At 73.8% G+C, this 57671-nt stretch carries 43 protein-coding genes and 1 tRNA gene (1 of these 44 cut by a window edge); 34 read left to right on the top strand and 10 right to left on the bottom strand.

All coding sequences use genetic code 11. The features are described from left to right. Positions 1 to 1294, bottom strand: the 5' portion of a protein-coding gene (locus ACIQVZ_RS14035) for a DUF1015 domain-containing protein (RefSeq protein ID WP_350883677.1). It extends 77 nt beyond the left edge of the window; only the first 1294 of its 1371 coding nucleotides appear in the window; it begins with the start codon at positions 1292 to 1294; its stop codon lies off the left edge, out of view. Between the two features lie 92 nt (positions 1295 to 1386). On the opposite strand from ACIQVZ_RS14035, the gene ACIQVZ_RS14030 reads away from it, so the two are divergent. Together ACIQVZ_RS14030 and ACIQVZ_RS14025 are read left to right on the top strand one after the other, a co-directional pair. Next, positions 1387 to 1986 carry a tetratricopeptide repeat protein gene (locus ACIQVZ_RS14030; RefSeq protein WP_350883679.1) on the top strand — a complete coding sequence of 200 codons (600 nt, stop codon included), beginning with the start codon at positions 1387 to 1389 and terminating at the stop codon, positions 1984 to 1986. Positions 1987 to 2105: 119 nt separating this feature from the next. Further along, the gene (locus ACIQVZ_RS14025; protein WP_350883681.1) at positions 2106 to 3143 is read left to right on the top strand and encodes an HAD-IIA family hydrolase; all 1038 of its coding nucleotides are present in this window, start codon (positions 2106 to 2108) and stop codon (positions 3141 to 3143) included. A 113-nt stretch (positions 3144 to 3256) separates the two neighbouring features. Here ACIQVZ_RS14025 and ACIQVZ_RS14020 read toward each other — a convergent pair whose 3' ends face one another. Continuing rightward, positions 3257 to 3604 (bottom strand): sterol-binding protein, encoded by a 348-nt coding sequence (locus ACIQVZ_RS14020; RefSeq protein WP_350883683.1) that lies wholly within the window; start codon positions 3602 to 3604, stop codon positions 3257 to 3259. Positions 3605 to 3781: 177 nt separating this feature from the next. Here ACIQVZ_RS14020 and ACIQVZ_RS14015 point away from each other — a divergent pair, with 177 nt between their 5' ends. The 4 genes from ACIQVZ_RS14015 to ACIQVZ_RS14000 all read left to right on the top strand — a co-directional run bounded on the left by ACIQVZ_RS14015 (position 3782) and on the right by ACIQVZ_RS14000 (position 6703). Then, the gene (locus ACIQVZ_RS14015) at positions 3782 to 4675 is read left to right on the top strand and encodes a hypothetical protein (RefSeq protein WP_402449829.1); all 894 of its coding nucleotides are present in this window, start codon (positions 3782 to 3784) and stop codon (positions 4673 to 4675) included. Further along, positions 4659 to 4847 (top strand): hypothetical protein, encoded by a 189-nt coding sequence (locus tag ACIQVZ_RS14010; RefSeq protein ID WP_350883688.1) that lies wholly within the window; start codon positions 4659 to 4661, stop codon positions 4845 to 4847. The genes ACIQVZ_RS14015 and ACIQVZ_RS14010 overlap by 17 nt, the downstream gene beginning before the upstream one ends. Further along, positions 4844 to 5701: a TlyA family RNA methyltransferase gene (locus tag ACIQVZ_RS14005; protein WP_402449825.1), complete on the top strand. Its 858-nt coding sequence runs from the start codon at positions 4844 to 4846 to the stop codon at positions 5699 to 5701. The genes ACIQVZ_RS14010 and ACIQVZ_RS14005 overlap by 4 nt, the downstream gene beginning before the upstream one ends. Positions 5702 to 5794: 93 nt before the next feature. After that, positions 5795 to 6703, top strand: coding sequence for an NAD kinase (locus tag ACIQVZ_RS14000; RefSeq protein WP_350883692.1), 909 nt, complete (start codon positions 5795 to 5797; stop codon positions 6701 to 6703). A gap of 19 nt (positions 6704 to 6722) precedes the next feature. Here the strand turns inward: ACIQVZ_RS14000 and ACIQVZ_RS13995 are convergent, their stop codons facing one another. Continuing rightward, a complete protein-coding gene (locus ACIQVZ_RS13995; protein WP_402449823.1) occupies positions 6723 to 8222 on the bottom strand; it encodes a PLP-dependent aminotransferase family protein in 1500 nt (499 codons plus the stop codon). A 132-nt stretch (positions 8223 to 8354) separates the two neighbouring features. Here ACIQVZ_RS13995 and ACIQVZ_RS13990 point away from each other — a divergent pair, with 132 nt between their 5' ends. The 3 genes from ACIQVZ_RS13990 to ACIQVZ_RS13980 all read left to right on the top strand — a co-directional run bounded on the left by ACIQVZ_RS13990 (position 8355) and on the right by ACIQVZ_RS13980 (position 12285). Further along, positions 8355 to 9050: a YitT family protein gene (locus tag ACIQVZ_RS13990; protein ID WP_402449820.1), complete on the top strand. Its 696-nt coding sequence runs from the start codon at positions 8355 to 8357 to the stop codon at positions 9048 to 9050. Between the two features lie 88 nt (positions 9051 to 9138). Then, a complete protein-coding gene (gene recN / locus ACIQVZ_RS13985; protein ID WP_402449856.1) occupies positions 9139 to 10872 on the top strand; it encodes a DNA repair protein RecN in 1734 nt (577 codons plus the stop codon). A 234-nt stretch (positions 10873 to 11106) separates the two neighbouring features. After that, positions 11107 to 12285, top strand: a complete 1179-nt coding sequence (locus tag ACIQVZ_RS13980; protein ID WP_350883696.1) for a glycosyltransferase family 4 protein — start codon at positions 11107 to 11109, stop codon at positions 12283 to 12285. A gap of 35 nt (positions 12286 to 12320) precedes the next feature. On the opposite strand, the gene ACIQVZ_RS13975 is transcribed toward ACIQVZ_RS13980, so the two are convergent. Then, a complete protein-coding gene (locus ACIQVZ_RS13975; RefSeq protein ID WP_402449817.1) occupies positions 12321 to 14339 on the bottom strand; it encodes a glycoside hydrolase family 15 protein in 2019 nt (672 codons plus the stop codon). A 720-nt stretch (positions 14340 to 15059) separates the two neighbouring features. Between ACIQVZ_RS13975 and ACIQVZ_RS13970 the strand changes: the two genes are divergently transcribed. The 10 genes from ACIQVZ_RS13970 to ACIQVZ_RS13925 all read left to right on the top strand — a co-directional run bounded on the left by ACIQVZ_RS13970 (position 15060) and on the right by ACIQVZ_RS13925 (position 28061). Further along, entirely contained in the window at positions 15060 to 16739 is a 1680-nt protein-coding gene (locus ACIQVZ_RS13970; protein ID WP_350883697.1) for a CTP synthase, read from the top strand. Between the two features lie 93 nt (positions 16740 to 16832). Next, positions 16833 to 17480: an NUDIX hydrolase gene (locus ACIQVZ_RS13965; protein WP_350883699.1), complete on the top strand. Its 648-nt coding sequence runs from the start codon at positions 16833 to 16835 to the stop codon at positions 17478 to 17480. A 175-nt stretch (positions 17481 to 17655) separates the two neighbouring features. Then, positions 17656 to 19854, top strand: a complete 2199-nt coding sequence (locus ACIQVZ_RS13960) for a tetratricopeptide repeat protein (RefSeq protein WP_402449814.1) — start codon at positions 17656 to 17658, stop codon at positions 19852 to 19854. A gap of 261 nt (positions 19855 to 20115) precedes the next feature. After that, positions 20116 to 21231 carry an alanine dehydrogenase gene (ald, locus tag ACIQVZ_RS13955; RefSeq protein ID WP_350883703.1) on the top strand — a complete coding sequence of 372 codons (1116 nt, stop codon included), beginning with the start codon at positions 20116 to 20118 and terminating at the stop codon, positions 21229 to 21231. Positions 21232 to 21736: 505 nt separating this feature from the next. Next, a complete protein-coding gene (locus ACIQVZ_RS13950) occupies positions 21737 to 22804 on the top strand; it encodes a ParA family protein (protein WP_030245868.1) in 1068 nt (355 codons plus the stop codon). Then, positions 22801 to 23388 carry a hypothetical protein gene (locus ACIQVZ_RS13945; RefSeq protein ID WP_402449811.1) on the top strand — a complete coding sequence of 196 codons (588 nt, stop codon included), beginning with the start codon at positions 22801 to 22803 and terminating at the stop codon, positions 23386 to 23388. The genes ACIQVZ_RS13950 and ACIQVZ_RS13945 overlap by 4 nt, the downstream gene beginning before the upstream one ends. 270 nt (positions 23389 to 23658) lie before the next feature. Continuing rightward, complete coding sequence (locus ACIQVZ_RS13940) at positions 23659 to 24564, top strand: segregation and condensation protein A (protein ID WP_402449808.1); 906 nt, start codon at positions 23659 to 23661, stop codon at positions 24562 to 24564. Between the two features lie 338 nt (positions 24565 to 24902). Next, the gene (locus tag ACIQVZ_RS13935) at positions 24903 to 25496 is read left to right on the top strand and encodes an SMC-Scp complex subunit ScpB (protein WP_402449853.1); all 594 of its coding nucleotides are present in this window, start codon (positions 24903 to 24905) and stop codon (positions 25494 to 25496) included. Between the two features lie 63 nt (positions 25497 to 25559). Further along, on the top strand, positions 25560 to 26816 hold the full coding sequence (locus tag ACIQVZ_RS13930) for a pseudouridine synthase (protein WP_402449806.1): 1257 nt from the start codon (positions 25560 to 25562) through the stop codon (positions 26814 to 26816). A gap of 261 nt (positions 26817 to 27077) precedes the next feature. Further along, complete coding sequence (locus ACIQVZ_RS13925; protein ID WP_159398525.1) at positions 27078 to 28061, top strand: helix-turn-helix domain-containing protein; 984 nt, start codon at positions 27078 to 27080, stop codon at positions 28059 to 28061. Positions 28062 to 28116: 55 nt separating this feature from the next. Here ACIQVZ_RS13925 and ACIQVZ_RS13920 read toward each other — a convergent pair whose 3' ends face one another. From ACIQVZ_RS13920 to ACIQVZ_RS13910, 3 genes are all read right to left on the bottom strand, one after another. Next, a complete protein-coding gene (locus ACIQVZ_RS13920; protein ID WP_350883713.1) occupies positions 28117 to 28479 on the bottom strand; it encodes a DUF952 domain-containing protein in 363 nt (120 codons plus the stop codon). A 79-nt stretch (positions 28480 to 28558) separates the two neighbouring features. Continuing rightward, entirely contained in the window at positions 28559 to 30118 is a 1560-nt protein-coding gene (locus ACIQVZ_RS13915; protein WP_402449802.1) for a mucoidy inhibitor MuiA family protein, read from the bottom strand. A gap of 3 nt (positions 30119 to 30121) precedes the next feature. Next, positions 30122 to 32509, bottom strand: coding sequence for a DUF4139 domain-containing protein (locus ACIQVZ_RS13910; protein ID WP_402449800.1), 2388 nt, complete (start codon positions 32507 to 32509; stop codon positions 30122 to 30124). A 414-nt stretch (positions 32510 to 32923) separates the two neighbouring features. On the opposite strand from ACIQVZ_RS13910, the gene ACIQVZ_RS13905 reads away from it, so the two are divergent. The 4 genes from ACIQVZ_RS13905 to der all read left to right on the top strand — a co-directional run bounded on the left by ACIQVZ_RS13905 (position 32924) and on the right by der (position 36847). Continuing rightward, complete coding sequence (locus tag ACIQVZ_RS13905; protein ID WP_402449799.1) at positions 32924 to 34009, top strand: prephenate dehydrogenase; 1086 nt, start codon at positions 32924 to 32926, stop codon at positions 34007 to 34009. Positions 34010 to 34102: 93 nt separating this feature from the next. Continuing rightward, positions 34103 to 34402: a hypothetical protein gene (locus tag ACIQVZ_RS13900; RefSeq protein WP_402449796.1), complete on the top strand. Its 300-nt coding sequence runs from the start codon at positions 34103 to 34105 to the stop codon at positions 34400 to 34402. 74 nt (positions 34403 to 34476) lie between these two features. Continuing rightward, on the top strand, positions 34477 to 35190 hold the full coding sequence (gene cmk, locus ACIQVZ_RS13895) for a (d)CMP kinase (RefSeq protein ID WP_350883721.1): 714 nt from the start codon (positions 34477 to 34479) through the stop codon (positions 35188 to 35190). 202 nt (positions 35191 to 35392) lie between these two features. Then, entirely contained in the window at positions 35393 to 36847 is a 1455-nt protein-coding gene (gene der / locus ACIQVZ_RS13890) for a ribosome biogenesis GTPase Der (RefSeq protein WP_350883723.1), read from the top strand. Positions 36848 to 36981: 134 nt separating this feature from the next. Here the strand turns inward: der and ACIQVZ_RS13885 are convergent, their stop codons facing one another. Together ACIQVZ_RS13885 and ACIQVZ_RS13880 are read right to left on the bottom strand one after the other, a co-directional pair. Next, positions 36982 to 37731: a hypothetical protein gene (locus ACIQVZ_RS13885; RefSeq protein ID WP_350883725.1), complete on the bottom strand. Its 750-nt coding sequence runs from the start codon at positions 37729 to 37731 to the stop codon at positions 36982 to 36984. A gap of 263 nt (positions 37732 to 37994) precedes the next feature. Next, positions 37995 to 38837 carry a hypothetical protein gene (locus ACIQVZ_RS13880; protein ID WP_079135943.1) on the bottom strand — a complete coding sequence of 281 codons (843 nt, stop codon included), beginning with the start codon at positions 38835 to 38837 and terminating at the stop codon, positions 37995 to 37997. Positions 38838 to 39433: 596 nt separating this feature from the next. On the opposite strand from ACIQVZ_RS13880, the gene ACIQVZ_RS13875 reads away from it, so the two are divergent. From ACIQVZ_RS13875 to ACIQVZ_RS13845, 7 genes are all read left to right on the top strand, one after another. Continuing rightward, on the top strand, positions 39434 to 40261 hold the full coding sequence (locus ACIQVZ_RS13875; protein WP_402449791.1) for a transglycosylase family protein: 828 nt from the start codon (positions 39434 to 39436) through the stop codon (positions 40259 to 40261). A gap of 311 nt (positions 40262 to 40572) precedes the next feature. Next, positions 40573 to 41085 carry a transglycosylase family protein gene (locus ACIQVZ_RS13870; RefSeq protein ID WP_402449789.1) on the top strand — a complete coding sequence of 171 codons (513 nt, stop codon included), beginning with the start codon at positions 40573 to 40575 and terminating at the stop codon, positions 41083 to 41085. An 88-nt stretch (positions 41086 to 41173) separates the two neighbouring features. After that, positions 41174 to 41872 (top strand): alpha-ketoglutarate-dependent dioxygenase AlkB, encoded by a 699-nt coding sequence (locus tag ACIQVZ_RS13865; RefSeq protein WP_402449851.1) that lies wholly within the window; start codon positions 41174 to 41176, stop codon positions 41870 to 41872. A 210-nt stretch (positions 41873 to 42082) separates the two neighbouring features. Continuing rightward, positions 42083 to 42949, top strand: a complete 867-nt coding sequence (locus ACIQVZ_RS13860; RefSeq protein ID WP_350883732.1) for an acyl-CoA thioesterase II — start codon at positions 42083 to 42085, stop codon at positions 42947 to 42949. Positions 42950 to 43179: 230 nt separating this feature from the next. After that, positions 43180 to 43971 carry a DUF1684 domain-containing protein gene (locus ACIQVZ_RS13855; protein ID WP_350883735.1) on the top strand — a complete coding sequence of 264 codons (792 nt, stop codon included), beginning with the start codon at positions 43180 to 43182 and terminating at the stop codon, positions 43969 to 43971. Between the two features lie 62 nt (positions 43972 to 44033). Next, positions 44034 to 45425 (top strand): MFS transporter, encoded by a 1392-nt coding sequence (locus ACIQVZ_RS13850; RefSeq protein ID WP_402449786.1) that lies wholly within the window; start codon positions 44034 to 44036, stop codon positions 45423 to 45425. Between the two features lie 155 nt (positions 45426 to 45580). Beyond that, positions 45581 to 45654: transfer RNA gene (locus ACIQVZ_RS13845), tRNA-Pro, on the top strand. Between the two features lie 64 nt (positions 45655 to 45718). On the opposite strand, the gene ACIQVZ_RS13840 is transcribed toward ACIQVZ_RS13845, so the two are convergent. Continuing rightward, on the bottom strand, positions 45719 to 47080 hold the full coding sequence (locus ACIQVZ_RS13840) for a tyrosine-type recombinase/integrase (RefSeq protein ID WP_402449784.1): 1362 nt from the start codon (positions 47078 to 47080) through the stop codon (positions 45719 to 45721). 929 nt (positions 47081 to 48009) lie between these two features. On the opposite strand from ACIQVZ_RS13840, the gene ACIQVZ_RS13835 reads away from it, so the two are divergent. The 4 genes from ACIQVZ_RS13835 to ACIQVZ_RS13820 all read left to right on the top strand — a co-directional run. Continuing rightward, the gene (locus tag ACIQVZ_RS13835) at positions 48010 to 50832 is read left to right on the top strand and encodes a DUF6603 domain-containing protein (RefSeq protein WP_402449783.1); all 2823 of its coding nucleotides are present in this window, start codon (positions 48010 to 48012) and stop codon (positions 50830 to 50832) included. Between the two features lie 15 nt (positions 50833 to 50847). Continuing rightward, positions 50848 to 52980, top strand: coding sequence for a hypothetical protein (locus tag ACIQVZ_RS13830; RefSeq protein ID WP_402449781.1), 2133 nt, complete (start codon positions 50848 to 50850; stop codon positions 52978 to 52980). Positions 52981 to 53012: 32 nt separating this feature from the next. Further along, positions 53013 to 56456 carry a hypothetical protein gene (locus tag ACIQVZ_RS13825; RefSeq protein WP_402449779.1) on the top strand — a complete coding sequence of 1148 codons (3444 nt, stop codon included), beginning with the start codon at positions 53013 to 53015 and terminating at the stop codon, positions 56454 to 56456. Next, positions 56456 to 57671 (top strand): hypothetical protein (locus ACIQVZ_RS13820; RefSeq protein ID WP_402449777.1); only part of this gene is annotated, 1216 nt, incomplete at its 3' end. The genes ACIQVZ_RS13825 and ACIQVZ_RS13820, both read left to right, overlap by 1 nt.

Genomic DNA, 57671 nt, shown 5'->3' with positions numbered 1-57671 from the left:
TGACGCCCTGCTCGGCGAGCCTGCGGACCACGCTCTCCCGGACCGGGTGCAGCAGGACGGCGGTGCCGCCGGTGCGTGCGGCCTCCTGCTCGGCGGCCGCGGCGGTGTGCAGGTAGCCGATGTCGTCCGGGCCGTCGGGGACGTGCCAGGTGCGGTCGAGCAGGGTGGCGTGCAGGACGGTGGCGTCCAGGTGGCGCCACTCCTCGGGCCGGTCGTGCGGCACGGTGGCGTCGAGCAGTGCCTCCTCGGGCTCGCCGAGCAGCCAGTACACACCGTCCCCGCCGGTCAGTATGAAGCCGTTGCCGCCGTGCCGCTTCTGTTCGGCGAGCGCCTGGAGGGCGGCGGTCAGCGGGCCGGGGACCTCCTTGACCTTCCACTGGTCGCCGAGCCTCTCCAGCGCCTCGGCCACCGGCAGCCGGTACAGCACCCGGTGGATGGCCCGGACCCGCAGCGGGTAGCGGGCGGTGTCCACCAGGAGCACCAGACCGCGGTCCCACGGGCTGCGCGGCAGGTGGCGGTGCTCGCGCTGGAGGCGGAGGTACATCTCCCAGCGGTGGTGGCCGTCGGCGATCAGGGCCCGGCAGGTGGCGAGGTCGCGGCTGATCTCGGCGATCTCGGCGGGGTCGGCGACGGCCCAGAGGCGGTGGTGGGTGCCGTCGCTGGTGGCCGTGGAGAGCAGCGGCTCGCCCTGGACGGTCCGTTCGATGACGCCGGAGGCGCCGCCGCCGCCGCGGTAGGTGAGCAGCAGCGGTTCGAGGTTGGCCCGGGTGGTGCGCATCAGGCCTACCCGGTCGGCGACCGGCCGCGGCATCACGTCCTCGTGGGGGAGGACCACGCCGGCCTCGCGACCGCTCACCGCGAGCGCGCCGATCAGCCCGCGCTGGAGCAGTTCGGGGGAGTCGCCGGTGGCGGGCACGCGCTGCTCGTAGACGTAGAGCGCGGGCGCCGGGTCGGCGGCGAGGATCCCCTCGCGCTGCCAGGCGGCCAGGAGCCGGGCGGCGTGCCGGTACTTGGTGTCGCGGTCGGGCCGGTCGCCGACGTCCTCGGGCTCGGGCCTGGGCAGGATCAGCCGGACCACGTTGTGCGGGTCGGCGGTCTCCAGGTCGAGCCGGCGGCCGGGGTCGACGACGTCGTACGGCGGTGACATGACCGCGGCCAGGGCGCCGACCCGATCGGGGACGTAGCGCAGGCCTCGGAAGGGTGACAGGGACAGGCCTGCGGTGGCGACGTGCCCGGGATCGCCGGGGCCGCCCTCGGGAGTCTCGACTCCGTCTTCTGCACTGGGTGTGCTCATTCTGGGCATCGTAACCGGGTACGCGTTGTTGAGAGATCGGAATACCCGTGCTGACCTGTGGGACGGGTGTGCGACCGAGGGCGAGGTACCGCATGGACGACGGGCAGGAACGGCTGGACGGCAACGGCCCGGCCGAGCAGGGCGGGCCGGACGGCGCCGCTGGCGGGGGCGCTCCGGCGCACGGCGGCGTGCCGGCGCAGGGGCGTTCCGGCGAGCCGACCGGGGACGTGTACGACTGGTTCCGGCGCGGCGGCAGGCTGCTGGCCCAGGGCAACCCGGCGGCCGCCGAGCAGCTGCTGGTCCGGGCGGCAGCGGCCGAGCCGCAGTCGCGCAGCATCCGGGAGACGCTGGCGCGGGCCCAGTTCGACACCGGTTCGTACGCGGCGGCGCTGGAGAACTTCCGGGCCGTCGCGCTGGCCGATCCGTCGGACGACTACGCTCAGTTCGGGTGGGGCGTCGCGGCGGCCCGGCTGGGCGACTTCGAGACGTCCGCCGAGCACCTGGCGCTGGCCGTGGCCATGCGGCCGGGCACCGAGCACTACCAGGCGGCGCTGCGGCAGACCAGGGCGACCCTGGCGGCCCGCGCCGGGGCGTTCGGCCCGCTGCTGCCCGGGGCACCCGGGTACCTGGCGCCCCCGCCGGGCCCGGACGGGGCGCCGACGGGCGACGCCGGTGTGGACGACGAGGTCTGACCGGCTCGGGGCCCGCACCACTCAAGGGCCCACCCCGCTCAAGGGCCCACCGGCTCAAGGGCCACCCGCTCGGGGGCACCCGAGGAAGCGAACGACGCAGTGAATGAGGTAGCGCAGCCATGACCGAGACGGCCACCACCGTGCGACGGACCGCCCCCGGCGGCAGCGAGCAGCCGCTGACCGAGGCGTACGACACGGCGCTGCTGGACCTGGACGGCGTGGTCTACGCGGGCCCGCACGCGATCGAGCACGCCGTGGACGCGCTGGCCGCCGCCCGGACGGCCGGGATGCGGCTCGCGTACGTGACCAACAACGCCTCCCGGCCGCCGCGGGTGGTGGCCGAGCACCTGACCGGACTGGGCGTGCCGGCCGAGCCGGCCGACGTGATCAACTCGGCGCAGGCGGCCGCCCGGGTGGTTGCCGAGCAGGTGCCGGCCGGGGCGAAGGTGCTGGTCGTGGGCGGCCCGGGGCTGGAGGAGGCACTGGCCGAGCGCGGGCTGGTCGCCGTCCGCTCGCTGGCCGAGGAGCCGCTCGCGGTGGTGCAGGGCTACGACCCGTCGGTCGGCTGGGCTCAGCTGGCGGAGGCCGCGTACGCGGTGCAGCAGGGGCTGCCGTGGGTGGCCTCCAACACCGACCTGACCATCCCGACCGCGCGCGGCATCGCGCCCGGCAACGGGACGCTGGTCGCGGCGGTGCGGGCGGCTGCCGGGGTGGACCCGGTGGTGGCGGGCAAGCCGCAGCCGCCGATGCACCGGGAGACCGTACTGCGGACCGGCGCGCGGCGGCCACTGGTGGTCGGCGACCGGCTGGACACCGACATCGAGGGCGCGTTCAACGGCGGGGTGGACAGCCTGCTGGTCTTCACCGGGGTGACCACCCCGGCACAGCTGCTGACGGCCCCGGCCGAGCACCGGCCGACCTACCTGTCGGCGGACCTGCGCGGGCTGCTGGAGCCGCACCCGGCGGTCACGACCGGGGCGGACGGCTTCGGTTGCGGCGGCTGGGTGGCGTCGGCCGCTGGTGGCGTGCTGCGGCTGGATGGCGGCGGGGACCGCTGGGACGGTCTGCGGGCGCTGTGCGCGGCGGCGTGGACGGCGCTGGACGCGGACGGCGCGCCGGCCGACGGGCGCAAGGCCCTGGCCGAGCTGGGGTTCTGAGCCGCCGCACGGCAGCACTCGAGGCGAGAGCGGTCGGGTCCGGAGCGCTCGGGTTCAGAGTGCTCGGGTCCAAGAGGGAAGGACCACGGCGGCAAGGACCACGGCGGCCGGGTTCAGAGTAGGGTGCGCAGCCGCAGCAGGTCGCGGAAGCCCGCCTCCAGCCGGATCCGGCCGCCCGCCCAGGCGGACGCGAAGTTGAGCCCGCCGAAGACCACGGCGACCAGGTCGTCGCTGCTCATGGTGAGCCGGATCGCCGCCTTCTCGGCCGGGGCGCCGGGGGCCGAGGCGAGGTCGTGGATCCGGCCGTCACGCAGTTGGCCGGTGAAGGTCAGGTCGAGGTCGGTGATCCGGCAGCTGAGCGAGCGGTCGAGGGCGGCCGCCTTGCGGACGTCACCGGTGGACTTCGCCATGTTCCGGCTGAGCTGTTCCAGTGCCCCGCGGCACTCCTCGGCGTTGGCCATGGCGGTGGTTCCCCTCCCTGGGTTCCCTGGTGGTCGCGGCAGGTGACGGCGATGGTCCCTGCCGGGCCACGGTACCGCAGCCGGGTTTTGGCGGTAGCGTCGTCGGTGGGGTGCCCGGATCGGCCCGGGCACCGACGGCGACGGAGCGATGCGCGCAGGCGCTAAGGAGGCACCCGGATGCTGCCGAGGACGGTGCGGGGAGTGGTGGAGGTCGCCGCCGGGCTGGCGGAGGAGGTCGGCAAGCGGGTCGTCGGGACGGCGGCCGTGATCCTGGAGCGGACCGGGGTCGACGTCACCGAGGTCGAGCGCCGGCTCGGCGGGCAGTTCCCGCCGTCGGCCAGGACGCTGCAGACGCTGGCGGAGGAGGCGGTCACCGCCGGGCGGGCCGGGGTGGACCTGGCCGTCGGGGTGGCGCGCGGCGAGGTGGAGAAGGCCTTCGAGAAGGTCGGCGACCAGGTGATGAAGGTCGGGGTGGTGCTCGCCTACCTGGAGAGCAAGCTGCGCGAGGTCGAGGAGGACGCCGAGCCGGCGGTGCGGTCGGCCGGGGTCGACGAGGCGGCGGAGCCGACGCCGGCGCCCCGGGCGGACGACCTTTTCGGGCGCGGTTGGGAGCGAGCGGACGAGCAGCCGGCGGCCCCGGCGGCGGGGGAGCCGATAGTGGCCGAACGGGTGGAGGTGGACGAGCCGGTCGAGGTCGACCCGCCCGTCCCGCCGGTACGGCCGTCGGTACCGGGGAAGGCCGCCGCGAAGCGGACCCCGGCGAAGAAGCCCGCTCCGGCGGAGCAGACCTCGGCGGAGAAGGCTCAGGCGGAGAAGGCCCCGGCGGCGGGCCGGGCCGGGGCGAAGAAGTCCCCGGCGAAGAAGGCGGCGGCCAAGAAGCCGGTGGCGAAGAAGACGGCCGCCAAGAAGACGACCGTGCGCAAGACGGCCGTCAAGAAGACCGCCACCGCGCAGCAGGCCGCCGCCGAGCAGGCCGCGCAGCCCAAGGCGCCCGCGAAGCGCACGGCGACGAAGAAGACCACCGTCCGCAAGGCCACCAGCACGAAGAAGCCCGATGACCGGACCAGCTGAAGCCGTCGAACCGCTCGGCGTGGAACCGACCCCGACCGGCCACCCCGTCGTGGACGCCGCGCTGGCCCGGCTGGAGGCCCTGGACGGGGTCCCGGCCGAGGCACACGTCGAGGTGTACGAAGATGTTCACCAGCGGCTGGCCGACACGCTGGCCGCGCTCGACCAGGAATGACCCTGGAACGACCCGCAGGACCCGTAGGAGCTGAAACACCAGTGGCAGTGGCACGACGCCGACTCGACGCGGAGCTGGTCCGCCGCAAGCTGGCCCGGTCGCGTGAGCACGCGTCCGAGCTGATCGCGGCCGGCCGGGTGACCGTCGGAGGCACCACCGCGACCAAGCCGGCCACCCAGGTGGAGACCTCGGCGGCGGTCGTGGTGGCCAAGGACGACAACGACCCCGACTACGTCTCGCGCGGCGGGCACAAGCTGGCCGGGGCGTTCGCCGCCTTCGTCCCGCAGGGCCTGGTGGTCGAGGGCCGCCGGGCGCTGGACGCGGGCGCCTCCACCGGCGGCTTCACCGACGTCCTGCTGCGGGCCGGCGCGGCCGGCGTGCTGGCGGTGGACGTCGGCTACGGGCAGCTCGCCTGGTCGCTGCAGAGCGACGAGCGGGTGACGGTGATGGACCGCACCAACGTCCGGGAGCTGACCCCGGAGCTGATCGGCGGCACCCCGGTCGACCTGGTGGTCGGCGACCTGTCGTTCATCTCGCTGGGCCTGGTGCTGCCCGCGCTGGCCGCCTGCGCGGCCGGGGACGCGGACCTGGTGCTGATGGTCAAGCCGCAGTTCGAGATCGGCAAGGAGCGCCTGGGCAGCGGCGGGGTGGTGCGCAGCCCCCAGCTGCGCGCCGAGATGGTGCGCCAGGTCGCCGGGCAGGCGTGGGAGCTCGGGCTGGGCGTGCGCGCCGTCACCGCGAGCCCGCTGCCGGGCCCGTCCGGGAACGTGGAGTACTTCCTGTGGCTGCGCCGGGACGCCCCGCAGCTGGATCCCGCCGAGGCGGACCGGGCCGTCGCGGAGGGGCCCCGATAGGGTGCTGTGGGGGCGTCCGGTCCGTCATGCTGTGTGACGCGACCGTACCGGGGCCGAAGGCGACCCGGCAGGCGTGAGGGAGAGGGCAGCGGCATGAGCGATGAAGAACGTACGGTCTTCCTGATCGCGCACACCGGCCGGGCGGCGGCGCTGCGCAGCGTCGAGGCCCTGGTGCACGGGCTGCTGAAGGCGGGCATCCGGATCAGACTGCTCGCCTCCGAGGCACTGGACCTGGACCTGCCGGACGGGGTCGAGAAGGTGGCCGGGGGGCCGGGCGCGGCGGACGGCTGCGAGCTGATCCTGGTCGCCGGCGGGGACGGGACGCTGCTGCGCGGGGCGGAGCTGGCCCGCGAGCACGGGCTGCCGATGCTCGGGATCAACCTGGGCCGGGTCGGGTTCCTCGCCGAGGCCGAGCGGGACGACCTGGCCGTGGTGGTCGAGCGGGTGGTCGACGCCGACTACGAGGTCGAGGAGCGGATGACGATCGACGTCATCGTCCGCACCAACGGCGATGTGGTGCACCGGGACTGGGCGTTGAACGAGGCGTCGATCGAGAAGGCGTCCCGGGAGCGGATGCTGGAGGTGGTGACCGAGGTGGACGGCCGCCCGGTCTCCAACTTCGGCTGCGACGGCGTGGTGTGCGCGACGCCGACCGGCTCCACCGCGTACGCGTTCTCCGGCGGCGGGCCGGTGGTGTGGCCGGAGGTGGAGGCGCTGCTGATGGTGCCGATCTCCGCGCACGCGCTGTTCGCCCGCCCGCTGGTGACCTCGCCGGACTCGGTGCTGGCCGTCGAGGTGCAGCCCAAGACCCCGCACGGCGTGCTCTGGTGCGACGGGCGGCGCACGGTCGAACTGCCCGCCGGCGCACGGGTGGAGGTCCGCCGGGGGCAGACCCCGGTGCGCCTGGCCAGACTGCACCGGGCGCCGTTCACCGACCGGCTGGTGGCCAAGTTCGCGCTGCCGGTGACGGGTTGGCGCGGGCGGGCGAACACCCACTGCTGACGGATCGCCGGTCGGCCGGTCAGATCGCCAGCGGCGGGGTGTCGGCGGGCGGTCCGTACCGGCCGCCAGCCGTCGCCCGGGCGGCTGTCTCGGCGAGCCGCTGCACGGCGGCGGGGACGGCCGGGGCCGGCACGGTGAGCGGGATCCGGATGTGGTGCTCGAACGCGCCGTCCGAGCCGAACCGGTTGCCCGAGGCGATCCGCACCCCGGCGCGTTCCCCGGCCCGGGCCAGCGCCGCGCCGGACAGCCCGCCGGTGGACACCCAGAGCGAGAGGCCGCCGGGCGGCGGCGTGAACGACCAGCCCGGCAGGTGCTCGGGCAGTGCGGCGGCGAAGGCGTGCGCCGTCGCCCGCAGCCGGTCCAGTTGGTGCGCCCGGACGGCGGGCAGCGGCTCGCCCAGCAGTTCGGCGGCGATCAGCTGCTCCAGGACCGGCGTGCCGACGTCGCTGTAGACCCGGTCGGCGGCCAGCCGGCGCACCAGTGCGGGCGCGGCCCGGACCCAGCCGATCCGCAGGCCGCCCCAGAGCAGCTTGCTGGCCGAGCCGACGGTGACCACCTGGGCGGAGCGGTCCAGCGCCGCCATCGGGCGCGGCAGCGGGGCGGACTCCGGTACGCCCCAGCCGAGTTCGGCGGTGGTCTCGTCGACCAGGACGACGCTGCCGGCGGCCCGGGCGGCGGCCAGCAGCTCGCGGCGCTGCTCCTCACCGATCAGCGCGCCGGTCGGGTTGTGGAAGTCCGGGATCACGTAGGCGACCTTGGGCGCGGCCCCGCGCAGCACCCCGCGCCACTCGGTGAGGTCCCACTCGGGCTGGGGGCGGTAGCCGTAGGGCACCGGCACCAGGCGGGCGCCGGTGATCCGGAGCGCCTGAAGGGTGTGGGCGTAGCTGGGCGCCTCGACGGCGACCCGGTCGCCGCGGCCGATCAGCGCCCGCTGGACGAGGTGCAGCCCGCCCATCGCGCCGGTGGTGACGAGGATCTGGTCGGGGGTGGTGGGCAGGCCGCGCTGGGTGTAGCGGCGGGCGAGGGCCTCGCGCAGCACCGGGACGCCGGTGGGGTAGTGGCCGTGCCCGGCGGCGTAGCAGGGCAGCTGCTCGACGGCCCGGACGGTGGCCTCGCCGAGGAAGGGCTGCGGGGCCGGCAGGGCGGCGACGCCGAGGTCCAGGGTGCTGCCCTGCTCGTCCGGGGGGACGGGGTGCAGCGCGTCGCTGGGCGGCGGGGCGCCCTCGGGCAGGGTGGTCCAGCTGCCGGCGCCGCGGCGGCTGAGCAGGTAGCCGTCGGCGCGCAGGGTCTCGTAGGCGGTGGCGACGGTGGTACGGCTCAGCTCCAGGGCACCGGCGAGTTCGCGTTCGGCGGGCAGCCGGGCGCCGACCGGCAGGCGGCCCTCGGTGACCAGCAGCCGGATCTGCCCGGCGAGGGTCCGGTAGGCGGGGCGGCGGGCGGCGGCCGGTTCGGGCAGCCGGGCGGCGGCGAGCAGCCGGGCGAGCGCGGGCGGGGTGACGGTGGTGTGCCAGTCGGCCAAGGCTGATCAGTCCACTTGCTCGAAATTGGCCCTGGAGTGGGCTCTATTGGCCCGACCATCATGGCAGTGCGGCCGTCGAGTCCGCCACCGCCGGGGCCGCCCGGGGTGCAGCACCACCCGCAGGAGCGCCCGATGGCCACCACGACCACGCCCACGACCACGTCCGGACCCGCCCGGGAGGCCGCCCGGCCCCCGCTCGCCGCCCGGGTGCTCGGCGACACCCACGCCCTGGGCCGCCGGATCCCGCAGCTCGCCGTCGGCCTCTACCTGTACGGCGCGAGCATGGCGCTGATGCTGCGCTCCGGCCTCGGCCTCGACCCGTGGGACGTCTTCCACCAGGGACTGCAACGCGTCGCAGGCCTCTCGGTGGGCACCTGGGTGACCATCTGCGGCGCCCTGGTCCTGCTGCTGTGGATCCCGATCCGCCAGCGCCCGGGTGTCGGCACCGTCGCCAACGTGCTGGTGCTGGGCGCCTCGATGGACCTCACGCTGCGGCTGGTCGACGGCCCGCACGGGCTGCCCGCCCGGATCGCGCTGATGGCCGCCGCGATCGTGCTCAACGGCCTGGCCACCGGCCTCTACATCGGTGCCCGCCTGGGCCCTGGCCCGCGCGACGGCCTGATGACCGGCCTGCACCGGCGCACCGGGCGTTCGCTGCGGCTGATCCGCACCGGCATCGAGGTGACGGTACTGGTCGCCGGCGTCCTGCTGGGCGGCACCGCCGGGGTCGGCACGGTCGCGTACGCACTGGCGATCGGCCCGCTGGTGCAGATCTTCCTGCCGTGGTGCACGGTGCCGGGACCCGGGCAAACGCCCCGCAAGGGGTGAACTTCCGGGCACGGAGTTGCCGCGCGGCGTTGCCGCTCGTCGCGCGCCGGGGGTGGAACCTCGTAAGGTCGTCTCCGTGTTGGACGAGATGCGGATACGGGATCTTGGGGTCATCGACGACGCGGTGGTCGAGCTCGCCCCCGGCTTCACCGCCGTGACCGGTGAGACCGGCGCCGGAAAGACCATGGTCGTGACCAGCCTCGGCCTGTTGCTCGGCGGCCGCGCCGACCCGGGCCTGGTGCGCAACGGGACCGGACGCGCCGTCGTCGAGGGCCGGCTGGAGCTGCCCGCCGGCTCCCCGGCGGCGGTCCGCGCGGCCGAGGCCGGGGCCGAACTGGACGAGGGCGCCCTGCTGATCAGCCGGACCGTCTCCGCCGAGGGCCGCTCCCGGGCGTACGTCGGCGGGCGGGCCGTCCCGGTCGGGCTGCTCACCGAACTCGGCGAGGAACTGATCGCCGTGCACGGCCAGACCGACCAGCAGCGGCTGCTGCGCCCGGCCCGCCAGCGCGGCGCGCTGGACCGGTACGCGGGCGAGGCGGTGGCCGAGCCGCTGGCCCGCTACCGGGAGACCTACCGGAGCCTGCGCGAGGTCTCGGCCACCCTGGAGGAGCTGACCACCCGGGCCCGTGAGCGCGCGCAGGAGGCCGATCTGCTGCGCTTCGGCCTGGACGAGATCGCCGCCGCCGAGCCGGTCGCCGACGAGGACACCGAGCTGGCCGCCGAGGCCGAGCGGCTGGGCCACGCCGACGCGCTGTCCTCCGCCGCGACCCTCGCCCACGCCGCCCTGGCCGGCGACCCGGCCGACCCGGAGGCACTGGACGCGGGCACCCTGCTCGCGCAGTCCCGCCGCGCCCTGGACGCCGTGCGCCACCACGACGAGCGCCTCGCCGGCCTCGCCGACCGCCTCAACGAGGTCGGCTACCTGCTCGCCGACGTGGCCGGCGACCTGGCCGGCTACGCGGACGACCTGGACGCCGACCCCGTCCGGCTCGCCGCCGTCGAGGACCGCCGGGCTGTCCTGGCCCAGCTGCTGCGCAAGTACGGCGGCCCGGAGAACTCCCTCGCGGAGGTGCTCGCCTGGGCCGAGGCCGGCTCCGCCCGGCTCGCCGAACTCGACGGCGACGACGACCGGATCGACCAGCTCGGCGCCCAGGAGAGCGCGCTGCGGGCCGAGTTGGCCGAGCTGGCGGCCGAGGTGTCGGGCGCCCGGCAGGCCGCGGCCGGGCGCTTCGCCGAGGCCGTCTCCGCCGAACTCGCCGAACTGGCGATGCCGCACGCCCGGGTGACCTTCTCGATCGCCCAGGTCGACGACCTGTCGGGGATCGAGGTCGACGGCCGTACCGTCGCCTACGGCCCGCACGGCGTGGACGAGGTCGAGGTGCTGCTCGCCCCGCACCCCGGCGCCCAGCCCCGCCCGATCGCCAAGGGCGCCTCGGGCGGTGAGCTGTCCCGCGTGATGCTCGCCGTCGAGGTGGTCTTCGCGGGCGCCGACCCCGTTCCCACCTACCTGTTCGACGAGGTGGACGCGGGCGTCGGCGGCAAGGCGGCGGTCGAGATCGGCCGCCGGCTGGCCAAACTGGCAGAATCCGCCCAGGTCGTGGTGGTCACCCACCTGCCGCAGGTCGCCGCCTTCGCGGACCGGCACCTGGTGGTCGAGAAGACCAACGACGGCACCGTGACCCGCAGCGGCGTCAAGGTGCTGAACGACGAGGAGCGGGTGCGCGAACTCTCCAGGATGCTGGCCGGCCTGGAGGACTCCGAGCTCGGCCGGGCCCACGCCGAGGAACTGCTCGCCGCCGCCCGGGCCCCGCGCCACCGCTAGCACTTCGCGTCGAGCGCCCGGCCGGACCTGCTGCGACACGCCCTGGCCGGGCCACCCGACCCGCCGACAGGGTCGGGTGGCCCTTGCGGACGGAAGGCGACGCGCCCCTGGTGGCGCCGACTGTCCAAGAGGGCCGCCGACCTGGCATGGTGGCGGCTGGACATTGGCTTTCCAGTCCCGAGCGCCGCCGACGGGCAACCCTCGCGAAGCGGCGCGCGAACCTGATCGAGTCGGATGCGAGAGAACGTGGACCATTCCGCCGCCCGGGCCGCCGCTGCCACCCCAGAACCGGGGCAGCTGCACGTGGTACTCGTCCTGGCCGCCAGCACCGGCGGCATCGGTGCCCACGTGCGCTCCCTGGCGCAGGGCCTCGTCGCGCACGGCGTGATCGTCACGGTGTGCGCCCCGGCCGGCACGGACGCGCTGTTCGGCTTCTCCCGCACCGGCGCCAGGTTCCACACCGTCGACATCACCCCCACCGCCGGCGCCCGCAGTGACGCCACCGCGATCGGCGAGCTGCGCCGGGCCTTCACCGGCGCCGACGTGGTGCACGCGCACGGGCTGCGCGCCGGACTGCTCGCCGACCTCGCCCTGCGCACCGCCGGCCGCTTCCCGGGCCTGCGCCCGGAGACCCCGCTGGTGGTCACCTCCCACCACGCGCTGCTGGCCACCGGCCTGGAGCGCCGCCTGCAGCGGCTGATGGAGCGCCGGGTCGCGCGCGCCGCCGACCTCGTCCTCGGCGCCTCCTCCGACCTGGTCGCCCGGGCCCGCGAGCTGGGCGCCACCGACGCCCGGCTCGGCCCGGTGGCCGCCCCGCCGATGCCCGAGGGCCGGCTCGACCGGGCCGCGGCGCGCGCCGCGCTGCTCGGCGACGGCCCGGACCGGCCGCTGGTGCTGGCGGTCGGCCGGCTCGTCCCGCAGAAGGCCTTCGGGCTGCTGCTGGACGCCACCCGCGAGCTGTCCGTGCTGGACCCGGAGCCGCTGCTGCTGCTCGCCGGGGACGGCCCGGAAGCGGCCGGGCTGCGCGAGCGGGTCGCCGCCGAGAAGCTGCCGGTGCGGCTGCTCGGATTCCGCACCGACGTGCCCGACCTGCTGGCGGCCGCCGACGTGGTGGTGGTCACCAGTCGCTGGGAGGCCCGCTCGCTGGTGGTGCAGGAGGCGATGCGGGCCGGCGTGCCGGTGGTCGCCACCGCCGTCGGCGGGATCCCCGAGCTGGTCGGCGACGCGGCCGTGCTGGTGCCGACCGGCGACCCGGTCGCGATCGGCGGGGCGGTGCGCGGGCTGCTGGCCGACCCGGCGGGCCGCGAGCGGCTGGTGGCGGCCGGCCGGCAGCAGGCCGAGACCTGGCCGGACGAGGCCGCCACCGTCGCCCAGGTGCTCAGCACCTACGACGAGCTGGTCCAGCGGGACTAGGCCGCCGGACCGCCCGCCGCCGGGCCCCCGGGCCGCTAGACCGTCGCCTGCTCGACCCGCTCGGCCGTCAGGCCGTCCGGCTGGGCGGACAGGAAGGCGCCGCCGCAGGCGGTCAGCCGCAGTGCGGTGTCGATCAGCGGGACGTGGCTGAAGGCCTGCGGGAAGTTGCCGACCTGGCGCTTGAGCCGCGGGTCCCACTCCTCGGCGAGCAGGCCGAGGTCGTTGCGCAGCGCGAGCAGCCGGTCGAACAGCTCGCGCGCCTCCTGCACCCGGCCGATCATGGCGAGGTCGTCGGCCAGCCAGAACGAGCAGGCCAGGAAGGCGCCCTCGTGGCCGGAGAGGCCGTCGACGTTCTCGACGTGGTCGCCGCTCGAATCGTCGTGGGTCGGGTAGCGCAGCACGAAGCCGTCCTCGGTGGACAGCTCGCGCTGGATCGCCTCGATGGTGCCGATGACGCGCTTGTCGTCCGGCGGCAGGAAGCCGACCTGGGGGATGAGCAGCAGCGAGGCGTCCAGCTCCTTGCCGCCGTAGTACTGGGTGAAGGTGTTGCGCTCCGGGTCGTAGCCCTTCTCGCAGACGTCCCGGTGGATGGTCTCGCGCAGCTCGCGCCAGCGCTCCAGGTGGCCGTCGGAGGGGGCGTCCTCGGGGGTCTGCTCCAGCAGTTTGATCGTCCGGTCGACGGCGACCCAGGCCATCACCTTGGAGTGGACGAAGTGTCGGCGCGGGCCGCGGACCTCCCAGATGCCCTCGTCCGGCTCCTGCCAGTGGTCCTCCAGGTACTCGATCAGGCGCAGCTGGAGGTGGTGGGCGTGGTCGTTGCGGACCAGGCCGGTCATGTGGGCCAGGTGCAGGGCCTCGACGACCTCGCCGTAGACGTCGAGCTGGAGCTGGCCGGCCGCGCCGTTGCCGACCCGGACGGGCTGGGAGCCCTCGTAGCCGGGCAGCCAGTCCAGGGAGGACTCGGTGAGCTCGCGCTCGCCGGCGATGCCGTACATGATCTGGAGGTTCTCCGGGTCGCCGGCGACGGCGCGCAGCAGCCACTCGCGCCAGGCCTTGGCCTCGTCGCGGTAGCCGGTGCGCAGCAGCGAGGAGAGGGTGATCGCGGCGTCGCGCAGCCAGGTGTAGCGGTAGTCCCAGTTGCGCTCACCGCCGATGTCCTCGGGCAGCGAGGTGGTGGGGGCGGCGACGATGCCGCCGGTGGGGGCGTAGGTGAGGCCCTTGAGGGTGATCAGGGAGCGGATCACGGCCTCGCGGTAGGGGCCCTGGTAGGTGCACTGGGCGGCCCACTCGTGCCAGAAGTCGGTGGTGGCGTCGAGCATCTCCTCGGCGTCCGGGGCCTTCGGCGCGTCCAGGTGGGAGGCCTGCCAGGTCAGGGCGAAGGCGATCCGTTCGCCGGCGGTGACGGTGAAGTCGGCGTAGGTGGTGAGGTCGCGTCCGTAGGTCTCGGACTCGCCGTCCAGCCACACCGAGTCGGGCCCGGCCACGGCGACGGTGCGGTGGCCGCCGCCGGCCTGCTCGACCCGGTGCACCCAGGGCACGATGCGCCCGTACGAGAAGCGCATCCGCACCGCCGAGCGCATCCGGACGGTGCCGGCCACGCCCTCGACGATCCGGATCACCTGGGGGACGGCGTCGCGGCCGGCCAGCGGGCGCGGCGGCATGAAGTCGATCACCCGGACGGTGCCGCCCTGTGTGTCCCACTCCTGTTCCAGGACCAGCGAGTCGCCCCGGTAGCGGCGGCGGTCGGCGGGCACCGCGGGGGCGGCCGCGGTGGGCGGCGGGACCCTCAGATCGGCGGTGTCGGTGAAGCGGGGGAGGCCGAGGGCGGGGGCGGCCGGGGTGGCGGGTGCCGCGGGGGTGGGGACTTCGGTCGCGACGGCTTCGGCCGGACCGATCCGCCAGAAGCCGTGTTCATCGGTGCCGAGCAGGCCGGCGAACACGGCCGGAGAGTCGAAGCGGGGCAGGCAGAGCCAGTCCACCGCCCCGTCCCTGCTGACCAGGGCAGCGGTCTGCATGTCCCCGATGAGTGCGTAGTCCTCGATACGGCCGGCCACGTGGATCTCCAGTTCGCAATGTGGTCACGACGCATCGGCGATCTGGGGGAGCGAGCGGTCTGCGGGGCCGGAGCCCACCCCGGGACGTCCGGCCCGCCGAGGGGTGGTGGCGGGCCTTGCTGGAGTGTCCGCGCGGGGCTCGGTCGAGCCCCTGGGGTGGGAGGGGAGGAGCTGGAATACGGGGAGGTCCGGTCGCGCATCGGGGACCGGGAGTGTCCTGACCTCCCACGCCCTCCGCGTGCTCGTGCTGTCGGCGATGCGTCCGTGCAGCTTACGACGGACGAAAGGGGCGAAGCACGCGGGCGCAGCCTCGTGTGGCGCCACAATTCGGCGGAAATGCCGTGCATCGCGAGGACGCCGGGCAGGATGGTCCGGACGGATCAGTTCCGGCTGGTCCCAGTGGAGGGGCTGTCATGGCCCGAACGGAGTGCTCCGAAGTGGCCCGGTCCGGCCGTGGTGCGACCGGTGTGACTGTTGCGCCGGATGATGCGCCGGTGGTGCGCCCCGCGCACGCCCCCGGGGTGCCGCGAGCGGGCCGGAAGGCGTCCCGGTCGCGTCACTGATACCCTGGTATCCCGTGGACCGGTGGGATCAAACGCCCCGGACCAGCCGAATCGACGACCCCCCGAGTGCCGTGCACCGCACCGCCTCCCGTCGTTCGGCGAGTCGAGAGCATCCCGCCCACGTCACCTTCGACACGCGACCCACGGGAGCCCCCTCTTGGCACAGCCCCATTCCGGCAAGGCAGCGAACGGCCGCGCCGTGACGACCAAGCACCTCTTCGTCACCGGGGGTGTCGCCTCTTCGCTCGGCAAGGGCCTCACCGCCTCCAGCCTCGGCGCGCTCCTCAAGGCCCGAGGCCTGCGCGTCACCATGCAGAAGCTCGACCCGTACCTCAACGTGGACCCGGGCACCATGAACCCGTTCCAGCACGGTGAGGTCTTCGTCACGGACGACGGCGCCGAGACCGACCTGGACATCGGCCACTACGAGCGGTTCCTGGACACCAACCTGCACGGTTCGGCGAACGTCACCACCGGCCAGGTGTACTCGACCGTCATCGCCAAGGAGCGACGCGGCGAGTACCTGGGCGACACCGTCCAGGTCATCCCCCACATCACCAACGAGATCAAGTCCCGGATCCGCCGGATGGCGACCGAGGACGTCGACGTGGTGATCACCGAGGTCGGCGGGACCGTCGGCGACATCGAGTCGCTGCCGTTCCTGGAGGCCGTCCGCCAGGTCCGCCACGAGGTCGGCCGGGACAACGTGTTCTTCGTGCACGTCTCCCTGCTGCCGTACATCGGCCCCTCGGGCGAGCTGAAGACCAAGCCCACCCAGCACTCCGTCGCCGCGCTGCGCAACATCGGCATCCAGCCCGACGCGATCGTGCTGCGCGCGGACCGCGAGGTCCCGCAGGCCATCAAGCGCAAGATCTCGCTGATGTGCGACGTGGACGAGGAGGCCGTGGTCGCGGCCATCGACGCCAAGTCGATCTACGACATCCCCAAGGTCCTGCACGGCGAGGGCCTGGACGCCTACGTGGTGCGCCGGCTCGACCTGCCGTTCCGCGACGTCGACTGGACGACCTGGGACGACCTGCTGCGCCGCGTCCACGAGCCGCAGCACATCGTCAAGGTCGCCCTGGTCGGCAAGTACATCGACCTGCCGGACGCGTACCTGTCGGTGACCGAGGCGCTGCGCGCCGGCGGTTTCGCCAACAACGCCCGGGTCGAGATCAAGTGGGTGACCTCGGACGACTGCGAGACCCCCGAGGGCGCCCGGGCGCAGCTCGGCGACGTGGACGCGATCTGCATCCCCGGCGGCTTCGGCGACCGCGGCGTCAACGGCAAGGTCGGCGCCATCACCTTCGCCCGTGAGAACAAGGTGCCGCTGCTCGGCCTGTGCCTGGGTCTGCAGTGCGTGGTCATCGAGGCGGCCCGCAACCTGGCCGGCCTGCCCGAGGCCAACTCCACCGAGTTCGACGCCGCCGCCAAGCACCCGGTCGTCTCCACGATGGCCGAGCAGCTGGCCATCGTCGACGGCAAGGGCGACCTGGGCGGCACCATGCGCCTGGGCCTGTACCCGGCCAAGCTCGCCGAGGGTTCGATCGTCCGTGAGGTCTACGGCGGCGAGCAGTACGTCGAGGAGCGCCACCGCCACCGCTACGAGGTCAACAACGCCTACCGCGCGGACCTGGAGAAGACCGGCCTGCAGTTCTCCGGCCTCTCCCCCAAGGGCGACCTGGTCGAGTACGTCGAGTACCCGCGCGAGGTGCACCCGTACCTGGTGGCCACCCAGGCCCACCCGGAGCTGAAGTCCCGCCCGACCCGCCCGCACCCGCTGTTCGCGGGCCTGGTCAAGGCCGCCATCGAGATCAAGACCACCGCGGCCGAGTAAGTCGTCGGTCGTTCACCGGACGGCGGCCCCGCGATTCCCGCGGGGCCGCCGTTCGGCGTTAGATTGTGTCGTACTGACGAAAAGGGGAGAGCGATGGACGAGCAGCGCGACCAGGGGATCGCCGACGTGGCCGAGGAGTGGGAGGTCCGGGAGAGCCGGACGCCGTTCCAGGGCAAGGTCACCGGCGTGCGCAGCGAGGAGGTCCGGATGCCCGACGGCAGCTGGGCCCGGCGCGACTACCAGACCCACCCCGGCTCGGTCTCCGTGCTCGCCCTGGACGACAAGCAGCGGGTGCTGATCCTGCGGCAGTACCGCCACCCCGTCCGCCAGCGCCTGTGGGAGCTGCCTGCCGGCCTGCTCGACGTGCCCGGCGAGAACCCGTGGCACGCCGCGCAGCGCGAGCTGTACGAGGAGGCGCACAGCAAGGCCGACACCTGGCGCATCCTCGCCGACTACTACACCTCGCCGGGCGGCACCGACGAGGCGCTGCGGATGTTCCTCGCCACCGACCTCGCGGAGGCCGAGGGCGAGCGCTACGCGGCGGAGGGCGAGGAGCAGGAGATCGAGGTCGCCTGGGTGCCGGTGTCCGACCTGATCCGGCTGATCCACGCCGGGCGGCTGCACAACCCGACCCTCGTCACCGGCACGCTCGCCGTGCACGCCGCGCTCACCGGACCGGACGGGCTGGACGGGCTGCGCCCGGCGGACTCGCCCTGGCCGGCCCGGCCCTTCGAGGGGTGAGCGAACGGCCCGTACGCCTCCTGAGCACCCTGCTGTTGATCCGCGAGGGTGATTTACCGGTTCGTACGACCGGATGTCACCTCGGCTGAGCCGGACGGTCGAACTACGCTTCGCAGACAGGGCGCCCGTCCCGGGCCGCCTCCGCTGGGGCCGGATGACGTCGGGAGTGGCACGGGTGGCGAGGAAGACGGCGACGATGGACCCCGGCCCCGACGTGCCCGTCGGGGCCGTTCCGGGCCTCGACCGGCTGCCGGCCGGGCCCGCACTGTTCGTCGGGCGGCGCACCGAACTGGCCGCGCTGCGGGCGGCCGCCGCGCGCCCGGCCACCGGCCGCAGCCCGGTGCTGGTCCTGGCCGGTCGCCCCGGCTCCGGCCGCACCACGCTGGCGGTCCGCTTCGCCCGCACCGCCGCCGCGGACCACCCCGACGGTGTGCTCTTCGCGCGCCTGTCCGCCCCCGACGGCGGCCGGGTGGCGCCCGCCCGGGCCGCCCGCCTGCTGCTGGAGCAGCTCGACCCCGAGGCCCCCGTGCCGCTGCCCGGTGTCAGCGGGGACGGACGGGACGAGCCCGCCTGCGTCGCGCTGCGCGAGGCGCTCGTGGGCCGCCGGGTGCTGCTGGTGCTGGACGACGTCCGGGACGCCGGGCAGCTGTGGCCGCTGCTCGCCGACGAACCCGGCTGCCTGGTGCTCGCCACCACCGCCGGGCCGCTCACCGGCATCGAGGACATCGACCCGGTGATCCTCGGCGGGCTCGACCGGCAGGCCTCCGGCGAACTGCTCGCCGACCTGGTCGGCGGCACCCGGATCTCCTGCGACCCGGTCGGCGGCGCCGACCTGGCGGAGGCCTGCGCGGCCCGGCCGGCCGCCCTGCGGCTGATGGCCGGATGGCTGCGCGGAGACCCGAAGGCGGCCGTCACCGAGGCGGCGCGCGAGCTCACCCGGGTGGTGGGCGAGGAGTCGGCGCGGTCGGCGGCGCCGAAGGGGGAGGGGGAGAAGGCGGAGAAGCCCGTTCAGGGGCCGAAGACCACCGCGGCGCCAGCGCCCGGGAAGGCTGCGAAGCCGGTACAGGGGGCGGCCCCGGGGAAGGCCGCGAAGCCCGTACAGGGCGCGGCGTCGGGGACGGCCGCGAAGTCCGCACCAGGGCCGAAGGCCGCCCAGGTGTCCACGCCCGGGAAGGCCGCGACGCCCCCGCCACCGGGGGAGAAGCCGACCGAGGACCCGGCGCCGGAGCCCGCCGCCGGCGAGACGGCCGGGGAGCAGGCGGCCTGGGTGAAGCCCGGCCCGGGGCCGGCCGAGCCGGTGCCCGTCCCCGACAGCGACCCGCTGATCGGCGCGTTCACCCTGCTGTACGGCACCCTCCCGGCCGCCCAGGCGCGGATGCTGCGCACCCTCACCCTGGCCCCGGCGCAGACCGCCGACCCGCGCACCGCCTCCGCCCTGGTCGGCTGCCCGGCACCGGAGGCGGCTGTGACGCTCGCCGCACTGGCCGAACGGGAACTGCTCGGCCAGGAGGCGCCGGCCGCCGACGGCAGCCCGCGCTACCGGGTGCCCGGCCGTCTCTACCCGAGGCTCGTCCGGCTGCGCGAGCAGGAGGACCGGCCCGCCGAGACCGAGCTCGCCCGGGCCCGGCTGCTGGAGCGGCTGGTCCGGCTCACCGAGTCGGCCCGCGCCCTGCTGGACCCGGCGGGCGGCGGCCCCGGGCCGGACCCGCTGCCCGCCGCCCTGCGGCTGGGCTCGGCGGAGCACGCCCGGGAGTGGCTGCTCGGCGAGCGGGACCTGCTGCTCGGGGCGGTGGCCGACGCGATCGGTCAGGGCGACCTGGACGGCTCGGCCGGCCGGCTGGTCACCGCGCTGCTGCGGGCGCTGCCGCTGACCGGCGCCGCCGCCCCCGCCGACCTCTACCGGCTGCACGAACTGGTGCTGACCGTCGCCGAGCGGCACGGCAGACCCCGCCGGGCCTCGGCCGCGCTGCTCAACCTGGGCGACCTACAGGCCGCCGCGGGCCGCTGGGAGCAGGCCGTCGCGCACTACCGGGCCGCCCTGGAGCACGCCCGCACGGCCGGGGACGAACCGCTCTGCGCCCGGGCCCTGGAGGGTGCGGCCGGCTGCCACCGGGCGCTGGGCGACGCGGTGCGCGCCGCCGACTGGTACGGGCGGGCGCTCGGCCTGCGGCAGTCGATGGGGGAGCCCGCCGCCGAGGCCCGGCTGCTCGCCCGGGTGGCCGAGGCGCACACCGCGCAGCGCCGTTTCGACGAGGCGGACCGCGAGTACCGGGCCGCGCTGGCGGTGCTGCGCAGGCTCGGCGACGAGCGCGGCCGGGAGGCCGTCGGGGCCGCCCTCGCGGACCTGCGGGAACGCGTCGACGCCGGGTGGTGAGGGGTATTTCGGAGGTATTGTCGAAGATGCCCGGTTAACACACCTTTGGTGGGAAGATCGCAAGGGAAGCCTACGAACCTGCCAATGTGTTCGGCAGATTTATTCACTTTGGAAGGCTGACACGCCGACTGGGCTTCATTACACTCGAACTCAGTCGCGCAGCGATCCCCGCCCCGGGCTGCCCCGGAGGCTTCCCCACGTGCGCGTCGCCCGCCGGTCTTCTCCGGTAGGGACCCCCATGGCAAGAGGACGTGTTTAGCCGTGAAGGTCGGCATCCCCCGCGAGGTCAAGAACCACGAGTACCGCGTGGCCATCACGCCCGCCGGCGTGCATGAGCTGGTCCGCAACGGACACGAGGTCTACATCGAGGACAACGCCGGTGTCGGCTCCTCGATCCCCAACGAGGAGTACGTGGCCGCCGGCGCCACCATCCTCCCCACCGCCGACGAGGTGTGGGCCACCGCTGACCTGCTGCTGAAGGTCAAGGAGCCCATCGCCTCCGAGTACCACCGGCTGCGCAAGGGCCAGACCGTCTTCACGTACCTGCACCTGGCGGCCGACCGCGCCGGCACCGACGCGCTGATCGCCTCGGGCACCACCGCCATCGCGTACGAGACCGTGCAGCTCGGCAACGGCGCGCTGCCGCTGCTCGCCCCGATGTCCGAGGTCGCGGGCCGTCTCGCCCCGCAGGTCGGCTCGTACCACCTGATGCGCCCGGCCGGCGGCCGCGGCGTGCTGCCCGGCGGCGTGCCCGGCACCCACCCGGCCAAGGCCGTCGTCATCGGCGGTGGCGTCTCCGGCTGGCACGCGGCCACCATCGCCATCGGCATGGGCTACGACGTGACCCTGCTCGACCGCGACATCAACAAGCTGCGCGAGGCCGACCGCATCTTCGGCACGAAGATCAAGGCGATCGTCTCCAACACCTTCGAGCTGGAGAAGGCCGTCATCGAGGCCGACCTGGTCATCGGTGCGGTGCTGATCCCGGGCGCCAAGGCCCCGAAGCTCGTCACCAACGAGCTGGTCTCCCGCATGAAGCCGGGCTCCGTGCTCGTCGACATCGCCATCGACCAGGGCGGCTGCTTCGAGGACTCGCACGCCACCACGCACGCCGAGCCGACCTTCCAGGTCCACAACTCGGTCTTCTACTGCGTGGCCAACATGCCGGGCGCCGTCCCGAACACCTCCACCTACGCGCTGACCAACGCGACGATGCCGTACGTCGTCGAGCTGGCCAACCGCGGTTGGAAGGAGGCGCTGCGCCGTGACCCGGCGCTTGCCAAGGGCCTGAACGTGCACGAGGGCCAGATCACCTTCCCGGCCGTGGCCGAGGCCTTCGGCCTGGAGTCGGTCTCGCTGGAGAGCGTGCTCGCCTGATCCGGTGATCCTGCGATTCGGTGATCCAGAGATCTGGTGATCCTGCGATCCGGTGATGCAGTGATCCTTCGATCCGGCGATCCGGTGGACCGCCCGGCGGTCGTTCGCCCCCGACCCGATCCCCTCGGGCCGGGGGCTTCGCCGTGCCCGTGAACGGGTGATGGGGCGGGCGGGTCGCTCTGTCGTCAATTTCTGTCGGTCGTGTCACCCCACCGCAGAAACGTTAGGGTCAACGGCCTACTCATCCCTTGACATCGGCCCGCCCGATAGTCGACACATCCGGCCCACTACCGTGGATTGTGTTGCTGCGAACGCCTTGAACGGCCTAGAGTCGCAAACCGTCGGCATGCTGCCACGCTGACGAATCGACATAGAGTCCTGGATGCCCAAGGAGGTAAGACGACTTGTGAATGAGTCGACATTTGCTCCCGGGGGTGGTCAGCCAGGACTGGCGGAGCGCACCGCCGGCCAGCCGAGTGAGGAGCCCGGGGCCCGGCAGCCCTCCGTGGGCTCGGCCGAGGTCGGCTCGGTCGCACTCCGTACCTTCGAAGCACGCCAGAACACAGCGCAGGTGACCACGGTGACCGATCACGACGCCGACTTGGCGGCCTACGGCCTGGCCTACGGCGAGTTCGCCTACGGTGCCTACGACGACCCGGACGCCGAGTACGAGCCGGACCCGGAGTACGCCGCCACGCTGGCCCCCGACGCCGCGCGCCAGCGCCGCGAGCGGGTCGGTCCGACCGGCCGCCCGCTGCCGTACTTCCCGATCCCGGCCCCGGTCGCCGAGCACGGCCCCGCGCAGATCATCGCCATGTGCAACCAGAAGGGCGGCGTCGGCAAGACCACGTCGACCATCAACCTGGGCGCCGCGCTGGCCGAGTACGGCCGCCGGGTCCTGCTCGTCGACTTCGACCCGCAGGGCGCGCTCTCGGTCGGCCTCGGCGTCAACCCGATGGAGCTCGACGTCACCGTCTACAACCTGCTCATGGAGCGGGGCCTGACGGCCGATGAAGTGCTGCTCAAGACGGCCGTGCCGGGCATGGACCTGCTGCCGTCCAACATCGACCTCTCCGCCGCCGAGGTGCAGCTGGTCAGCGAGGTGGCCCGGGAGTCCGCGCTGGCCCGCGCGCTGAAGCCGCTGCTGCCCGACTACGACTACGTCATCATCGACTGCCAGCCCTCGCTGGGCCTGCTGACGGTCAATGCGCTGACCGCCGCTCACAGCGTCATCGTCCCGCTGGAGTGCGAGTTCTTCGCGCTGCGCGGCGTCGCGCTGCTGACCGAGACCATCGAGAAGGTGTGCGAGCGGCTCAACCCCGAGCTGCGCCTGGACGGCATCCTCGCGACCATGTACGACTCGCGCACCGTGCACAGCCGCGAGGTGCTGGCGCGGGTCGTCGAGGCGTTCGGCGAGCACGTCTTCCACACCGTCATCGGGCGGACCGTGCGCTTCCCGGAGACCACCGTCGCCGGCGAGCCCATCACCACGTACGCGACCAACTCGGTCGGTGCCGCCGCCTACCGCCAGCTCGCCAGGGAGGTGCTCGACCGGTGCCGCCCCGCCGAGTGAGTCTCCCGGGGGCCGACGAGCTGTTCCGGACCACCGGCGGGATGGCGCTGTCGCCGTCCCTCGCGCCGCGTCCGGCCGCCGAGGCAGCCAGAGCGGAGACCGCGCGGACCGTCCACGGCACGGACGGCGGCGAAGGCGCCGAGGACGCTCAGGACACCCAGCGCAGCGGCGAGGCCGGGCGGCAGCCGTCCCAGGACCAGCAGCCGGCCGCCGGCGCGCCGGCGGGCGCCCAGCCGCCCGCCCAGCGCTCCGCCTCGCCCGCCGGGCCCCAGGGCACCGTACCGGCCGGCCGCCAGCACCCCGGCGCCGCCGAGGAGCAGGCCGGCGGCACCGGGCGCGCCCGGCCGCGCGGCCGCGCGCCGCGCCGCCCCAGCGGGCGCGAGCGGCACGACGAGAAGATCACCGTGTACGTGTCCGCCGAGGAGCTCATGGACCTGGAGCACGCCCGGCTGGTGCTGCGCGGTGAGCACGGCCTGGCCGTGGACCGCGGGCGGATCGTCCGGGAGGCCATCGCGGTGGTCCTGGCGGACCTGGAGCAGCGCGGCGAGGCCTCCATCCTGGTCCGGCGGTTGCGCGGCCGCTAGGCCCCTTCCCGGGCGTCGGTGGTGCCTCTGGTGCCTCCGGTGCGGTGCCTCCGGTGCGACGGTCCCGGTGTGGCATCCCTGGGGCGGCGTCTCCGGTGTGGCGTGCTGACGTCCTGTGGTGACGTCCTGCGGTGGCGTTGACGTCGGTGTCGACGTCGATGCCGAGGGCCGGCGTCGGGAGGCGTCGACCGCGTGATGGCCGCGTGACGACGGCGTGTCGAGGGCCCCGGGGACGGGGCGGGCGGCCGGGCCGGGTGAAGATGGACCGTCATGCCGAGCACCGCCGAACCACCCACCACCGCCGTGAACGCGACCGAGAACGCGACCGAGAACGCGACCGAGGAACAGCCGCGGGGCGGCTTCCGGGTGCGGCTGGACAACTTCGAAGGCCCCTTCGACCTGCTGCTCAGCCTGATCGCCAAGCACAAGCTCGACGTCACCGAAGTGGCGCTGGCCACCGTCACCGACGAGTTCATGGCACACATCCGGGCGATGGGCCCGGACTGGGACCTGGACGCGGCGACCGAGTTCCTGGTCGTCGCCGCGACCCTGCTCGACCTCAAGGCCGCCCGGCTGCTGCCCGTCGCCGACGTCGAGGACGAGGAGGACCTGGCGCTGCTGGAGGCCCGCGACCTGCTGTTCGCCCGGTTGCTGCAGTACCGGGCGTACAAGCGGGCGGCGGCCCTCTTCGGCGAGCGCTGGGCCGCCGAGCTGGCCCGACGCCCGCGCACCGTCGGGCTGGAGCCCCGGCACGCCGGGCTGCTGCCCGAGGTGGTCATCACCATCGGCCCGGAGCGGCTCGCGCAGCTGGCGGCCAGGGCCATGGAACCCAAGCCGAAGCCCGTCGTGTACGTCGACCACATCCACAGCCCGCCGGTCAGCGTGCGCGAGCAGGCCGGGCTGGTGGTCGGGCTGCTCACCGAGCTCGGCGAGGCGTCGTTCCAGCGGCTCGTCGCGGACGCGCCGGACGAGCTGGTGGTCGTCGCCCGTTTCCTGGCGCTGCTGGAGCTGTACCGGGAGCGGGTGCTGGCCTTCGAGCAGTCGGAGGCGCTGGGCGAACTGCTGGTGCGCTGGGTGGCGGAGGCGGACCGGGGCGCGGTCGAGGTGACGGACGAGTTCGACCGGCCGGTGGGTGAGCGGCCGGTGGGTGAGCGGTCGCGGGAGGAGAGTCGATGAGCGGTGGGAGCGGGAGCGGGAGCGGGAGCGGCGGGCGGCCGGTGCGGCGCCCGCTCGGGCTGCCGGGGCGGCCGCGGGCCGGGGAATGGCTGGAGCCGGCCTTCGAGCTGCTGCCGGAGCCGGTGGCGGGGGCCGTGACGGATCCGGTGGCGGCGAGGCCGGCGGTGGAGCCCGTGGCGGCGCCCACGGGTGTGTCGGCGGAGGGCGAGGCCCGGGTCGTGCACCAGAAGTCGGCCCCGTCGACTTCCGGCGTCACTGATGTGGTCGGCGTCGCTGATCCGGCCGGGGGCGAGGAGGCGGCCGGGGCCGGGTTGAAGGCCGAGCTGGAGGCGATCCTGATGGTCGTCGACGAGCCCGCCGGGGAGGAGCGGCTGGCCGGCGTGCTGGAGCGGCCCCGGGCGCAAGTGGCCGCGGCGCTGCGCGAACTGGCCGCCGAATACACCGCCCAGGGCCGCGGATTCGACCTGCGGCTGGTCGCCGGCGGGTGGCGGTTCTACAGTCGGGACACCTGCGCTCCGGCCGTCGACCGCTTCCTGCTGGATGGCCAGCAGGCCCGGCTCACGCAGGCCGCACTGGAGACCCTGGCGGTCGTCGCCTACCGGCAGCCGGTGTCCAGATCGAGGGTTTCCGCCGTCCGCGGTGTGAACTGTGACGGCGTGATGCGTACCCTGGTACAGCGAGGACTGGCGGAAGAGGCCGGATCCGAGCCCGAAACAGGTGCGATCCTGTATCGGACGACGAACTACTTCCTGGAACGGATGGGGCTCCGCGGCCTGGACGAGCTGCCGGAGCTCGCTCCCTTCCTGCCCGAGGTCGACGACGTGGAAGCGGAGTCCCTGGAGGGCACGATGATCGCGGAGGCGGTCGCCGCCGCTGCCGTGCAGGCCGCGGACGGCAGTGGCGAGGCCGGTCGGGCTGCGCCTGATCGGTAGGGGGCGGTGAGGTCGGCCGAAACGACCGCACATCCCAGACGGTAACGACGTACGGACACTTTGATGCGTAGCAGTGGCAACGGCAGGAACGGCAGCGGCGGCGGCAGCGGTCGCAGCGGACAGGGCGGGGGCCGGGGCGGCGGCTCCTACGGCGGCAGCGGCAGCGGCAGCGGCCGCAGCGGCTCGGGCTCCGGCTCGCGCGGGGGTTCGTACGGCGGTGGATCCGGCTCGCGGGGCGGCTCGTACGGCGGCGGCAGCGGTGCCGGTTCGCGCGGCGGCTCCGGCTCGTACGGGCGGGACAGCCGCCGGGACGACCGGCGCGACGACAACCGGTACCCGGACCGCCCGCTGCGGCCCGAGGAGCGGCGCTACGACCGCCCCGAGTACGGCGGCGGCCCCAACGCCACCCCCGCCCGCGGCGGCTACTCCGGTCGGCGCCCCAGCCCGGCCCCGCGCCCGCGCCGTGAGGGCCAGGGCGCCCCGGGCGACCCGCGCCGTCAGCCGCAGCGCTCGCGCGAGCTGCAGGCCAAGATCGAGGACGCCGTCCTCGCCCGGCACGACAAGCCGGCCGTCAAGCTGCCCAAGACCTTCGGCGAGCCCGAGGGCGAGCGCCTGCAGAAGGTGCTGGCCCGGGCGGGCATCGGCAGCCGCCGCGCCTGCGAGGAGCTGATCGAGCAGGGCCGGGTCGAGGTCAACGGCAAGCTCGTCACCGAGCAGGGCAAGCGGGTCGACCCGCAGAACGACGAGATCAAGGTGGACGGCCTGACCGTCGCCACCCAGTCGTACCTGTTCTTCGCGCTCAACAAGCCGGCCGGCGTGGTCTCCACCATGGAGGACCCGGACGGGCGCCAGTGCCTCGGCGACTACGTGACCAACCGGGAGACCCGGCTGTTCCACGTCGGCCGTCTGGACACCGAGACCGAGGGCATCATCCTGCTCACCAACCACGGCGAGCTGGCCCACCGTCTCACCCACCCCCGGTACGGCGTGACCAAGACCTACCTGGCCGCCATCCAGGGCCCGATCCCGCGTGACCTGGGCAAGCAGCTGGCGCAGGGCATCGAGCTGGAGGACGGCTTCGCGCGCGCCGACAGCTTCAAGGTGATCTCCAACGTCGGCAAGAACTACCTGGTCGAGGTGACCCTGCACGAGGGTCGCAAGCACATCGTCCGCCGGATGCTGGCCGAGGCCGGCTTCCCGGTCGAGAAGCTGGTGCGCACGCACTTCGGCCCGATCGCGCTGGGCGACCAGAAGTCGGGCTGGCTGCGCCGTCTGACCAACCCCGAGGTCGGTCAGCTGATGCGCGAGGTCGGTCTGTAGACCGGTCGGTATATTCCGGTTGGGTTATGTAGACCGGTCGGTATATTCGGGCTTCTGTTGAGGGCCTCCCCGTCGAAAGGCGGGGAGGCCCTCGGTCGTCCGGTGGGGGTGGGCGGGGTGCGAGGCGGGCCGCAACCCCTGGTCACGGCCTTGTCAGCGCCATGATCCGTGGCAGAGGATTGCCACCGGACCACCACCCGCCCAGTGGCGGGACTGCGCCAGGGTCGGCGCCGGTGGGGGGCGAACGGGGGAGACGGCGTCGTGTCGGATGCACCACTCAGCGCACTGGGACTGGCCGAGCCGGACGGACAGGTCTACGCGGCGCTGGTGGCCAATCCGCAGTCCACCGCGGAGGAACTGGCCGAGGGCTGCGGCCTGACGCTCCAGCAGAGCGTGCGCGCCCTGGACCGCCTGGCGCAGCAGGGCATGGCGACCCGGGCGCCGGTGGACCGGCAGCGCTACCTGCCGGTCGCCCCCGACGTCGCGATCGGCACCCTGATCGGCCACCGCGAGTCCGAACTGCGGCACGCCCGGGCCGAGATGCACCGCCTGATGGACGCCTTCCGGGAGGCCTCGCGGTACACGGATCCGGCGCACTCGGTGGAGGTGCTGACCGGCGGCGAGGCGATCGCGCAGCGGCTGGAGCACATCACCGAGACCAGCCAGTACCAGGTCCGCGGCTTCGACCGCCCGCCGTACATCCAGGATCCGGTGACCCCGATCCCGTTGCAGCGGCGGCGGTTGCGGGAGGGTCTGCGGCTGCGGACCGTCTACGACCGGGACGCGGTGGCCTGGCCGGGCCGGCTGGAGCGGAACATCCTGGCCGGGGTCGCGGATGGCGAGGAGGCCCGGGTCCGGCCGTCGCTGCCGATGAAGATGATCATTTCGGACGACCGGATGGCGATCATCCCGATCAGCGTGGGCGACAGCGTCCTCGACGCCGCGTACGTCATCCACCCCTCCGCGCTGCTCCAGGCGCTGGACACGCTGTTCGAGGCGGAGTGGGAGCGCGCCGTCCAGTTGCAGGCCGCGATCGGCACCGGGGACGCGACGCTGGAGCCGGAGGCCGACCACCGCAAGCTGCTGGGCCTGCTGGCGGCCGGCCTCACCGACGAGTCGATCGCCCGGTCGCTCGGCTGGAGCGCCCGCACCACCCAGCGCCGGCTGCAGAGCCTGATGCGCTCGCTGGGCGCCACCACCCGCTTCCAGGCCGGCATGGCGGCCCGGGAGCGGGGTTGGCTGTGAGCTGGTCGACCGGCCGGTCCCGCATCGGGCCGGGCGGGCCGTCGGGGGTTGGGCGTCAGCTCCAGGGGGTGAGGGCGGCCCAGCGGCCGTCCGGGCCGCGCTCGACCTTCAGCAGGCCCTTGACGGCGGAGCGGTTGAGCCGTCCGTAGACGTGCGGGAACAGCAGGCCGGGGGTGGCCCCGGGCGGCGGTGCGCCGTGCGGGGCCTCCCACTTGACCATCGGTTCCACCTGTGACTCCTCGATCAGCAGTGCCATCAGCGGGTCGGGAGTGTCGGCGAAGAAGGCGTTGGCCACCGCGAGTGCCGTCTGTTCGTCCGCCGAGCAGTGGATGAACCCGTCGGTGAGCAGCGACGCGGTGGTGTACGGCCGACCGGGGTCGGACAGCCAGTCGTCCAGGGGTGCGAGGTGGAGGATCATGTTCCTGTTCTACCCGGTTTGGTCCTGAGCGGTCGTCACGAGCGGACCGGTGTCCGGACGGCGGCGGAGGCCGGGTTCCTCAGAGCCCGGCGACCTTGGCGGTGGCGGAGACCTCGTAGACCAGCGTGACCGTCCGACGGGCGCCGGGTCCGAGCGGGACGTCCCAGCGGAGGATGCCCTCGGTGTCGAAGGCGTCCGGCGGCGGGGAGCACTCCTCCTTGCGCAGCCGCACCTCCACCGCCGACACCTCGGAGACCGGCACCCGCTCGCGGACCGCGACGACCTGCTCGTCCCGCTCCTCCGGGCCGGAGAAGCGGGAGAGGTGCAGCCGCACCGTCCGGGTGGTCGTCTGGCGGCCGGTGAGCCCGGCGGTGGCCTGGCGCTCCTCGGCCTCGCGGACCACCCGGTAGCCGTCCGAACTGCCGAACGCCAGCTCGGCGTCGGCCCCGGCGGCGGTGAAGCCCAGCTCGCCCCGGCCGGTGAAGCCGCTGCCGCGGACCAGTTCGACCGGACCCGCCAGCAGCGGGTGCCCGGCCGCGTTGCGGAACCGGACCACCTGGGTCACCAGCGGGGACAGCTCCGGCGCGCACGCGTACTCGCTGCTCGCCTGCCCGGTGAAGGCACCGAGCGGCACCCGGTGTGCCCGGCCGTCGGAGGGCACGGTGGCCGGGGCGGGCGCGGGCAGCACCCGGACCTCCCCGCCGTCGTCCACCCCCGGCACCCCGGCGGCCGGGCCGAGTGCGCTGATCGCCTCCTCGCGCAGCTCCACCTCGACCGTGCGGCGCTCCTCCGCGGTGCGCTCGCGCAGCATCAGGACGTCCTCGGCGACGGCGGGCGGGTCGGTGGCGAGGGCCGAGCGGGCGGTGGAGAAGGTGAGCCGGACGCCGCTCCAGTCCTCGCCGGTGCGCTGCCAGACCACCGCCTCCGACTCCAGCCGCAGGCTTCCGCCGTCCAGGGTGGCCCGGTACGAGGGGCGCCAGAGGGCGCACGGCACCAGGTGGGTGACGGCCAGCCCGCTCGGGCCGGGCTGCGCCGCCTCGACGGTGAGCTCCAGGTGGGCGGCCAGTTCGGCCGGTTCCTCCTCGGCCTGGTCGAGGGCGATCAGGGCCTGCGAGCGCTCCTGGTCCAGGCGGCGCAGCCGGGAGTGGGTGGTCCGCAGCTCTTCGCCGTGGCGCTCGCGTTCGGCGTCCACCCGGTCCAGTTCGCGGGCCCAGCGGGTGCGTTCGAGCTCGCCGACCCCGGCGCCCTCGCCGATCTCGCGCAGCAGGTCGGCGGAGAGCTGGGCGAGCAGCGCCAGCCGGGCCTCCAGACGGGCACGGGTCTGGTCGGCGAGGCGGCTCGCGGTCTCCAGCTCGTGCAGCCGGTGGCGCAGCCGGGAGTCCTCCGGGCCGGGCGGCAGCGGGGCGCGCGGGATCCAGTCGCGGACGATCCGGGCGTCCAGGACGCGGGTGCCGGGGGCGGTGGTCTCGGCGCGCAGGGTGCGGTCGACGGCGAGCGCGGTGAGCGGGCCCAGGCGCAGCCGCTGGACGCCTGCGGCGAGGTCGACGGTGGTGGTGCGTTCGACCTGGCTTCGGTCCTCCAGGCAGGTGACGGCGGTGACGGGGAGGGAGATGGTCGTTCCGGTCATCGTTTCGGTCATCGTTCAGTTCCTCCGGTTTCCACCGACGATTGCCTTTCCGGCCGGGATCTTGATCTGGTAGCCGCCGTCCAGCTCGGTGCGGCCGCCGGGCGGCAGCTCGACCCGCCAGAGCCGGGTGCTGGGCGGGCAGTCCGGTGTGGAGACCGCCGGGGCCTGCCAGTCGGCCCGCTCCTCGATCCGGATCTCGGCGTCGGAGGTGACCGGCACGCGTTCGCGGACCTCCACGGTGACGGTGCGGCCGAGCCGGTTCGCCAGCTGGACGTGCACCCGGTGGTCGAGCACGGTACTGCTGCTCAGCATGCCCGCGGTGGACTCGTGCAGCTCGGTGCGGCGCGCCACCTCGATGCTCTCGGTGACACCGATGCCCAGGCTCCGCAGCCCGCCCGGGGCGAGGGTGGGCAGGGCGGCGGTGAGCAGGAACTCGTCGTCGACGGTGACCTCGACCGGGCCGGCCAGCACGGCGCGGTCGGTCCGGTTGGCGAGCACCAGGGTGGCGTACACCTTCTCCTCGACGGCGGGGACGGTGACGTACTCCGGGCGGACGGACACCGGGATCTCGTCGATCGTGACGGTGTGCCAGGTGCCGTCGGACGGGATGTCGGCGGGGGCGGCGGAGTCGAAGCGGTGGTCGAAGGAGCCCGCCGACTCGCGGGGCGGGACGGCGTGCCGGGGGAGTGCCAGGTGGCGGACCCGCTCGCGGCCGGTGTCGTATGGGGGCATCGTCGCCGGACCGTCGTAGCCGACCTGGTCGGCCCGGTCGGCCTGGGGGCGCAGGGTGCCGCGGTGGGCGGCGGGTGCGTCGGGGCCGGCCAGGACGAGGCCGGGGTAGTCGAGCAGGGAGGCGTCCGGGGCGAAACCGGTGCCAGGGGCCTCGGTGCCGCCGCCGCTTCGGCGGGAGCGGCGGGCGAGCGGGTGCAGGTCCGGCGGGGGCGCGCCGCCCGGCGCCACGGGGGCGGGGGGCGGCGCGGAGGCCTGGGGCATCGAGGCCTGGTACATCGAGGCTTGCGGCAGGGGGGCTTGGGGCATCGGGGTGGCGGCGGGTGCACCGCCGTATCCGGCGAAGCCGCTCGGGGTGGGCGGGGGCGCCGGGACGGGTTCGTCGATGTCCAGGGTGCCGCCGCGCCCGGCGGGGCCCGCCAGCCGAGCGGCGTCGGCCACGAGGCCGGCGTCGGCGGGCCGGGTACCGGCAGGACCGGCGCCGCCGAGGCGGTTGAGCCGGGCGGCGGATCCGTACGGGCCGGGGGCCGAGACGGCGAGCGGGGCCGTGCGGCGCGAGGCCGGGCGGGCTCCGGCTCCGGCTCCGGCTCCGGCTCCGGCGTCGTCGTAGCCGGTGAAGAGGTCGGCCAGGCCGGCCGGGGGCTCGCGCCAGCCGGACGGCGGCGGGGCGGGCTGGCTGCGGCCGATCCGCAGCGAGCGGAGCCGGGGCAGGTCGGTGCGGCGGTCGAGGTCGGCGGTGGAGAGGGCGAGCCGGACGCCGGTCCAGTCCTCGCCGGTCTGCTGGGCGACGGAGGCGCGCAGGACGAGTCGGCCGGTGTCGGCGCCGTGGCGGTAGGAGAGGCGGTAGGCGGGCACCCAGCGGGCGGCGGGGACGCCGTACTCCAGCTCGATGTCGAGCCGGGCGGGGGGCTCCTCGGGGGTTGGGGTTGGGGCGACGGGCCCCCGGGCGGATTCCGTGGCGGATTCCGGGGAGGGCTGTGCGGTGGGTGCCGAGGCCGGCGCGGTGGTGAGGGTGAGCAGGACGGTGGCGGCGGTCCCGATCGGGTGGGCGGGGCCGGCGGTGGACGCGCGGTCCAGTCGGTCGGTGGCCAACTCGCGCTCGTAGTCGGCGAGTTCGACCTCCTTGGTGAGCTCCTCGGCGCGCTGCTGGAGCCGGGTCAGGCGCTCGTCGACGAAGTCGGCCAGCTCCAGCCAGGCGTCCGCGGGCGTCCGCCGCAGCGGTTCGTCATGCCGCCGCTGCGGCGGTACGGCGCGCAGTGCGGAGGTCTCGGCGATCGCGGTCAGGACCAGCCGGCGGCGCTCGGTGAGTGCGCCCTGACGCTCCATGGCCTCGTCCAACTCGCGGCGAAGCCGGGGGAGTTCGGTCGGCTCGTGGAACTCGGCGAGCAACTCCAGCCGGGCCTCGGTGACCGCCGTCCCGCTCGGGCCGTCGAGCACCCGGGCGCGCAGCGAGCGGCCGTCCACAGAGGAAGGCAGACCGGTCAGCCGGAGCCGGCCGTCGGCCGGGAGCGGGACGCTGGCCCGGCGGCGGCATACCGCACCCTCGGCGTAGACCACGACGGAGTCCAGGACCGACAGGTGGGCGGGGACGGCGGAGCGTTTCGGGGGCCCGGCCTCGCCGACGTGTCGGGCCTCGCCGTTCTGCTGGTCGTCGCCGCTGTGCTGATCGTCCATGCGCAACCCCTTCGTTCGCGTGCCGTGTTCCGCGTGTCGCCCGCGCCGTGCCCGGGCGGCCAGTCTGCCCCGCTTCGGTGCGGGCGTCGCCGGATTTCGCGGGGTGCGGCGTGTGTGCCCGTCGGCGGGCCTGGTGGCCTGGCGGGCGTGGCGCGTTCGCGGTTCTGCGGTGCCCGCCGGTGCCCGGCGTGCGTCCGCATGGTGTGGGACGGGGGCGGGGCCGCCGCGGTTGCCCAGCGGGTGGGCGGTGGGGGCGTGGGTGGGGCGGATGCGAGAGGATGGGTCGCGGGTGCTCCCGGCCCGTGCCGGGGCGCAGACCGGACCGAGAACCGGCGAGGCCGGGCCGCCCGGGAAGCCCAGAACGCGAAGCCCAGAACGCGAAGCCCGAGAATTCGAGAAGGAGCGCGACCCGTCATGCGCACTGCCGTCGTCGTCGGTACCGGACTGATCGGCACCTCCGCCGCGCTCGCCCTGGCCGGCCGCGGGCTGACCGTCCATCTGGAGGACGCCGACCCGGACGCCGCCCGGACCGCCGCCTCGCTCGGCGCCGGCATCACCGAGCCGGCCGACGGCCCGGTCGACCTGGCGATCATCGCCGTGCCGCCCGCCCTGGTCGGCAAGGTGCTCGCCGACTGCCAGCGCCGCAACCTGGCCCGCTGGTACACCGACGTCGCCAGCGTCAAGGACGGCCCGCGCATCGAGGTCGCCGCGCTCGGCTGCGACACCGTCCACTACATCGGCAGCCACCCGATGGCCGGCCGTGAGCGCTCCGGCCCGCTGGCCGCCCGCGCCGACCTGTTCGAGGGCCGCCCCTGGGTGCTCACCCCCACCGACGACACCGACACCGAGACGCTCAACGCCGCCCTGGAACTGGTCGCGCTCTGCGGTGCGATGCCGATCGTGATGGACGCGGCCGCGCACGACCGGGCCGTCGCCCTGGTCTCGCACGCCCCGCAGCTGGTGTCCTCGCTGGTCGCCGCCCGGCTGGAGCACGCCGACGAGACCGCCATAAGGCTCTCCGGGCAGGGCGTCCGGGACGTCACCAGGATCGCCGCCTCCAACCCCGGCATGTGGGTCGACATCCTCTCCGCCAACGCCGGCGCGGTCGCCGACATCCTGGAGGAGGTCGCCTCCGACCTCGGGGAGACCGTCACCGCGCTGCGCGCCCTGGACGCCTCCGAGGAGGGCGAGCGCCGGGCGGGCGCGGCCGGGATCGAGGCGGTCATGCGGCGCGGCAACACCGGTCAGGCCCGCATCCCCGGCAAGCACGGCGCGCCGCCCACTCGGTACGAGACGGTGGCCGTGGTGCTCGGTGACCAGCCCGGCGAGCTGGGACGGCTGTTCGGCGAGGTTGGCGCGGCCGGGGTCAACATCGAGGACGTCGTCATCGAGCACTCGACCGGCCAGCAGGTGGGCTTCGTCCAGCTGTCGGTGGCGCCGGGGGCGGTCAAGCCGCTCACGGTGGCGCTGCGGGCGAGCGGGTGGAGCGTCCGGGACTGATCGGGCCGCGGGGGCCCGGTCGGCTTCCAGGACTTCGGTTGAGCGGTTCGGTCGAGCGGGTCGGTTGAGGGGGTCGGTTGAGGGGGAGCGGGGATGATCATCGAGTTGCCGCTGGGCGGGACCCGGCACGGGTCCTACGGCCGGCCGGTGGACCTGGGGAACGAGCGGTTCCTGCGGGCGGTGGTGGGTGGGGACTTCCGGATCGACCACCGCAGCGTCGAAGCGCTGGCCGAACTGCCCCGGCCGACGCCGCCGGACCCGGAGTCCGCCGAGCCGGAGCCGGGGCTGAGATCGGCGCCGGTGCCGGGGCTGTTGCCGGAGCCGAGGGGGCCCGGCAGGGGGCTGGTACTGGGCCGATCGGGTGGCGGAGTGGGTAGGGCGGCGGTCCATTAACCTTGAGGGAGACAATCCCCTGCCGTCTGCCTCCCCAGGCCCCGGCTTTCACGCCCAGAGAGAGGTTCGGCCCCGTGGACACTGCCGACCGAGCGCACGCCCCGGTCGTCGTCGCGATCGACGGACCCTCCGGTTCGGGCAAGTCGACCGTCTCGCGGGCGGTGGCGGCCCGGCTGGGCCTGAGCTTCCTGGACACCGGCGCCATGTACCGGGCGATGACCTGGTGGATGCTGGCCAACGACGTCGATGTGGCCGACCCGGAGGCGGTGGCCGTCGCGTGCGGCAAGCCGGTGATCGTGTCGGGCACGGACGCGGACGGTCCCACCATCACGGTGGACGGCCAGGACGTCTCCGGACCGATCCGCGGCCCCGAGGTGACGGCGCAGGTCAGTGCCGTCTCCGCGGTGCCTGCGGTGCGCTCGCGGCTGGTGGAGCTGCAGCGCGGCTGCGCCGAGGTCGCCGAGCGCGGCATCGTCGCCGAGGGCCGGGACATGGGGACGGTGGTGTTCCCGAACGCCACCGTCAAGGTGTTCCTGACCGCCTCCGAGCGGGCCCGGGCCGAGCGCCGGGCGGCCGAGCTGCGCGCCAAGGGCGTCGACGAGGCGACCATCACCGCGATGGCCGCCGACCTCGCCCGCCGGGACGCCGCCGACTCCTCCCGGAAGACGGCCCCGCTGGCCCAGGCCGCGGACGCCGTCCTGGTGGACACCAGCGAGCTCACCCTGGAGCAGGTGATCGACCGGATCGCCGCGCTGGTGGAGGAGCGGGCCGGGATGTCGTCGGTCTGAAAGGACGGACCGGCCTGAAGGACGGACTGGTCTGAAGGACGGACTGGTCTGAAGGACGGACCGGTCCGAACGGCCGGAACGGCCGAATGAGCTGCGGTGCCGCCGAGGTGCCGCGGAGGAAACCATCGCGCTGCCCCGAGCGGGGCAGGTACGCACGGCGCGCCCCTGGGAAGGGCCGCGCCGGGAAACGGAACAGACGAACATGACCGCAGAGCACTCCGACACCGACCACGGTGGACTGGACGCCGCCGACTACGCCGAGTTCATGGCCATCGCCGCCGAGGAAGGCTTCGACGTCGACGGCGTGGACGGCTTCGACGGCGCCGAGCACGTACCGCTGCCGGTGCTGGCCGTCGTCGGCCGCCCGAACGTCGGCAAGTCGACCCTGGTGAACCGCATCATCGGCCGCCGTGAGGCCGTCGTCGAGGACAAGCCGGGCGTCACCCGCGACCGGGTCACCTACGAGGCCAGCTGGAACGGCCGCCGCTTCAAGGTCGTCGACACCGGCGGCTGGGAGATCGACGTCCTCGGCATCGACGCGATGGTGGCCGCGCAGGCCGAGCTCGGCATCGAGCAGGCCGACGCGGTCCTGTTCGTGGTCGACGCCACCGTCGGCGCCACCGACACCGACGAAGCCCTGATCAAGCTCATCCGCCGGGCCGGCAAGCCGACCGTGCTGTGCGCCAACAAGGTCGACGGCCCGTCCACCGAGGCCGAGGCCGCCTACCTGTGGTCGCTCGGCCTGGGCGAGCCGTACCCCGTCTCCGCGCTGCACGGCCGAGGCTCGGGCGACCTGCTCGACGCCGTCATGGACGCGCTGCCCGAGGCCCCGCCGCAGACCTTCGGCGACGCCGCCCCCGGCGGCCCGCGCCGCATCGCGCTGATCGGCCGCCCGAACGTCGGCAAGTCCAGCCTGCTGAACAAGGTTGCCGGCGAGGAGCGGGTGGTCGTCAACGAGCTGGCCGGCACCACCCGTGACCCGGTCGACGAGATGATCGAACTCGCCGGCAAGACCTGGAAGTTCGTCGACACCGCCGGCATCCGGCGCCGCGTCCACCTGACCGCCGGCGCCGACTTCTACGCCTCGCTGCGCACCTCCGCCGCGCTGGAGAAGGCCGAGGTCGCAGTCGTCCTGGTCGACGCCAGCGAGACCCTCGCCGAGCAGGACACCCGGATCATCTCGATGGCCGTCGAGGCCGGGCGCGCCGTCGTCATCGCCTACAACAAGTGGGACCAGATGGACGAGGAGCGCCGCTTCTACCTGGAGCGCGAGATCGAGCGCGACCTCGTCCAGGTGCAGTGGGCCCCCCGGGTCAACGTCTCGGCCAAGACCGGCCGGCACATGGAGAAGCTCGTCCCGGCGATCGAGACCGCGCTGGAGGGCTGGGAGACCCGCATCCCGACCGCGCGGCTGAACGCCTTCCTCGGCGAGCTGGTGGCCGCGCACCCGCACCCGATCCGCGGTGGCAAGCAGCCGCGTGTCCTGTTCGGCACCCAGGCGGGCATCCGTCCGCCGCGGTTCGTGCTGTTCGCCTCGGGCTTCCTGGAGGCCGGCTACCGGCGCTTCATCGAGCGCCGGCTGCGTGAGGAGTTCGGCTTCGTCGGGACGCCGATCTCGATCTCGGTGCGGGTCCGGGAGAAGCGCAAGCGGAAGTAGGACGTCGTGATCCACCGGCAGTAGTCGGTGGGTGTCGGCAGCAGGTGTGGGCGAGGGCCCCGTCACGGTGGTGGCGGGGCCCTCGTCGTGTGTGCGGGGTCGTGCGGGCGTCGTGCGGGTGGTGCGCGGGTGGGTCAGTGGTGGTCGCCGTTGCGGCCCGGGGGGAGGGAGAGCATCTGGCGGTGGCGGCCGCCGGTGGGCGCGGCGGTGGCGACGCCGGTGGCGGTGCCCATGGCCGGGGCGGGGGCCGGGGGCGGCGCGGGCATCGCGTGCGGGAGCGGGCCGAGGTAGCCGGCGGCCACCCAGCCCTGGCCGTTGGTGAACTGGGACGGCGGGGGCGGGGTGTGCTGAGGGGCGGTGGCTGCTGGGGCGGCCTGGCCGAAGCCGTCGCTGGTCGGGGCGGCGGGCTCGGAGTGGGGGTGGGGGTGCGGGTGGGTGTGCGGCTGAGGGGCGCTGTGGCCGGTGTGGCCCATCGCGTCGTGGTGGGTGTGGCCCATCGCGCCGTGGCCGGAGTGCCCGGTGGCGCCGTGGTTGGCGGCGTGCCCTGCGGAGTGGCCGTGCTGCTGGCTCGGCATGTACTGCGGCAGGCCGGGCGCCTGCCCCCCGTAGCTGTGGAAGGCCTGGTGCTGGGGCGGGTACGGGCGCGGCTCGGCGAGCACCGGGTAGCCGTCGCGGACCGCGAAGCCGGTGAACTTCAGGTCCTCCTCGCCCGAGCGGTCGCCCGGGAGCGCGCGGAACAGCCGTCGGTACTCGGAGTACAGCTCGTCGTAGATCGGCGTCGTCGAGTGCGGGTGCTCCGCGTCGTACGACGGGCGCATGCCGGGGATCGAGCGGGGCGCGGTGGTGGACCGGCCGGGGGACGCGGAGACGTCGTAGCTGTACACACAGGGGCCAACGAGTGAGGCGGCACGGGGATGCGGGGTGCCGGGGCCCGGCCGGAAGGCGGCTTGTGCCGAGGGGGAGGCCGCCTTCCGGCGGGTGCGGAGCCCGGGCGTGGAGCCCGGGTGCCGACGGGGTGGGACGCGGCTGGGGCTGGGGCTGGGGCTGGGTGCTGAGGGGGCGGGCGGGGGCGCGGCTGGGTCGGGCGCGCGCTGCTGGGGCTGGGTGCCGACAGGGCGGGTGTCGGCGGTCCCGGGTGCCGAGGGGCTCAGGTACCGGCGAGGGGAAGGGAGGCGGCGACCACCTGGCCCAGTGCCACCGCCCGCTCCAGCGCCTGGCGGAGCAGGTCCTCGCGCGGCTGACGGCCCACCATCCCGGCCGGGACGGCGTACATGGTGACCTCGGAGAGCTGGCTCGCGGCCATCCGCCAGGCGTCGGTGACCTGGAGCGGCTGGTGCGCCTGCCACCAGCCGGTGCTGCCGCCGGCGGCAGCGGGCTGCAGGATCGCGTGCAGCTTGCCCATCGCCACCAGGACCGACCAGCCGCCGAGTTGGTCCGGGGTCTCGTCGAGGTCGGTGATGGCCTGGAAGCCGGCGTCCTGGAGCAGGTCGAGGAACTCGTCCTCGCCGGAGGTGCTGCCGGGCCGCCCGACCGGGCCGGTCGGTTCGACGACCAGCGAGGCGTGCCCGACCTTGCCGTGCAGCACCAGCCCGCAGGTGATGCCGAGGATGGCGGCCTGGCCCGGCGCGCTGGGCTGGGCGGTGGGGGCGGTCGCCGGGGTCGGCGCGGGAATGGGCACCAGCGGGTGCGCGGGCGCGGCCGGGGCGCCGGTCTGGGCCTGGCTGATGCTGCGGACGGCGCCGACCAGTTGCTCCTCGGCCACCGGCACCACCTGGGACGGGATGCAGCGGGCGTGGGCGAAGGCGAGTACGGCGGTCTCCTCGCCGACGAACAGGACGGTGCTGGTGGGCTCCGCGTGGGTGTCGCCGGAGGTGCGGCAGGAGGTGCATTCGTAGCTGTCCGGTGCGCGGTCGCCGCCGAGGAGGCGGTCCGCCTCGTCGTCGCCGATCTCGGACCGGACCTCGTCGCTGACGTCGAGCATGCGCGGCACGGGTTCTCCTCTTGGTGGGTGCGGTTGGCGGTCGGGGGCGGATACGGGGAGGTCGCCATGACCAACGGGCCCTTGTGTCAGGCGTCACGGGTGGTCGACGAGGCTGACGGGAATTGCCTCCGATCCGACCGCGCCGCGTGTTCTCGTGGTCGCAATGTGTCGATGTCGGTGGCAGGCCTGCCGGAATGGAACCGTGAGGTGAGTCACGCCGTCGTGATGTTTGATCTACGAATCGATGGCTAAATCGGGCATTTCGGGCATGATTGTGCGGTTATTACCGCTGGTAACCCTTGGCTGAGCTGGGCAGACCGGTGGAGTTTTGGTTTCCCCGCCGACCGGCTCGTAGCTTCATTGGCGGCGCAACGAGCGCCACCCGGGTTCACCCCCGACGCACCGCCCCTCCGGCTTCCCGCCGGATGCGGCAGGTGCCCGCCGACGCGATCGCTCGAAGAGGTCGCCGGCGAGCGGCTGGGTGGCCGGGGCGGCAAGCGGCACGTCCGACACGTGCACGGTCGCCCGACGGACGCGGCAAGTGAACGCGGCCCTCTCCAGGGCCTGGTTCCGCATGCCCGCCCGGGGCTTTCGAGAGGAACCCCATGACCTTCCGTCACGAGACCGCCGCTGCCACCACCTCCACGGCCACCAAGCGCAACCGCGTCCGGATGGCTGTCGTGGCGGGCGCCGCTGTCGCGGCCCTGCCGGTGGCCGGCCTCGTCACGGCCACCTCGGCCTCCGCCGCCTCCGTCTCCACCTGGGACTCCGTCGCCCAGTGCGAGAGCGGCGGCAACTGGGCCATCAACACCGGCAACGGTTTCTACGGCGGACTGCAGTTCACCTCCAGCACCTGGGCCGCCTTCGGCGGCACCGCCTACGCCTCGCAGGCCAACCAGGCCACCAAGGCGCAGCAGATCGCCGTCGCCGAGAAGGTGCTCGCCTCGCAGGGCCCGGGCGCCTGGCCCGTGTGCTCCGTCAAGGCGGGCCTGACCAAGGGCGGCGCCCCGGCGGCCGTCGACACCTCGGCCGGTTCCACCGCCGGTTCGACCGCCGCGAAGCCGGCCGCCCCGGCCGCCAAGCCGGCGCAGACCCAGGCCCCGAAGGCCGCCGCTGCGCCGAAGGCCGATGTCGCGCCGAAGGCCGCCGCCCCGAAGGCCGCCGCTGCGCCGAAGGCTGACGTCGCGCCGAAGGCTGACGTCGCGCCGAAGGCCGCGCCGAAGAACGACGCCGCCAAGGGCGCCAAGGGCTGGACCGGCTCGAACGACGCCAAGCCGGCCAAGGGCGACAGCTACACCGTCAAGTCCGGTGACACCCTGAGCTCGATCGCCGCCGCGCAGGGCCTGGACTGGCACGACCTGTACAAGAACAACGCCAAGGTCATCGGTGGCAACCCCGACCTGATCCTCCCGGGCCAGACCCTGAGCGTCTGATCAGTTGAGCCTCTGAGCCTCTGAGTCTCTGGTCCTCTGGGCAGCTGAGTGCTCGATCGGCTGAGCGTTTGACACCGGCTCTCCGGGGTCTGCCGCCTGATGTCGGCTGTCCGACGTCCCCGGCCTGAGCTCGGCTCAGCGGGCCTCCCGGCCCCGGCGCTGTGCTGACACCACGGCCGCTTCTCCGCTTCGCGGGGGAGCGGCCGTTGGCGTTTCGGTGCTTGTGGCGTTTCTGCTGTTTCTGGCGCGTTCGGCGTGTTCGGAGTGTCGTTGGGGAGGGGCGTGCGGCGAGCAGCCTAGGGTCGGCTGCTGTGCCGCTTCCGTTTGACGAGCGTATGTGCCGGGTCGTGCTTCGGCTGGGCGTCGTCGTGGTGCTGCTGGCGGGGCCTTCGGCGATCCCCTGGGAGCGGGCCGGTGCGGCGGTCCGGGTCGCGGACGTCGTGTGGGACGGCCTCGCCGAGTGCGAGAGCGGCGGCGACTGGCAGGCCGACACCGGCAACGGCTACTACGGCGGCCTGCAGATCTGGCCGCCCACCTGGGAGGCCGCGGGCGGCTTGCGCTTCGCCGACCGCCCGGACCACGCGAGCCGCCGGGGGCAGACGACCGTCGGCGAGGAGATCCTCCGACGGCAGGGCTGGGAGGCGTGGCCGGACTGCGCGCGGGAGCTGGGATTGATCGGTGGATCGCCGACTCCCGGTGGCGGTCCGACCTCCGGTGGCGGTCCGACCTCCGGTGGCGGTCCGACCTCCGGTGGCAGCTCGGCCCCCGGTGGCGGTCCGGCCCCCGGTGGTGGTCCGGGCTCCCGAGACCGGCTGGGTTTCTGAGGCCGCCAGGGTTTCTGAGGCCGGCCGGGCTTCGGCCGTGGCGGTGCGGGAGGATGGTGGGGTGATCCAGGGTGAACTGTTCGGTGACCTGCCCGGTGCCGTCCCGGGCGGCCGGTCGGGGTCCGCTGCCGCGCGCGGGCGCGCCGAGCCCGCCCCCGGCGCCGTTCTCCTCCCCGGCTGGCTGGACGCCGAGGCCCAGTTGCGCCTGGTCGCCGCCTGCCGGGAGTGGGCCCGCCCACCGGCAGGTCTGCACGCCGTGCGGATGCCCACCGGCGGGATGATGTCCGTACAGATGGTCAGCCTCGGATGGCACTGGTATCCGTACGGTTATCGGAGGGACGCGGAGGACGGCACGCCCGTCAAGCCGTTCCCGCCCGAACTCGACCGCCTCGCCCGCCGCGCCGTCGCCGACGCCTACGGGCCGGACGCCCGGCAGATCGCCGGCGCCGCGTCGTACGAACCCGACACCGCGATCGTCAACCACTACCCGCACGGCGCGAAGATGGGCCTCCACCAGGACCGCGACGAGCGGACCGACGCGCCCGTGGTCTCACTCTCGCTCGGCGACGCCTGCGTGTTCCGACTCGGGAACACCGAGACCCGGACCCGCCCGTGGACCGACCTGGAACTGCGCAGCGGGGACCTCCTGGTGTTCGGCGGCCCGACCCGGTTCGCGTACCACGGCGTGGTGCGCACGCTGCCCGGCACGGCGGATCCGGCGCTTGGCCTGGTCGGCCGACTCAACATCACCGTGCGGCAGTCGGGGCTGGCGGCGGGGGAGGCTTGAGCCCGGGCGTGCGTTCGTCCGCCTGGTGACCGCTCTTCTCCCTGACTGCTCGCTTACTCGTTCGAGTGAATCGGCTCCTTCGGCCCGGTACGCGGGAATGACCCCGGTCGCCGGAGAATTCGAGTGGGTTGGAGAATTCGATCAGGACGGGCGCCGGAGCCGGGCGGAAGACCTCCGCCGGGGCCGTGGGCCTGGAGAGGAAGCGCACGCATGGGTACCCCCGTCGACGACCTTGTCGACCTGCTCGACCTGGAGCAGATCGAACTGAACATCTTCCGCGGGCGCAGCCCCGAGGAGGCGCTGCAGCGGACGTTCGGCGGCCAGGTCGCCGGGCAGGCGCTGGTCGCGGCCGGGCGCACGGTGGACGGCGACCGCCCGGTCCACTCACTGCACGCCTACTTCCTGCGCCCCGGGGTGCCCGGCGTGCCGATCGTCTACCAGGTCGACCGGATCCGCGACGGCCGCTCCTTCACCACGCGCCGGGTGCTCGCCATCCAGGGCGGCCGGTCGATCTTCGCCCTCACCGCCGACTTCCACCGCCCCGAAGAGGGCGGCATCGAGCACCAGCACCCCATACCGGACGTCCCCGCGCCCGAGGACCTGCCCAGCGCGCTGGAGGAGGTCGGCTCCCGGCTCGGCGAACTCCCCCCGTTCATCAGCCGCCGTCAGCCCTTCGACATCCGGTACGTCGACCGGCTGCGCTGGACGAAGGAGGAGCTGGCCGGGGTCGAGGCGCGCAGCGGCGTCTGGCTGCGGACGGACGGCCCGCTGCCGGACGACCCGCTGATCCACGTCTGCGCCCTCACCTACGCCAGCGACATGACGCTGCTCGACGCCGTCCGCGCCCCCGTCGAGCCGCTCTGGGGCACCCGGCACTTCGACATGGCCTCGCTGGACCACGCGATGTGGTTCCACCGCCCGTTCCGCACGGACGACTGGCTGCTGTACCAGCAGGAGTCCCCGATCGCCCACGGCGCGCGCGGCCTCGCGCGCGGGCAGATCTTCGACCGGAGCGGGCGGCTGGTGGTGTCGGTGGTGCAGGAGGGGTTGTTCCGGCCGCTGGGCGCCGGCCGCTGACGGGGCGGGCGCGTGGGCGCGTGGGCGCGTCGGCGGCCGGGTGTCGGGGTGTCGGGATGTCGGCGTCGGTGGTGCTGCCGTCGTGACGCCGTGTTGCCGCCCTGTGGCTGCCCTGTGGCGGTTCCGGCAGGCGGGAATGATCCGTCCGGGTGCGCGGCGTTGTGGTGGGTGACCGAGTTGGACGGCCCGAACAGCGGGCCGTCCGAGGACCGCAGTGGGAGGGTGTACCGATGACGGCGACGGCCGCGGAGGACTGGAAGCACTGGAGCGACGGCCGGGCGGCGTCGGTGAGCGCGCCACACGGCCAGCTCGCACTCACCGGCACGCACTGGTTGGAGCCCGAACCCGCCGAGATCGTCGGCCTGCCCGGGCGCTGGTGGGCCGACGCCGAGGGCGTCCGGGTCCGGGCGGCGGCCGCGGACGGCATCACCGTCGGCGGCGCCGACGGGCCGGTCGACGGCGAGGCGCTGCTCCGCCCCGACACCGATCCGGCCGCCGACACCGCCACCCTCGGCGACGTCGTGCTCGTCCCGATCGAGCGCGAGGGCGAGCTCGCCCTGCGGGTCTTCGACCCGGCCGCGCCGCGCCGGACGGCCTTCGCGGGAATCTCCGCCTACCCGTACTCGCCGGAGTGGGCCGTCCCCGCCGTCTTCACCCCGTTCGAGGAGGACGGTGCCCAGTCCGTGCTCGTCCCCAACGCGGACGGCAAGGAGCGCCCGCTCGCCGTCACCGGGCAGATCGCCTTCACCGTCGCCGGCGAGCACCGCACGCTGACCGTCAGCCGCTCCGGCGACCGCCTCACGGGCGTCATCGCGGACGCGACCAGCGGCATCGACACCTACCGGTTCCGCTTCATCACCCTCCCCGCCCCGGACGCGGACGGCCGCACCGTCCTCGACCTCAACCGGGCCTACCTGCCGCCGTGCGCCTTCGCCGACCACTTCATCTGCCCCTTCCCGCCGCCGGGCAACCGGCTTGACTTCGCGGTGGAGGCGGGGGAGAAGCAGGTCCTGACCAGGTAGGACGGGCGGCTGCCCGGCCCCGGTGCGGGGAGCGGGGAGGCCGGGGCGGACCATGGAGGGTTGTGTCGACCAATCATCCTGCCAATCCCGCCCCGGCGTCCGACCCCGCCCCGACGCCTGCCCCTGCCCCAGAATCCGATGCCGCCGAGGCCTCCGCCGCCTCTTCGGCGGAGGAGCCCCCCTCCGACGCCTCCTCCCCGCCGGCCGGAACCGAGACCCTCCCCTGGTACCGGCGGGCCTTCGCCGACCTCAGCCCGCTGCGCGACCACCCCGACTACCGCCGGGTCTGGTTCGGGCAAGCGGTCTCCTCCATAGGCCAGCAGATGACGGCCGTCGCCGTCTCCGTCCAGGTCTACGACGAGACCGGCTCCGCCTTCGCGACCGGCCTGGTCGGCCTCTTCTCCTTCTTCCCGCTCGTCGCCTTCGGCCTGTACGGCGGTGCGATCGCCGACACCGTCGACCGGCGCAAGCTCGGCCTGATCGGTTCGGCCGGGCTCGCCGTCGTCTCCGCCGTCCTCGCCGTACAGGCCCTGGCCGGCCTCGGCCAGGTCGCCGTCCTCTACGCCGCCGTCGCCGCCCAGGCCGGCTTCTTCGCCCTCAGCTCGCCCGCCCGCTCCGCGATGATCCCCAGGCTGGTCCCCGGCCACCAGCTCCCCGCGGCGAACGCGCTGAACACCGTCAGCATGAACCTCGGCCTCACCGTCGGACCCATGCTCGGCGGCATCCTCATCGGCGCCTACGGCACCCAGGCCGCCTACCTGGTCGACACCGTCGCCTTCGCCGGCACCCTCTACGCGATGTGGCGCCTGCCCGCCATGCGCCCGCTCGGCGACCGCAAGGGCCGCGCCTCCGTCCTCGACGGCCTCCGCTTCCTGCGCGAGCAGCCCAACCTGCGCACCAGCTTCCTCGCCGACCTGGCCGCGATGATCTTCGGCATGCCGCGCGCCCTCTTCCCCGCCATCGCGGTCACCTTCTACGGCGGCGACGCCCGCACCGTCGGCCTCCTGGTCGCCGCCCCCGCCGTCGGCGCCCTCACCGGCGCCCTCTTCTCCGGCTGGGTCGGCCGCATCCACCGTCAAGGCGCCGCCGTCCTCGTCGCCGTCGCCGCCTGGGGCCTCGCCATAGCCGCCTTCGGCGCCCTCCACAACCTCTGGCTCGGCCTCCTCCTGCTCGCGGTCGCCGGCTGCGCAGATACCGTCAGCATGATCTTCCGCAACACGATGATGCAGGTCGCCGCCCCCGACGAGATGCGCGGCCGCCTCCAGGGCATCTTCATCGTCGTCGTCGCCGGCGGCCCTCGCCTCGGCGACTTCGAGTCCGGCGCCGTCGCCGCCCTCACCAACCCCGCCACCTCCGTGATCACCGGCGGCCTCGCCTGCGTCGCCGCCGTCCTCCTCCTCGCCGCCCGCCGCCCCGCCTTCCTCACCTACGACGCCCGCCACCCCACCCCCTGACCCACCCCGACCTGTCCCGACCCACCCACCCCCAACCCGGCAGCGAGCACCCCTCCACGTGCTGTATTGTTTTCCACGTCGCCGGGACAACCGGAGACAAGGTCGAGAAGCCCACAGCAGAGCCCCCCAGGCCCTGCCGCCGGGCACCGAGACCACGGGACGTGGCGCAGCTTGGTAGCGCACTTGACTGGGGGTCAAGGGGTCGCAGGTTCAAATCCTGTCGTCCCGACTGTGAAGTCGGTTGTGAGAGCCGGTACTTGGGAAACCGAGTGCCGGCTCTTTCTGTTGCCTGGTCAGCTGGTGGTCGCATGGTGGTCGCCGGGCCACATCGGCCATGAAGCTGATGGTTCATTTGTTCGTGTCTGCTGGTGTGCGGGCAGTTGCCGGTGCGGGCGCGGGTTCTGGTGCCAGGGGCGCCGGGCGCGGCAGGTGGGTTGGCCGAGTGCGGCGCGGTCGGCGTTGTCGAGGATCCAGGCGACGGCGTCGACGGCTGCGCGGGCGGCGAGGTGGGTCAGGTCCGTGTAGATGTTCGCGCTGGTGGACAGGGTGCGGTGGCGCAGGGTCTTGGAGACGACGGTGAGCGGGACTCCGGCCGCGGTGGCGAAGCTCGCGGTGAGGTGGCGTAGGTCGTGCAGGGCGATGCGGGGGACGCCGGCCTTGTCGCAGAGCAGGTGGAAGCGGTCGAGGACGCTCTTGGGGTGCAGGGGGCGGCCGTTGTGGTGGAAGACGTAGCCGCCGGCGGGGGTGATCTGGCCGAAGGCCCGTGAACCGGCCCGGTCTTCGAGGGTGTCGACGGCGCGGTCGGACAGGGCGACCCAGGCCTTGCTGCCCTTGGTCTTCGGGGCGGTGAGCAGGAGCTGGTTGTTGTCGATGACGGAGAGGGTGTTGCGGATGAAGAAGACCCGTTCGGGCAGGTGGACGTCGTCCCAGTGCAGGGCGAGGGCTTCGCCTTTGCGGATGCCGGTGCCGATCATGAGTTCGGCGAGGTCGGCGTAGAGCGGGTCGGTGACGTGGGTGAAGCGCAGGAAGCGGGCGGTCTGCTCTTCGGTCCACAGGTGCCGTGGGGCGGAGGCGGGGCGGGGGAGGAGCGGGGGTTTGGCGGGGTTGCGGGCGAGGCGTCCGTCGGTGACGGCTGAGCTGAGGGCGCTGGAGAGGGTGGCCATGATCCGGTGGACGGTGACCTTGCCGCGGCCTCGTTGTAGCTGGTGGGTGACGAAGGCGCGAAGGTGCTGGCGGGTGAGGTCGATCAGGGGGATCTGCCCGAGGGCGGGGATGAGGTCCTGTTCGACGTAGGCGCGGTAGCGGGCCATGGTGGTGGGCTTGAGGTGGAGTTCTCGTTCGGCGAGCCAGTCCCGCAGGTAGTCGGCGGTGCGCTGCCGCGGGTCGGTGATGACGCACAGCGCCGAGCCCTCGTTGAAGCGCCGCAGTGCCATGCGGGCGTCGATCTCGTCGGGGAAGCCGGCACGGCGGATGGTGCGGCGGTGGCCGTTGACGGGCGGGGTGTCGACGGCGAAGGCCCAGGTGCCGTGGTGGGGGTCGGCGGTGAGGCGGGGACAGGTGGTGCCGAGCTGGTGGCGATGGTCGTCACGGCAGCCGCAGCGCCGGTAGATGCGGCCCCGGTCCCGGCCGCCGGAGGGATTGGGTGAGCAGCGCATGGTGATCGCCTCGGAGGATCGTGCGCGAGTCGCTTTCCTTTTCCGTCCAGTCTGCGTCGGAGTGGCGACCGCCGTGCGACCACCGGCGCGGAGAGTGTTGCTTTGACCTGCGGGTCTCCCTTGACCAGCGACAAGGGAGACTCGCGGATGGGTGATCGCCGGTTGCTTCTGTCCCGGTCCTCGCCACCGCCGAAGTGGTCCTTGTCGTCGAGTTCGCTGTAGCGGACGGCCAGTTGCTGCTCGCGCGACGCAGCGGCATGGCACTGCGTCACAACCGTGGCCTAGGAAGGCAGCAGCAGCGGTGCCGGTGGCACGCCCGGGATCGGGTGGTGGAGCCGGTCGACTTCACCACCCTGGACGACCCTGACACCGTGATCGCCCGTCTCACGAGCTTCTCGGTCAAGTCGGGCGGCCTGTAGGACACAGTCCTACCTCCTGCCCCGCGACCACTCTCCGTAGTCAGATTGGCGGCCACTTGATTGCCCAACGAGATGATCCGGAAATGCGGCCTAATCTGTGAGGTCGCCCGCGCCCTGTGGATCCGGATCTGGGGGCGCACTCGACCTTCCGGCGGGTGCCGAGCACGCTGCGCGAGTAACTCCGCTGCCGGTGCTGTCGCAGTGGCAGGAGTCCGGCCGCAGGTCACTGGTGATGTCACCTCGGTTGGCCATTTTCCTGTGAGGGGTGCTGTCGGCCTGCGGGGGCGCGCGTCGGGTAGGTCCGCCTCGCGGGCGTTGGTGTGCGCTCATTTCGGCTACTCTGTGAATTCAGGTGATGACCAAGCGCGTTCGGTTTCGTTTGGTCGATCAGCCGTGGATCACCGGGAACCGCCTCGCGCCTCTCGGGCCGCCGCGGTCGATACCTGGCGAGTGCAGGGCGAGGCCGCGAGTCCGCGCCGGTGGGTGCGGGTGGCAGCGAAAGGGGTACTGGTGGCGATCCACATCGATGCGCTGCGCGAGTTGCTGGTGGCGGCCGCGGGGCAGGAGGTGGAACTGCCGCTCGAAGTCCTCGGGTTCGGCGACGGCGCGGTGCGGACGATCTTCCCCGACGGGGTGGTGCGCCTGACGCGGGACGAAGGGGACCCGCGGGCACCCTGGGCGGCGGGGACGGCCGCGGTGGCGGTGGCGGGGCAGCCGGTCGCCGTGCGGCTGACCGCCGCTCACGAGGACTCGGTGGCAACCACCCTGGTGCTCGACATGCGGACCGATGGGCAGCCCGTGCCGGCGCACCTGCTGGCCCGCGGGTTGGGCCTCGAAGTGCCGAGGCTGCCGGGGCCGGTGGCCGAGCAGGTCACGCGCGCCCCGGGCGCCGCGGCGGCCGCCGACGGTGCGGTTGCGCGGGTCCGCCTCCTGGCGGGCGCCGAGCGGGCGGTCCTGGCCGAAGCGGACGGATGGCAGGTGATCCGCACGGACCGCCCGCTGACGCGCGACCGACTGGCTGTGCTGACGGGTGATTCGGCTGTCACGCTGCCCGGCCCGTTCCTGCCCGGCCTGCCGACCGGTACGTGGCTGCTGCCGGGTACCGGAGCTCGGCCGGTCCCACTGCGCCCGGCCCGCGGGACTCGGCCGGTCGAGCGGGGTGGGGGTTCGCGGATGGACGGCCTGGGTCGGGCGCTGCCTGGCCGCCCGGCCGGCGGGCGGCGCGGCTTCGAGCGTCGGGTACGGGCGGTCGCCACCGAGACGGGCTTCGCCGTCCTGGCCGGCAGCGGTGACGGCGAGCGCGGCAACGGCCGCTGGGAACTGGAGATCAGCGACGACGAGGCCGTCGTCAGCGTCGACTACGACTGTGCGCCGCTGCGGGTGACTGGTGGGCTGGGAGCGTTGCCCGCCGAGGCGCCGTACCGGTCGATCGTCGGCGGTGTGCTGATGTTCTCCTTCGGCGGTGACGCCGCGGACGGTGGCAAGCCGAGCAGGGGCGCGTACGGCACCGGCACGGGCGCCTACGTGGTGCCGGACTCCTCCGGGGCCAAGCCGTCGTTCTTCGGCTTCGCCGCTCTCGGTGCCGATCCCGGTTTCGGTATCCCGGCGATCCGGCTGAACGGGGTCGCCGCCGGCCTGGGCTGGAACAGCCGGGTCCGGCTGCCCGAGGTCTCCGAGATCGAGGACTTCCCGTTGCTGAGGGCGCTGGACGACCCCGGGGGGATCGGCGCCGAGCGCGAGGATCCGGTGGAGATCCTGCGCACCCTCACCGCCGGCGCCGATGCCTGGATCACCCCGGCCCGGGACGAGTTGTGGGTGGCGGCCGGCCTGAAGTTCACCATCGCCGAGCTGGTCGAAGGCCGGGCGATGGCGGTCGTGCAGACCGGTTCCGAGCTGACCGTCGCGCTGCTGGGCACCGCGGCCGCCGCACTGCCCAAGAGCGGCTCGCACACGTACGCGCAGATCGAGGCGACGCTGCGGGCCGTCCTCAAGCCCCGCCAGGGCGAGCTCCAGTTCGATGCGGAACTCACCCCCGCCTCCTTCCTGCTGGACCCCAACTGCCGTCTGCGCGGCGGGGTGGCGTTCCGCAGCTGGTTCGGGCCCAGCGCGCACGCGGGCGACTTCGTCTACACCGTGGGCGGCTACCACCCCAACTTCGTGCCCCCGGCGCATTATCCCGTTGTGCCGCGGCTGGGCTTCGACTGGGACCTGACCGGCTCGGTCACCATCTCCGGCAGCGCCTACCTGGCGATCACCCCGGCCGCCGCGATGGCCGGCGGGTCCCTGGACGTGCGTTTCCACTCCGGTGTGATCCGGGCCTGGTGCACCGCGAAGGTCGACGCGCTGCTCCAGTGGAAGCCGTTCTACGTCGACGTGGGCCTGCAGGTGCGCATCGGCGTGTCCGCCACCGTGAAGATCGTCTTCGTGAAGGTGACCATCACTGTCGAAGTCGGCGTCGCACTGGGCATCTGGGGACCGCCCACCGGCGGTCAGGCCAGGATCAAGCTCTGGTTCATCTCCTTCACCATCAACTTCGGCAAGGGCCGCGAGAGCGCGGGGAAGGTGCTGGACTGGGACGGGTTCAAGGAGATGCTCCCGCCGCCGCCCACCACCGTGCGGGTCACCCCCGGGATCGGGCTGCTGCTGGACCGGCACACGGAGACGCAGCGGGCGGCCGAGGCCGAGGCCGACTGGGAAGTTTCGGCCAACGGCTTCGCCTTTTCCACCGACAGCGTCGTGCCGCTCACGCAGGTCTTCCTGGGCACCTCCGACACCGCTGCCGAGACCGGCCCGGCTCTCAGCATCCGGCCGATGGGTGAGCGGGGCCTGACCAGCACCCAGCACATCACCCTCACCCGTGACGGCTCCGTGATCGACCCGGCGACCTGGTCACGCAGCCGCTGCCTGGCCGCCGTGCCCGAGGAACTGTGGGGCACTTCCGCCCCGGGCACCCTGCCCGACGGCGAGCGGCAGCTACTGCAGGACCAGCTCACCGGGGTCAGCCTGGCCTCGCCCGCCGCACGGCACGGCACCTCCACCGGCTACCTGGACGAGAAGGCGCTGGCCTTCGACCCGATGCACCCTGAGGGCAACCAGCCACTGGACCCGGCCGCCGGGCCCGTCGGTGCCGCACCGCAGCGCCCCGGCGGTGTCATCGCCACCATCGCCGCCACCATCGCCGCCCCCGCCCAGACTGCCGCCCGCACCCGGCTGGCCGACCAGCTCACCACGTTCGGCCTGGACCTGGGCCCGCTGGACAGCGACCTGTCCGGCTATGCCCACGCCGCCCGGACCGCGTTCACCGCCGAGCCCATGCTGGTCACCACCGGCTGACAGAGGGGATCCCTTATGGCCGTCGTCGGCCACCGCACCCGCTTCCTCGACCACCGCATCCCCTCCCTCTACGCCGGCCGCTACGTCGCCACCGTCAGCGAGAGCATTGAGGGCGTGGACACCGGCAGCAGCCTGTCCGAGCGCGTACAGCGCTTCGCCGTGCGCCAGCCTCGCTTCTCGGTCGCCGCCTCCGAGGTCCAGGCCGCCTACCCCGTGCCGGGCGCGAGCGGCACCTACAGCCAGATCCTGCCGCACATCACCCTGGACTCGCCCGCGCTGCCCTGGGCCCGCCGCCTGAACGGCACCGCCGAGGGCGTGCCCTGGGTGGCGCTGCTGCTCTTCGGTGAGGGAGAACTCCCGGACGACCCCCACGCGGTCGGCAAGGTCACCGTCAGCACCGTCGACCATTTGCGGAAGGGCGCGGCCGGTGCCGGTCGCGCGCCGGACATCGACCCGGCCGGCCTGCTGCCCGGCGAGGCCGAGGAGGCATGCCGCAGCATTCTGGTGCCGGCCGACCTCTTCACCGCGATCCGCCCCGAACCCGCCGAACTCGCCCTGCTGGCGCACATCCGCGAGGGCGGCCCCCCGGACGCCGACCATCGCCGCATGACAGCCGGCACCGACCCCGAGCCGCTGACGGAGGACCTCAACGCCGTCGTCGTCGCCAACCGCTTCCCGCCGGCGGCGGGCGGCCAGCAGGTCGTCCACCTGGTCTCGCTGGAGGGCTTCGAGCCCTACGTCACCGGCACCACCCCGCCCGCCGAGGGCCTGCGCATGGTCTCGCTGCAGACCTGGTCGTTCGAGACGCTGCCGGACTCCGGAATCGGCTTCGGCGACGTGGTGGAGAACCTGGCCGCCGCCACCGACACCCTGCTGCGCCTGCCACTGGACCACAACAGCGCGACCGGCGACGCGGCGCAGCGGCTGGCGAGCGGCGCCACCGCGCTGCCGCAGCGCCTGGAGTCCGGCGAGCGCACCCTCGCCTTCTACCGCGGCCCGCTCACCGCCACCCCCGCCCAGGCACTGCCCGCACCGGCCGACCCGCGCCTGGAGTCACCCGGCGAGGCGCTGGTCTACCTGCAGGAGCACGGCGTCTTCGACACCGGCTACGCCTCCGCGTTCAGCCTCGGGCGCACCCTGGCGCTGGCGGACGCGCCGTTCCGCGGCAAGCTGCTGGAGTTCCGCAAGAAGACCCGCCAGGCCTTGCGCCGCCTGGCCACCAGGCCGGAACTGGTCACCGCGGCGCGCAGCGTGCGCCAAGCGGCCGACCAACTGCACGCCAACCCGCAGCGGGCGGCCTTCGACCGGCTGGTCCGGAGCGTGCTGCCCACCGCGCTGGCCCGCAGCGGCGCCGAGCTGGCCGCCGCCGAGCGGCGACCCGTCGTCCGCACCACGGCCCAGATGCCGCTGGCGGTCGGCGCCCTGCGCGCCCACCTCGCCGACGAGCGGGTCCGCGAGGTGCTGGCGCAGGCCACCGGGACCGAACGCGAGCCGGTCCGGGAGTGGTTGAAGGAGCTGTCCCGGCTGGGCATGGTCCCCTTCGACCACCTGGTGCCCGACCCGCGGATGCTGCCGCCGGAGAGCATCCGGTTCGCCTACGTCGACGAGGGATGGGTCCGCGCGGCCGTCGACGGCGCGTTGAGCGTGGGGGTCGGGCACGCCCTGGACGCCGACCTGAACACGCTGGCCGCCACCGTGCCCGCGCCGCCCGCGTGTGCGGTGCTGATCCGCTCCGAGCTGGTCCCCAACTGGCCGCGCACCATCATCACCGCCTTCGCCGGCGACGACGCGGTCGAGCCGGTGCACCGACTGCGCTACGGCAGCGACGTGCTGCTGCTGTTCTACCCCCGGGTCATCGACACCTTCGCCCTCGCCGAGCCGCCGCAGGGCCTGCACTTCGGCATCAGCGACAACGGCACCATCGAGATGCGCAGCCTGAGCGGAGACATCGGCCACCCCCGGGGCGACTTCCCGACGCCGCCCGGCTTCGCGCGGTTTCTGCGCCCGGGCGGCAACGACGTGCTGGACATCGCCGGCGCGCTGGCTCCCGAACTGGCAGCCGCCCACGGGCTGCCGAGCCTGTCGCCGGCCCAGTTCGCGCTGCAGATGACCAAGGCGCCCCAGCTGCAGACCTTCACCCGGCCCTGACCCCAGCGACCCCGTTCCCGAAGAGGACCCCCATGCCCAACGACACCCTGGTGGTGCCGGTCGAGGTCGCGGCGTTCGCCGTCAACGCTCAGACCCGCGACACCGACGGCAGCTACGTCATGCAGCGCTGGACCGCCAACTTCGTCCCGTTCACCGACGACAACGCGGCGCCCGAACCGGCGCCGTTCGCCGGCACCCAGATGTGGACCGGTGACCCCTCCCGGCTCGGCGTCTACCTCCAGTGGCAGCTGCCCGAGGGGCTGTGCCGGGGCCGGCAGGACGAGGAGAGCGGCGAGATCGGGGACTTCCCGCTGGTCCCCAACCGCTGGCTGGTGGCACGCCGTTCCGACGCCGGCATGCGCTCCTGGATCGTGCAGTCCGACTACCTCGACCGCAGCGCCGGCACCGTCTCCTACCTGGATCCCGCCGCCGCGACCGCGACCGCGACCAAGATCGGCCGCCGCGTCGAACTCACCGCCGAAGCCCCCTGGCACGAACCGGCCGACACCTCGGCCCCGTTCCTCACCGCCGTCGGCCCGGGCCTGCTCACCTTCTCCGTCTACCAGCCCTACAACACCAACGTCTTCTCCCTGCACGACACGCTGGAGGACATCACCGGCGACGACCGGCTCAGCTACTGGGTGGCCGGCTGGTACGCCGACCCGGCCACCGACGTCCTGAACTCGGACGACGACGTCGAGGAGCTGCTGCGCGACCTGGAATGGAGCCTGGCCCCCGGCCTGGGCAGCCCGCGCCGCTCGCTGTACACCGGCAGCGCGGTCGGCGTGGAATGGCGCCCCGACGGCGGCACCCCCGAGTCGGACTCCCCGCTCGCCTCCTCCATCGCGGTCGCCATCGGCAACAGCACCGGCGAGGCCGCGGCCCTGCTGCAGGAGCAGCCCGCCGGGACCGGCGCGCTGAGCGCGCAGGACGCCCGCCGCTACGCCGCCTTCACCCTGGGGGTGCTGGAGGACTTCGAGCGCGCGGACGGCGACCTGTTCCCCGAACGCGCCGCCCACGCCTCCGGGTTCGGCCCCGTGCCCGGAGGCCACAGCTGGCGCGTGGTGGACCGCGACACCGAGGCCGCCCGCAGCGCCCTCAGCACCGCCGAACGCGCCCGCACCGAACTGCTCGCCCAGCACGTCACCACCGAACTCAACCAGGCCCAGCGAGAACTCGACTCCCTGGAACGCGAGTTGCACGGCGCCCAGCAGCACCTCTACGTACTGTGGGCGCTGAACCGGGAGAGCAAGCAGCCCGACGTCTTCGCCACCCGCATCCCACGCGAGCTCGACCCCGAGAACGCCGACGGCGCCGCCGGCCGCACCAGGGCGCTGGCCGCCCAGGTGAGCGCGGCCCGGGCCCGACTCCCGTGGTCCACCCGAGAGGAGGACCTCGCCGAGCAGGCCCGCAGCTACGCCGCCGAGCACGGCCTGCGCGCCGGCCAGATGCTGCAGCGCGTGCCGGCCGAGCCGTTCGAGCAGAGCGCGGACCCGGTGCTGATGCTGCAGGGCGCCAAGCTCAACGCGCCCATGACCCGAGGCTCCGCCCTGCCCTGCCGGGTCGAGGAGCGCCTGGTCACCCGCATCGGCCCGATCACCGCCTCGACCGTCGCCGCCGACGCGGCCAAGGTCAACACGGCCGGCCTGCCCGACCTGCTGCCCGCACTCCTCACGGAGTTCCTCATCATCGTCCAGGCCCGCAATACCGAAGCGAGCCTGGACGACGCCGACGGCAAACTGCCCGAGCACGGCACCGAACCCTGGCGCCAGCCCTGGCAGCCGCTCTACCTGCTCTGGGAGGCCGAGTACACCGCCATCCCCTTCCAGGAGACCGGCACCGACCTCTGGACCTTCGACGGCAACCACTACCGCTGGGACGGCGAAGGCGCCCTGCCCGTCCCTAGGACGGTGCGGGGACGGCAGATCCTCACCCCCACCAGCGGCTACGACCAGGAAGGGCAGATCGACCACTACGCGGCAGGACGCGCCGACCTGCCCCAGGAGCTGATCCGCCGACTGCGCCAGGAGACCCGCGAGCTGGACCAGCTCTCACAGCGCCTGGACGGCCTGAGCACCGCCGTCAGCCAGCGCGTGGCCGCCAGCTCCGCCGTCCCCACCGGCCACCTCGGCGACCTGATCGCCCACGGCACCGGACCAGTTCCCGACCCCGGCGGCCAGCCCGTCAACGACTGGGACGACTGGGACGACATCGACCTCGTCGCGTTCCAGGAACTGCGCTGCGGGCACCTGATGTTCACCAAACTCTCGGTGGTCGACCGGTTCGGCCGCGCCGTCAACCTGATCGACAACCCGCTCCACTTCGACCGGCTACTCAAACCCGCCTCCATGACACCGGACCACGCCGTCGGCGAGATCCAGACCGACCGCTACGCCGAACTCGGCCCGCGCCTGCTGCAACCCGCCCGCCTGGAATTCGACTTCCTCTCCTCGACGGGCGACGAGGACGTCGACCTCACCCCCGGCGCCAACCCGGTCTGCGCCTGGCTGCTGCACAACCGCCTGGACCGCTCGCTGGCCTGCTACGCCCCTGACGGACAGGCACTGGGAGACCTGCGCACCGTCCTCGACCCGACCGGCGAGCCGATCGTGACCTGGACCGCCCTGCCCCACTCGCCCGTCCAGGAGCTCGACCAGCTCGCGGAGCTCTCCCCGCACGCCCACCAGCTGCTCGCCGCCATCGCGCAGCGCGGCCCCGCCGTGCTGGACGCGGTCCGCACCCAACTCGACGACACCCTGACGGCCATCGACCCCGAGGGCCCCGAGGACCAGAGCCTGGCCTTCCTGCTCGGCCGGCCCCTCGCCCTCGTCCGGGCCCGCCTCGACCTGCAACTGCACGGCCCGGCCCGCACCGACGTCAGCTGGCGCAACGTCATCGACCCACCCGAGCCCCAGATGCCCGGCTACCGGTGGACCGTGCGGCTGGGCGAGGCCCAGCAGATCGACGACGGCCTGATCGGCTACGTCCTCGACGAGGACTACGACCACCTGGAAACCGTCCTCACCCCGCGCGGCGACCACGGCGGCTACCTGCGGCCCATCGAACGCGGCCAACGCCTCAAACTCGCCTTCGAAGGCGACAGCTCCGCAGCCGTCACCCTGCTACTGGACCCGCGCGCCCCCGTGCACGCCACCACCGACATCCTGCCCGTCGCCTCGGTCATGGTCCCCCCGCAGTACACCGAGGCCGCGCTCGCCGCCATGGCCGTCAACTTCCGCACCGGCCCGCTGCTGATCGCCACCACCGAGGACGGCGCGGCCACCCTCCCGCAGCTCACCACCGCCACCGGCACCTGGTCCTGGGCCGAGCACGTCGGCGCCGACTGGGCCCAACTGCCCATCACCGTCCCCGACCCGGCATCCCTCCCGATCGGCGAACACCCGCAGATCCGCACCGGATTCCTCGTCCTCCAGGACGCCGCCCACGCCACCCGCACCGCACGAGGAGCCCGCTGATGGCCACCATCCAGCAGATCACCGCCACCGAGAACCTGAGCGGCCAGGACCCCGCAGACCCCACCGCGTTCGCCTTCGAGCTGAGCACCGACCCCGACCCGCTACGCGTCTCACCCGCCAGCGGCGATCCGGAGCGCGCCGACCTCGTCATCGTCGGCAGCCGGCGCGGCGCCTCCGTCGACTGCCGCAAGATCACCGTCCACGTCCCCACCGGAAACAAGTCCCCCGACCTCACGCCCGACCTGAACAGCGTCACCCCGAAGATCAGCCTGGACGGCTGGACCCCGAGCACCGACCCCACCGCGAAGACCATCACCTTCACCCCCGCCGGCGACCGCGCCACGATCGGCCCGGACCAGGGCATCACCATCCAGCTCATGGGCATGCGGATCAACACCGAGGTCGGCAGCTCCCCGCTACAGATTGACGTCGAGTGGGCCCAGAGCGGCAGTGAAGGCTGGAAGACCGACCCCACCGTCATCGACGTCGGCAAGTTCCCCGCCGACTTCGTGCTGCGCAACTTCATCCCGGAGGAACTCGTCATCGACAACGGGGGCAGCGTCAAGCTCAACTGGGAGGCCGGCGGGGTCTCCTCGCTCAAGCTGCTCTACGACGTCGCCGAGGTGAACGTCCTGGACAGGAGCACCTTCACCGTCCCCAACGTCCGCAGCACCACCGTGTTCTACCTGCGCGCCACCGTCCAGAACGGCACCGGCACCGCCGAGCGCATCCTGTCGGCCACGGTCACCGTCCGCGTCCCCGACCTCGAGGTACGCAACCTTACCGTCACCGGCAACCTCACCGCCGTGACGGAAGGGACATTCGCGCAGATCAGGGAGTTGCGCGGTGGGGAGGTGCGGGAGGGCGCATTCATCACCGAAAAACTCATCGTCAACAGCCATGTCAAGATCCTCCCGGGCGAGTCTCTCGAATACGACAGGCTCACCGTGGGCGGGAAACTCACCGTGGACGGGGGGCTCACCGTGGGCGGGAACGTCGACGCCGTGGCGGAGGGGAAGGTCGTGCGGATCAGGGACCTGCGCGGACCCGGCGGCGAGCCGCTCACAATCGACAGCCCTGTCAACGTGCTCAAGGACAACAACGTCACCATCGCCGGCAGGCTCACCGTGGGCGGGAACGTCGACGCCGTGGCGGAGGGGAAGGTCGTGCGGATCAGGGACCTGCGCGGACCCGGCGGCGAGCCGCTCACAATCG

Origin of the sequence: Kitasatospora sp. NPDC098663 (genome assembly GCF_044760075.1) — a bacterium.
GTDB lineage: Bacteria > Actinomycetota > Actinomycetes > Streptomycetales > Streptomycetaceae > Kitasatospora.
The sequence above is the reverse complement of the archived record's forward strand: the minus strand, read 5'-3'. Positions and strand labels throughout refer to the sequence as shown.

What these genes read in the sequence shown, in the direction of transcription:
- ACIQVZ_RS14030 (WP_350883679.1), top strand. Translation starts at nt 1,387, where the DNA reads ATGGACGACGGGCAGGAACGGCTGGACGGCAACGGCCCGGCCGAGCAG.
- ACIQVZ_RS14025 (WP_350883681.1), top strand. Translation starts at nt 2,106, where the DNA reads ATGACCGAGACGGCCACCACCGTGCGACGGACCGCCCCCGGCGGCAGC.
- ACIQVZ_RS14020 (WP_350883683.1), bottom strand. Translation starts at nt 3,604, where the DNA reads ATGGCCAACGCCGAGGAGTGCCGCGGGGCACTGGAACAGCTCAGCCGG.
- ACIQVZ_RS14015 (WP_402449829.1), top strand. Translation starts at nt 3,782, where the DNA reads ATGCTGCCGAGGACGGTGCGGGGAGTGGTGGAGGTCGCCGCCGGGCTG.
- ACIQVZ_RS14010 (WP_350883688.1), top strand. Translation starts at nt 4,659, where the DNA reads ATGACCGGACCAGCTGAAGCCGTCGAACCGCTCGGCGTGGAACCGACC.
- ACIQVZ_RS14005 (WP_402449825.1), top strand. Translation starts at nt 4,844, where the DNA reads ATGACCCTGGAACGACCCGCAGGACCCGTAGGAGCTGAAACACCAGTG.
- ACIQVZ_RS14000 (WP_350883692.1), top strand. Translation starts at nt 5,795, where the DNA reads ATGAGCGATGAAGAACGTACGGTCTTCCTGATCGCGCACACCGGCCGG.
- ACIQVZ_RS13990 (WP_402449820.1), top strand. Translation starts at nt 8,355, where the DNA reads ATGGCCACCACGACCACGCCCACGACCACGTCCGGACCCGCCCGGGAG.
- recN (WP_402449856.1), top strand. Translation starts at nt 9,139, where the DNA reads ATGCGGATACGGGATCTTGGGGTCATCGACGACGCGGTGGTCGAGCTC.
- ACIQVZ_RS13980 (WP_350883696.1), top strand. Translation starts at nt 11,107, where the DNA reads ATGCGAGAGAACGTGGACCATTCCGCCGCCCGGGCCGCCGCTGCCACC.
- ACIQVZ_RS13965 (WP_350883699.1), top strand. Translation starts at nt 16,833, where the DNA reads ATGGACGAGCAGCGCGACCAGGGGATCGCCGACGTGGCCGAGGAGTGG.
- ACIQVZ_RS13940 (WP_402449808.1), top strand. Translation starts at nt 23,659, where the DNA reads ATGCCGAGCACCGCCGAACCACCCACCACCGCCGTGAACGCGACCGAG.
- ACIQVZ_RS13935 (WP_402449853.1), top strand. Translation starts at nt 24,903, where the DNA reads ATGGTCGTCGACGAGCCCGCCGGGGAGGAGCGGCTGGCCGGCGTGCTG.
- ACIQVZ_RS13930 (WP_402449806.1), top strand. Translation starts at nt 25,560, where the DNA reads ATGCGTAGCAGTGGCAACGGCAGGAACGGCAGCGGCGGCGGCAGCGGT.
- ACIQVZ_RS13920 (WP_350883713.1), bottom strand. Translation starts at nt 28,479, where the DNA reads ATGATCCTCCACCTCGCACCCCTGGACGACTGGCTGTCCGACCCCGGT.
- ACIQVZ_RS13915 (WP_402449802.1), bottom strand. Translation starts at nt 30,118, where the DNA reads ATGACCGAAACGATGACCGGAACGACCATCTCCCTCCCCGTCACCGCC.
- ACIQVZ_RS13910 (WP_402449800.1), bottom strand. Translation starts at nt 32,509, where the DNA reads ATGGACGATCAGCACAGCGGCGACGACCAGCAGAACGGCGAGGCCCGA.
- ACIQVZ_RS13905 (WP_402449799.1), top strand. Translation starts at nt 32,924, where the DNA reads ATGCGCACTGCCGTCGTCGTCGGTACCGGACTGATCGGCACCTCCGCC.
- ACIQVZ_RS13900 (WP_402449796.1), top strand. Translation starts at nt 34,103, where the DNA reads ATGATCATCGAGTTGCCGCTGGGCGGGACCCGGCACGGGTCCTACGGC.
- der (WP_350883723.1), top strand. Translation starts at nt 35,393, where the DNA reads ATGACCGCAGAGCACTCCGACACCGACCACGGTGGACTGGACGCCGCC.
- ACIQVZ_RS13875 (WP_402449791.1), top strand. Translation starts at nt 39,434, where the DNA reads ATGACCTTCCGTCACGAGACCGCCGCTGCCACCACCTCCACGGCCACC.
- ACIQVZ_RS13860 (WP_350883732.1), top strand. Translation starts at nt 42,083, where the DNA reads ATGGGTACCCCCGTCGACGACCTTGTCGACCTGCTCGACCTGGAGCAG.
- ACIQVZ_RS13855 (WP_350883735.1), top strand. Translation starts at nt 43,180, where the DNA reads ATGACGGCGACGGCCGCGGAGGACTGGAAGCACTGGAGCGACGGCCGG.
- ACIQVZ_RS13840 (WP_402449784.1), bottom strand. Translation starts at nt 47,080, where the DNA reads ATGCGCTGCTCACCCAATCCCTCCGGCGGCCGGGACCGGGGCCGCATC.
- ACIQVZ_RS13830 (WP_402449781.1), top strand. Translation starts at nt 50,848, where the DNA reads ATGGCCGTCGTCGGCCACCGCACCCGCTTCCTCGACCACCGCATCCCC.
- ACIQVZ_RS13825 (WP_402449779.1), top strand. Translation starts at nt 53,013, where the DNA reads ATGCCCAACGACACCCTGGTGGTGCCGGTCGAGGTCGCGGCGTTCGCC.